We start from the raw sequence: 55128 nt of genomic DNA, 5'->3' as shown, positions 1-55128 counted from the left end.
ATCACCGGAGAAGACATCCTTCATACCGCCACCGGTGTGCGCTGGCGCAATGAACAGGATCAGCCCGGCGATGATGGCGGCGACGCCGATGGTTTGCTGGCGCGAGGCCTTGTCCGTCGTGGCGAGGTGCGACAGCACGAACGAGAAGAACACAATCGAGGCTGGGCAAAGTGCCGCGCCATGCGCGGCGGGTGCGTAGGTGAGGCCCCAGTTGATGATGATAGGGTAGGGCAGTCCGGCCAGTGCCGCCAGCGTCAAGGCACGCCGCCAGCCCAACGCTTTGCTGGCTGACAGGCCGCCGCGCCAGACAACCGGCAGCATGACCAGTCCGGCACCGACAAAGCGCAAGGTCGCGACATCCGTCGCCGTAAGATGCTCCCGCAGGCTAAAGCGGGCTGCGACGAACTGCACGGCGTAAATGCCGATCATGGCGAGGCCCGCAAGAATTGCCGGCTTTGTGTTTCGGTCCTCTGTCACGCGCATTCTTGTCCCGCTCGATTCTGCCAGCGGAGGATTCTTCCTCCAGACGGCTCTCGTTGAAAGCGCAGCCTATTGTTGAGAATGGTGCGACAAAATAGGCTGCTTTCGCGAGCTGGGCGTGAATCTCACACAATAGAGGAGCCATGAACGTGAATCATGAATCCGACCAACTTGATGCCATCGACCGCAGCCTGCTGCGGTTGTTGCAGGAGGATGGGCGTCGCACCACACTCGATCTCGCCGCCCGTGTCGGCCTGTCGCCGTCCGGCACCAGCCAGCGCGTGAAGCGCCTTTTCCGTGAGGGTTTCATCACCGCGGTCCGGGCCGTGCTCAATCCGCAAAAGATCGGCCGCGGCACGCTCGTCTTCATCGAAGTCAGGCTCGACCAGGCGGCGCCGCATGTGTTCGACCGTTTCGCCGAAGCGGTAGCAAAGGCCTCCGAAGTGCTGGAGTGCCATATGGTCGTGGGCGGCTTCGACTATCTGGTGAAAGCGCGCATTTCGGAAATGGCCGCCTATCAGGATTTTTTGAAGCGCGTGATCCTGCCGCTGCCGGGTGTCAGGGAAACGCACACCTATGCGTCGATATCGGACGTGAAGCCGGACGCGCTGCTGCCGGTGTGAGGGCCGGACCAACGCAAGCGGTTGCCACGCCTCCGCTTCAAGCGGCCTGGGAAACCTCCGGCGCCAGCGTCACATACGCATCGCCCCAGACCTTCAGCACGGTGATCACGGGCTCCAGGCTTCGGCCACGAGGCGTCGGGCTGTACTCGACCTTCGGCGGCATCTGCGCATAGACCTTGCGGGCGATGAGCCCAGTCTGGCTCGCTCGGCTATGCGCAGGCGGCAGCACTGCCGACGACGGCGATCACCGCCTTTGAGGCGCTGTTCGACCGCCTCGATGTGAAGAAGCTAGTCATCGGCGCCGCGAACACCATCCTGATCGTCGGCGGCGCCGGCGGCGTCGGGTCGATCGCGGTCCAGCTCGCGCGCCAGCTGACCGATCTGACGATGATCGCCACCGCATCGCGGCCCGAAACCCGCGACTGGGTCGCAAGAGCGTTTCGGTCCACTGGGAGCCGATGTTCACCCGCTCGCTGTATGAAACGCCCGATATGGCCGCGCAGGGCGAACATCTCAACGAACTGGCGCGCCTTGTCGACGCCGGCACCATCCGCACCACGCTGGGCGAGACGTTCGGCCCAATCAATGCCGCCAATCTGAAGCGCGCCCATGCGCTGATCGAGACCGGCAAGGCCAAGGGCAAGATCGTGCTCGAGGGATTTTGAGAGGCAGCGTCTAGTTCCGCAGGAACGACGCGATCTCGCTGAATACCTTGACGAACATCGCTTCGGTCAGCACCCCAGTGTTGGTGTTGTAGCGCGAGCAGTGATAGCTGGAAAACAGCGTGACGCCGCCGGCCGGCAACTGACCGCCGTGCTTGAACGGATAGGCGGCGACGCGCTGGCCCAGCGCCCTGACGGTCGACTGGTGGGCGATGGAGCCCAGCGCCAGCACGGCGCGCAGTTTGGGAAAGCGTGCAATCGTCGGCACCAGAAAGCTGCGGCAAGTGGCGATCTCGGCGCCGACCGGCTTGTTTTCAGGCGGCACGCAGCGCACCGCATTGGTGATCGCGGTGCCGACCAGCTGCAACCCATCATCCGGCCGCGCCTTGAACTCGCCGCGGGCAAAACCGTGAGCGATCATCGTTGAGTAGAGCAGGTCGCCGGCATAGTCGCCGGTAAACGGCCGCCCGGTGCGGTTGGCGCCGCGCAGGCCGGGCGCCAGCCCGACGATCAGCAGCTCGACGGCGTCCTCGCCATCAGGCGGCAGGAAGGTCGGCACCGGCGCGTTGAACCACGACGGCTCGCGCTGCCGCCAGTCTGCGATGAAATCATGCAGGCGTGGGCAGAGGGGGCAGTCGCGGTCGGGTTCGGGAGCGGCGTCCAAGGCCGCCGCCGTCAATAGTCTTCCTCTTCGACTTCGGCCGGCTCGGGCCTGCGCACCGGCCGTTCGGAGGGATCGCGGCCGACCTCGTTCTTCAGCGAGGTCAAATCGATGAAATGGTCGGCCTGGCGGCGCAGATCGTCCGAGATCATCGGTGGTTGCGAGGCCATGGTGGAGACGATCGAGACCTTGCGGCCGCGCCGCTGCAGCGCTTCGACCAGTGTGCGGAAATCGCCGTCGCCGGAGAAGATGACATAGTGGTCGACGACATCGGCAAGTTCGAGCGCATCGACGGTCAGTTCGATGTCCATATTGCCCTTGATCTTGCGGCGGCCGGTCGAGTCGGTGAACTCCTTGGCCGGCTTGGTCACCACCTTGAAGCCATTATAGTCGAGCCAGTCGATCAGGGGACGGATCGAAGAGTATTCCTGATCCTCGACCAGAGCGGTGTAGTAATAGGCCCGCAGCAAATAGCCGCGCTTCTGGAAGCTGGACAGCAGTTTGCGGTAGTCTATGTCGAAGCCGAGTGCGCGCGAGGTGGCGTAGAGATTGGCGCCGTCTATGAAAAGAGCGATTTTTTCACGGGGGTCGAACATGGCAATATTCCTTTTTCGAAATAGGTGGCGGACTAATCGAAATGGGTCGTTTATATCGCTCGGCTCGTAAATAAACCGGCTGACCTTTCGTCAACCGAGATAGCGCCAGTTTTACGGCAATCCAAGGGTGCCGGGGCGCACTGCAAGCAATTGTGATCGGAGCCGTGTCGTCGCCCGGTAGGCGGGCTTCGCCGGCAAGGCATTCACCGGCGCCAGAAGCTGGCATTCGCCAGCCCATGGGGCCACAGAGCCATAATGCTTGTATTTTGGCGGCGTTCGGGTTATGGACCGCGCCTGTTTTCCATCAAATCCAGGCATGAAAGGGGCAATCAATGGCCCGCGTAACCGTTGAAGACTGCATCGACAAGGTCGACAACCGCTTCGAGCTCGTGCTGCTTGCCGGCCATCGCGCCCGCCAGATCAGCCAGGGCGCGCCGATCACCGTGCCGCGCGACAACGACAAGAACCCGGTCGTGGCGCTGCGCGAGATCGCCGACGAGACGCTGTCGCCCGACGACCTCAAGGAAGATCTGATCCACTCGCTGCAGAAGCATGTCGAGGTTGACGAGCCCGAGGCCGACGGCGAGGCGATCGCCGACCAGACCGGCAACGCAGTTGCAGCTACCGACGCCGACGACGCGGAAGAAAACGTCACCTTCGATCGCATGACCGAGGAAGACCTTTTGGCCGGCATCGAGGGCCTGGTTCCCCCGGAAAAGAGCGACGACTACTAATCGCTGCCCTGGACCTGCCGGGAATATGGTTCCGGCACTTCCGTCCCGTGAGTTTCGTGGCTATCTATGAGATGCGCCGTACATCAGTGCGGCGCATCAATCATTTCAGCACCGTGAGAACCCGCCCATGATGCGTCAGTATGAGCTTGTCGAGCGCGTCGCGCGCTACAAGCCTGACGTCAACGAGGCGCTGCTCAACAAGGCCTATGTCTACGCCATGCAGAAGCATGGCCACCAGAAGCGCGCTTCCGGCGATCCCTATTTCTCGCATCCGCTCGAAGTCGCCGCCATCCTCACCGAAATGCACATGGACGAGGCGACGATCGCCGTCGCCTTGCTGCATGACACGATCGAGGACACCACCGCGACGCGGGCCGAGATCGACGATCTGTTCGGCCCCGAAATGGGCAAGCTGGTCGAAGGCCTGACCAAGCTGAAGAAGCTCGATCTCGTCTCCAAGAAGGCCGAGCAGGCGGAAAACCTGCGCAAGCTGTTGCTGGCCATCTCGGAGGATGTCCGCGTTCTGCTGGTCAAGCTCGCCGACCGTTTGCACAACATGCGCACCCTCGACCACATGCCCGAGGCCAAGCGCCTGCGCATCGCCGAGGAGACGATGGACATCTACGCGCCGCTGGCCGGGCGCATGGGCATGCAAGGCATGCGCGAGGAACTGGAAGAGATCGCCTTCCGCTTCATCAATCCGGAAGCCTACCGCGCCGTCACCGCGCGGCTTGCCGAGATATTCGAGCGCAACAAGGGTGTGCTGACCGACATCGAAAAGGCGCTGTCGGCGCTGTTCGAGAAGCATGCCATCAATGCCGGGGTGAAGAGCCGGCAGAAGAAGCCGTGGTCGGTGTTCCGCAAGATGGAGGCCAAGGCGCTGTCCTTCGAGCAGCTCTCGGACATTTTCGGCTTCCGCGTCGTCGTCGACAGCGTCGAAGACTGTTACCGCGCGCTCGGCGCCATCCACACCACATGGTCGATGGTGCCTGGCCGCTTCAAGGATTACATTTCTACGCCCAAGCAGAACGACTACCGTTCGATCCACACCACCATTGTCGGCCCGTCGCGCCAGCGCGTCGAACTGCAGATCCGCACCCGCGAGATGAACAAGATCGCCGAATATGGCGTCGCCGCCCATTCGATCTACAAGGACACCGGCGGCAAGACGAACGGCGCCGCCCATGCGATCTCGAAGGAGACCAACGCCTATGCCTGGCTGCGGCGCACCATCGAGCAACTGGCAGAAGGCGACAACCCGGAAGACTTCCTCGAAAATACCAAGCTGGAGCTGTTCCAGGACCAGGTATTCTGCTTCACGCCGAAAGGCATGCTGATTGCGCTGCCGCGCGGCGCCACGCCCATCGACTTCGCCTATGCCGTGCACACCGATGTCGGCGACACCTGCGTCGGTGCCAAGGTCAACGGCCGCATCATGCCGCTAATGACGGAACTGAAGAACGGCGACGAGGTCGAGATCATCCGCTCCAAGGCGCAAGTGCCGCCGGCGGCGTGGGAGTCGGTGGTGGTCACCGGCAAGGCGCGTTCAGCCATCCGCCGCGCCACCAAGAACGCCATTCGCAAGCAATATTCAGGTCTTGGTGCCCGCATTCTCGAGCGCGCCTTCGAACGCGCCGGCAAGACCTTCACCAAGGAAAGCCTGAAGCCGGTGCTGCACCGGCTGGCGCGCAAGGACATCGAGGATGTGCTGGCCTCGGTCGGGCGCGGCGAACTTGCCTCGACCGACGTCATGAAGGCCGTCTTCCCAGACTACAAGGACGAGCGCGTCACCGTCAGCGCCCCCAAGCAGCGCGAGGAGGGCTGGTCGAAGATCCGCAACGCCGCCGGCATGCTGTTCCAGATGCCCGGCACACGAGCCGCGCGCAAGGACAAGGACCAGCCGCGCGATGGCGCGGTGCCGATCCGCGGCGTGCGCGGCGACCTGCCGGTGCGTTTCGCGCCGGAAGGGGCCGTGCCTGGCGACCGCATCGTCGGCATTGTCCAGCCGGGCACCGGCATCACCATCTATCCCATCCAGTCGCCGGCGCTGCAGGCCTTCGACGACCAGCCGGAGCGCTGGATCGACGTGCGCTGGGACATTGACGAGCAGACCAAGGAGCGCTTTCCGGCGCGCGTCTCGGTCACCGCCATCAACGCGCCGGGCTCGCTCGCCGACATCGCCCAGGTCGTTGCCTCCAACGACGCCAACATTCATACGCTGTCGATGGTGCGCACCGCGCCCGACTTCACCGAAATGCTGATCGATCTCGAAGTCTGGGATCTGAAGCACCTCAACCGGCTGCTGTCGCAGCTCAAGGATAATTCGAGCGTCAGCGATGCGCGGCGTGTGAATGGGTGAATAGTGAATAGTGAATAGTGAATAGTGAATAGTGAAAGAAGGCGTTCTCACTACCATTCACCATTCACCATTCACCATTCACCATTCACCATGGACATGGGGCGAGTTATGAATACCGACGAAGTTCTGGGCATTTTCCGCGAGGCAGGCGCTGTTCTGGAGGGACATTTCATCCTGACGTCGGGTCTGCGCAGCCCGGTCTTCCTGCAGAAGGCGCGCGTCTTCATGCATGCCGACAAGACCGAGCGGCTTTGCAAGGCGCTGGCCGAAAAGATCCGCAAGGCGGTGCCGGGCAAGGTCGACTACGTCGTCGGCCCGGCGATCGGCGGCCTGATCCCGGCCTATGAGACGTCGCGCCATCTCGGTGTGCCAGCAATCTGGGTGGAGCGCGAAGGCGGCGAGTTCAGGCTGCGCCGCTTTGAGATCGCGCCGGGATCGCGCGTCGTCATCGTCGAGGACATCGTCACCACTGGTCTTTCGATCCGCGAAACCATCGACTGCCTGCGCGCGATTGGCGCCGAGGTCGTGGCGGCGGCCTGCATCATCGACCGCTCGGCCGGCAAGACCAATGTCGGCGTGCCGCTGATCGCGCTTGCCGAATATGAGGTGCCGGCCTATCCCGCCGACCGCCTGCCGCCGGAACTTGCCGCCATCCCGGCGATCAAGCCGGGTAGCCGCAACATTTAGGGGACATCACCATGATCGCCGGCATCGATCATTTCGTGCTGACGGTCCGCTCGGTGGAGGACAGCTGCGCCTTCTACCAGCGGGTGCTTGGCCTCAAGCGCCTCGACGAGCCGAACCGGCCGACGGGGTTGCTGTTCGGATCGCAGAAGATCAATCTGCATCAGGCAACGCACACTTTCGAACCGAAAGCCAAGACGCCGATGCCTGGGTCCGGCGATTTCTGCCTGATCGCCGCAAGGCCGCTTGCCGAGATTTGCGCCAGTCTGGAAGCCAACGGCGTTGCCATCGAAGTCGGCCCGGTCGAGCGCACCGGCGCCCGCGGTAAGATGATGTCGGTCTATTTCCGCGATCCGGACAGCAATTTGGTCGAAGTCAGCGAATATCGGGAATAGTCTATCCGCCTCGGCGTCGTCTTCGCGCGGACATTGCCGTCGTCAGGGAGCTTTCATCGATATTGTCCTCAGTTTCGCCCCAATGGCGCTCTTGTTACCCGCCTGCGGCAGACCATCGTTACCCGCCTGCGGCAGACCATCGCGGCGGCGTTTCATTGTTCCGCCGCAAGGCAGTCGCTATATCAAAGTCGTTGTTGCCTTTCTGCGCCCTCGAAGCGCAAGATGGAGCGACCGCGCCCGGCCAGGGATGGTTGCAATTTGGGCGTGACGAACCGGGAACTGGAACAGAGTGCTTTTTCGACGCCGAAAGCCTGATGGCATTCTGGAGCGGGTGCGTACCTATCTGTGGCCGCGCCGCTCGTTTTCGCGCTCGTTGCAATATTTCTCCAAGCGCATCCTGCGGCTGAAGGCGACACCGCATGCGGTCGCGGCCGGCGTTGCGGCCGGCGTTTTCGCCTCCTTCTTTCCGCTCGGCTTCCATTTCGCCGTCGCCGCCGTGCTCTGCTGGGTGGTCGCCGGCAATCTGGTGGCCGCCGCCCTCGGCGCGGTATTCTTCGGCAATCCGCTGACTTTCCCGCTGCTGTGGGGAGCGTCCTGGGAAGTCGGCAAGCTGATCCTGCATGAACGCCTGCCCAAGAACGGACCGCCTGCGCATCTTGGTGAGATGATGCACACGCTGTCGTTTGCAAAACTGTGGCATCCGGTGCTCGAGCCGATGCTGATCGGCGCTGTGCCGCTCGGCCTGATCTTCGGGCTGATCTTCTACGGTATCACCCGCTGGGGGATGACAGCCTTTCGCGAGCAGCGCAGGAAGCGCATGGCAGAGCGGGCGCATAAGGCCGAGCACCGCGGACGGGAAGTTCCGGCGGAATGATCATCGGCATCGGCAGCGACCTGATCGACATCAGACGCATCGAAAAGTCGCTGGAACGGCATGGTCAGCGCTTCATCCAGCGCATCTACACCGAGCTCGAACAGGTCCGCTCGGAAGGCCGCAAGGGCCGCGCAGCCTCCTATGCCAAGCGCTTCGCCGCCAAGGAGGCCTGCGCCAAGGCGCTTGGCACCGGCCTGGCGCAGGGCGTGTTCTGGCGCGACATGGGGGTCGCCAACCTGCCCAGCGGCGCGCCGACGATGGCGCTGACCGGGGGAGCGGCGGCACGGCTGGCCAAAATCCTGCCACAGGGGCACAGAGCGGCGATCCACCTCACAATCACCGATGATTTCCCGCTTGCTCAAGCCTTTGTGATCATCGAGGCGTTGCCCGCCGAACAAGCGCCACATTGATTGCATCAGACGACCGCTATCTAACGCCGACTTGACGTTGCCCAGCGCGCGCCGAGACTCTATACCATCCAACGCACAATCGAGGACGACATGAGCGTGGCTGAAAAATCCGAGAAGAAATCCGGCGGGCTTGGCGAAATCGTCAGCGTCATCATCCAGGCTTTGCTGCTGGCCATGGTCATCCGCACGTTGCTGTTCCAGCCCTTCTCGATCCCGTCCGGCTCTATGCGGCCGACCTTGCTCGAAGGCGACTATCTGTTCGTCACCAAATGGTCCTACGGCTTCTCGCGTTATTCGCTGCCATTCGGCCCCGACATCTTTTCCGGCCGCATCTGGGGTTCCGATCCGAAGCGCGGCGACGTGGTGGTCTTCAAGTTCCCGCCGGATCCGTCGCTCGACTACATCAAGCGCGTCGTCGGCCTGCCGGGGGACAAGATCCAGATGAAGGACGGCCAATTGTTCATCAACGGCCAGGGCGTGCCTCGTGTGAAAACCGGCCAGATCCAAAATCCTGATATCACGGAAGTGCCTGAGCCGGTCGACGTCTATCGCGAGACCCTGCCCAACGGCGTCAGCTACGACACGCTCGACCTGACACCGAATTCGATCACCGACAACACCCGCGAGTTCGTCGTGCCCCCCGGCAACTATTTCATGATGGGCGACAACCGCGACAATTCCTCCGACAGCCGCCTCAGCGTCGGCTACGTGCCGGCGGAGAACCTTGTCGGCCGCGCTAACATCGTCTTCTTCTCGATCGCCGGGAAGGCGAGCCCGCTCGAGATCTGGAAATGGCCGTCGCTGGTGCGCCTGTCGCGCCTGTTCCATTTCGTGAATTGATGGCTTTGAAGCGCCCGACGGGTGAAACTCTGGCCGATTTGGTGACAGCCAAAACCGGCCATTCCTTCCGGGATGTCCGTTTGCTCGAGACCGCGCTGACCCATTCCAGTGCGGTCAAGGCAAGCAGCAACAACCAGCGCCTCGAATTCCTTGGCGACCGCGTGCTCGGCCTGATCGTTGCCGACCTGCTTTTCGAAAAGTTTCCTGAAGCGCCGGAAGGTGAAATCGCCCCGCGCTTCAATGCCCTGGTCGATGCGCGGACATGCTCCGAGATCGGCATTGAAATGCAGCTCGAAGATCTGGTTCGGGCCGACGCTGCCTTGAAGGCGCGCTCGCGCGGCTCGGGCGGAAACTATCTGGCGGATGCGGTCGAGGCGCTGATCGCGGCGGTCTATATCGACGGCGGCCTCGATGCCGCAAGGCAATTCGTCCTGCGTTACTGGGAGCCGCGCTCGCAAAAGGTGGTGGCCAAGCCGCCCAATCCGAAATCCGACCTGCAGGAATGGATCGCCAAGACCAGCGATGTCAGGCCCGAATACGCGATCGAGAAACGCGAGGGACCTGAACATCAACCGGTTTTCACGGTGTCCGTGAAGGTCGGCGGTTTTGCGCCGGCAAGCGGCACGGGCGGCTCTCGCCGCGCAGCCGAAGAAGCGGCGGCATCGGCGTTTCTTATGCGCGAGGGCATCTGGGCCAACCAAGGGAGTGCGGCGTGACCGGCAGCGAAGATCTCCCTCCGGCAGCGGAGGCCACGCATTCCGGCTTCGTTGCCCTGATTGGGGCGCCCAATGCCGGCAAGTCGACGCTGGTCAACCAACTGGTCGGCGCCAAGGTGTCGATCGTCACCCACAAGGTGCAGACCACCCGCGCCATCGTGCGCGGCATCGCCACGCATGACAACGCGCAGATCGTCTTTGTCGATACGCCCGGCATCTTCAAGCCGAAGCGCCGGCTCGACACCGCGATGGTGACCACCGCCTGGGGTGGCGCCAAGGACGCCGATATCGTGCTGCTGCTGATCGATGCCGAGCGCGGCATCAGGGGTGACGCCGACGCCATCCTCGAGCGGCTGAAGGACGTCCGCCAGCCGATGGTGCTGATCCTCAACAAGGTCGACCGGGTCAAGCACGAGGCGCTGCTGGCCCTGGCTGCGGCAGCAAACGAAAAGGTGCCGTTCAAGCGCACCTTCATGGTCTCGGCGCTGACCGGCTCCGGCTGCAAGGATTTGCTCGACTATCTCGCGCAAGCGCTGCCGGTCGGCCCCTGGTACTATCCGGAAGACCAGATCTCGGACCTGCCGATGCGCCAACTGGCCGCCGAGATCACCCGCGAGAAGCTGTATCTGCGGCTGCATCAGGAGTTGCCCTATTCCTCGCATATCGAGACCGAGAAATGGGAAGAGAAACCGGACGGCTCGGTGCGCATCGACCAGACCATCTATGTCGAGCGCGACAGCCAGAAGAAGATCGTGCTCGGCCACAAGGGCGAGACGATCCGTGCCATCGGCCAGTCGGCGCGCATGGAAATAGCCGGCATTCTCGAGCAGAAAGTGCACCTGTTCTTGTTTGTCAAAGTGCGTGAAAACTGGGGCGACGACCCCGAGCGCTACCGCGAGATGGGGCTTGAGTTTCCCCATTGAGCTTCATCGTCTAGAAATGCCGCCCGGCAGTTTGAGACGATGACATGCCTGATCCAAAACCGACCATCGATACCGATCTCGTGCGCCGGTTGATCGCCGCGCAATTTCCGCAATGGCGGCATCTGCCGGTGAGGCCGGTGGCGTTTGGCGGCTGGGACAACCGAACCTTCCACCTCGGCAATGATATGACTGTGCGGCTGCCGAGTGCCGCACCATATGCCTTGCAGGTCGAAAAAGAGCACCGCTGGCTGCCCAGGCTGGCGCCGCTTCTGCCGCTGCCGATCCCGGTTCCACTGGCGATGGGCGAGCCTGGGGAGGACTACCCCTGGCAATGGTCCGTCTACCGCTGGATCGACGGCGAAACAGCCAAGACCGCCGAAATCGCCGATCGCCGACAGTTCGCGGTCGATCTGGCCAAGTTCCTCATTGCGCTCCGGCGGATCGATCCGGCGGGCGGGCCGCCCGCGGGCCAGCACAATTTCTTCCGCGGCGGATCGCCGAGCGTGTATGACAACCAGACAAGGGAAGCACTCCAGGCGCTGGAGGGGCAGATCGACACCCAGGCGGCCACCGCTGTCTGGGATGCGGCCCTTGCCGCCACCTGGCAAGGGTCGCCCGTCTGGTTTCACGGCGACGTCGCCTGGGGCAACCTTCTGGTCCAAAACGGCCGTTTGAGCGCCGTCATCGACTTCGGCACCTCCGGGATCGGCGATCCCTCTTGCGACCTGGCGATCGCCTGGACGTTCTTCCAGGGCGAGAGCCGGGAGGCGTTCCGTGCCGCCATCGACGTCGATGAAGCGACCTGGGCGCGCGGCCGCGGCTGGACGCTGTGGAAGGCGCTGATCACCGTTGCCGGACACGACGCCAACCAGGCCGAAGCCGAGCGATCGCGCCGCGTCATCGACGACGTCCTGGCCGATCACCGGAAATTCGCGTGATCGGAGCCTTTCGACGATGTGCGGAGATCCAATGTCAGCACAGATCGCACGCGGTGCGCCAAAATCTTGATTTCGCCATGCAACCGGTGACAAGCTCCTGCCATGGAATGGCGCGACGAGGGAATCATACTCGGCACCCGCAAGCATGGCGAAACCAGCGCCATTCTCGAGGTAATGACGCGTGCGCATGGCCGCCATCTCGGCCTGGTGCGCGGCGGGCGCTCGCGCAAGCAGCAGCCGGTGCTGCAGCCCGGCAACCGCGTCGACCTTTTGTGGCGGGCACGCCTCGACGAGCATCTCGGCACCTTCCAGGCCGAGGCGATCGAGATGAATGCCGCCCGGTTGATGGACAGCGCAGTCGCCGTCTACGGCCTGCAGACCATGGCCGCGCATCTCAGGCTCCTGCCGGAGCGCGACGCCCATGGCGGCCTGTATGAGACGCTTGCCGTGATGATCGCCCATCTGGACGATTCGGATGCCGCCGGGGAACTGGTGGCGCGCTTCGAACTGCTCATCCTCGACGAACTCGGCTTCGGCCTCGATCTCAGCCAGTGCGCGGCGACCGGCGCCAGGCAGGATCTGGCCTATGTCTCGCCGAAATCCGGCCGTGCGGTGTCGCGAGCCGCCGGTGCGCCGTGGCGCGACAAGATGCTGGCGCTGCCGGCCTTCCTGCAGCGCGGCTCCGGCTTGCGGGCGGACCACGCGGCACTCGAGGACGCCTTCCATCTGACCGGTTTCTTTTTCACCCGCCATGTCTACGAGCCGCGCGGCATTGAACAGCCCGATGCCCGTGCCGGCTTCCTCGCCGCCTTGCGCAAGCATCATTCGGGCGGCAATGCCGCCACTACGGCAGACGCTGCGCCAGAAAGGGGAGGGAGACTCGGTGGGTGCTGACCTCCGCAACCGTCCAGGTTCACAGCAAAAGCTGCATGCGGCAGCATTCCCTCCCCCTTGTGGGGAGGGTTAGGGTGGGGGTACTCGTAGGGCAAGAGCCTCAGCCGGCCTTGCGATGCTCCATGAAATCATCGAGGATGGCGCGCTGACCGCCGAGGATCTTGAGGCTGGCCTCCGCGAAGGAAAACCAGCCGGCCCTGTCGATTTCGGGAAATTCCCTCGTCACGCCTGACCTGGGCGGCCATTCCATCGTGAACATGTTGCTTTTAACGGCATCGGGATCGAAATCGGCTTCGACACTCCAGGCGATGACGATCTTGCCGCCGGCTTGCCGATAGCTGCCGACAGGCTCGAAATCACCCTCGATGCTGACTCCGAGTTCTTCCCCAGCCTCGCGCCGGGCGGCGGCCAACTCATCTTCATTGTCCTCGACGAGGCCCTTGGGGATCGACCAAGCGCCTTCATCCTTCCTTGCCCAGAATGGGCCGCCGGGATGGACGAGCAGAAATTCGAGAATGCCGGCCCTTGTCCGGTGGATCAGCAGCCCTGCACTTCGTTTCGGCATTCGATTTCCCCACAGTTCATCCGAGGATAGCATGGCTCCTGGGCAAGTGGCGGCGGCATGCCATTCCTGGCTATCTCAGATGATGGGTGAGGATAAAGACCGTAGGCCGCTGGAATTTGCCGACGAAACATGCTCGATAACTTCTTTTCGGCCACCATTGCGGTGGCGTGACTTGAATAGCCGTCTGGGGTGGCCGTGTGGCCGCCGCAATTGTCAGTGAAAACTGGCCTGGTTTGGGGGAACCGCCATGTTTGAAAGCCTGATTGGCGCCGTCGTCGTTATCGTGCTTTTTGTCCTCGTCTTGCGCCAGCAGGGCCGCGTCAGTCTGATCGAGCGCGAGCTCGGAGCGCTGCGCAGCCTGGTTCTGTCCGGCGTGCATGCGACACCGCCCGTTGCCAAACCGGTCGAGCAGGTTGCAAGCGCACCGGCGGATGCCGCTCAGGCCACCGCACCAGTTGCCGACATAGCTTCGCCAACAACAGCCGACGCGGCACATGCCCAGGCACCGGCCGCCGAAGCCGATGCGGCCACCAGCGAGGCCGTGCCAGAACTGTCAGCCGCGGCCAAGGCGGCATTCACCGGATCCGCGCCTGCCGCCACGGCGAAGGCAGCCCGCCAGTCCGAGGTCGAAACCGCGCTCGGCACACGATGGGCGGTCTGGGTCGGCGGCGTCGCGCTGGCCCTGGGCGGCCTGTTCCTGATCCGCTACACCATCGAGGCCGGCATTTTCGGCCCCGAAGTGCGGCTGTCCCTGGCGGCGCTGCTCGGCCTGGTGCTGATCGGCGGCGGCGAGTTCATCCGCCGCACCGGCTTCAAGGTGCCGGTGCAAGGGGCTGCAGGCGCCTATATTCCGGCGATCCTGACGGCTGCCGGCGCCTTCATTCTGTTCGGTACGGTCTATGCCGCGCACGCCATTTACGGTTTCGTCGGCCCGGCCTTCGCTTTCGCCGTGCTCGGCGCCATCGGCGTAGCGACCATTGTCGCCGCTCTCGTCCACGGTCAGGCCCTGGCCGGCATCGGCCTTGTCGGCTCGATGGCGACGCCGGCGCTTGTGTCCTCGCAGGCGCCCAACCCATGGGCGCTGTTCGTCTACCTGGCGATCGTGCTTGCCGCCACAGCCGTGATCGCCCGCATTCGCGACTGGAAATTCCTGATTGCGGCCGCCTTCTTCGGCACCGGCGCCTGGACCATCGCCTACATGATGAGTACGCTCGTCGCCGACCTTGCCGTCATCCGGTTCGCCGACCTTGCCGTCGTCCTGTTCATCGACGCGGTGACGCTGGCGGTGCTTGCCTTTGTTTGCCTGGGCAGTCGTGGCGGCGAAGCGGAACCTGCAAAGGCGGGCTTCGACTGGCCCTCGATCATGCCTGGCGTTTTCGTTGCGTTTTCAGCGCTAGGCCTGTCCGTCGACACGACGCTGGTCGCCGCCGGTGGCGCCTTGCCGGGCGCCTTCGTCCTCGTCGCCCTTGTCGCCACCGCACTCTACCGGCCGCGCGCGCTGCCGCTGCTGCATGCCGCCGGCGTGGTGAGCGTGATGATCCATCTCGGCATCATTCCGCCCACCACCATCGGCTCCGACATAACCCAGGGGAATATCGGCTTTGACGGCATGCCGGTGGCGGCCGGAAATCCGTTGACGCTGCGCATCGGCATTGGCCTCGGCCTGGTCTTCATCGGCGCCGGCTTCTGGGCCGCACGCCGCTTCGCCGCCTCAGCACGGGTCCGCGCGGCATGCTGGGCGGCATGGGGCGTCGCTGCGCCGCTGCTTATTCTGCTGACGCTGTGGCTTGCCTACGGCAATCTCGACCGCGACCTTGTCTACGCGGCGATAGCTGCCCTTCTGGTCGTCGTCTTCGCCGCCGGCGGCGAATGGATTGCGCGCGCCGAACAGCCGCCGCTCAAGGGCGACGTCGCCGTCTCCTTCGCGCTTTGCGGCTCGGCTCTGGCCGGGCTCCTGATGCTGCACATGGCCTTCGGTTCCGGCTGGACCACGTTGCTTGCCGGCGTTGCCGCCATCGTGCCGGCGCTGGCGACGCGTTGGCGTTCTTATCCCGTGCTCGGCTGGATTTCGGTCGGCGCGGTCGTCGCCGTGCTCGGCCGCGTCGCCTTCGATCCGACCATCGTCGGCGCCGAGTTCCTGACGACGACGCCGGTGTTCAACTGGCTGCTGCCGGGATACGGCGTACCGGCGCTGGCCTTCGGCTTTGCCGCCTGGCAACTCGCGCGTACCACCCCCGCACTACCAACAACTGGCAATGGCCGGCCGCGCCTTGCGATGGAGGCGGGTGCAGCCCTGTTTGCGCTGCTCACCGTCGCCATGCTGGTGCGCCACGCCATGCATGGCGGCGTCATCGACACCGGCCCGGTGACGCTCGCCGAACAGGCGATCTATACGCTGATCGCCATCGGCGCCGGCGCGATACTGGTGGCCATCGACATGCGCTCGCCAAGCTCTGTGCTGCGCTATGGCTCGATGGCTGCCGGCGTGCTCTCGGTCGCCTTCATCGTCCTCCAGCATTTCCTGGTGCTCAATCCGCTGTTCACCGACGAATCGACCGGCCAGATCCCGGTGTTCAACCTCTTGTTCCTGGCTTATCTCCTGCCGGCCATCGCTGCCGGCGGGCTGGCGCTCTATGCCAGGGACAAGCGGCCGCCATGGTATGCGCAGATGCTGGCGGTGGTGGCGGCATTGCTTGTCTTCGCCTACGCCACACTGTCGGTCAGGCGCGTGTTCAAGGGCGAGTTCATCGGCCTGTGGAGCGGCCTCGGCCAGCTCGAGACCTACACCTATTCGGCGCTCTGGCTGATCATCGGCGTCGTGCTGCTGACCGCCGGCGTCTGGCTGAAGTCGCAGGTGCTGCGCATTGCCTCGGCGGCGCTGATCGCGATTGCCGTGGTAAAAGTCTTCCTGTTCGACATGTCGGAACTGGAAGGCGTGCTCAGGGCGCTGTCGTTCATCGGTCTTGGCGCCGTGCTGATCGGCATCGGCCTGTTCTACCAGCGGCTGCTGACGCGGGCGGCGAGGGAGGCCAACGCTGCAACTTGAAGTGATATACGAGGTGGAATAAATGAATATCCAACGGAGGATATTCAATGCCGCTCTATATCCGCGACGACGAAGTGGATGCGCTGGCCAGCAGATTGCAACGCGAGACGAACGCTCCGAGCAAAACGGAGGCGGTGAGGGTCGCGCTCGTGCACGAACTTGAGCGCAATCGAGCGAAGGTGCCGCTGCGCGATCGGATCGCCAGTCTTCAGGACAGGGCCAGGAAGCTTGGCCTGCCCAATCCCGACTTCGATATGAAGAAGTTCACCGACGAGCTGTGGGAAGACTGATGTTTGTCGACGCGTCGGTGATCGTCGCCATTCTCAACCAGGAACCTGGGTGGGAGGAATTGCTGAAGCAGCTATCCGGTTTTTCCGGGCAGGTCTGGGTTTCTCCGTTGGTTCACTTCGAAGCAACACAGGCATTGGCAAGGGCCGGCGCCGGCCCGCGCAGACCCAGCGCTGAAGCCCTTCTCCATGCCCGCGATCTGATCGATGAGTTCATTGTTGAGATCATGGGAGAGAGTCTGGCCATTGACGACAACATCGGCTCTCGGGCCATTGACGCGAGCGCCCGTTACGGCAAAGCCGTTGGCCACAAGGCGGATCTGAATCTCGGGGACTGTTTTGCTTACGCCTGCGCGAAAAGCCGCGATCTTCCACTGCTGTACAAAGGCCATGATTTCGCACTGACCGATTTAGGATAATTCGGCCCTTTTGTTGATTGCGGGGAATAATTTAGCCGATCAACTCGTTATCTCACTGCTTGGGTGACCGGGGCGGCAGACCGCTTCGCGCTGGCCGCTTGCGCCGCGCCGGGAAGGCGCGTTCAATCGGGTTAAACAAGGGCGACCTCAGAACCAGCGGTCATGGACGAAAAGAAGGCAGCAATCCTTGGCGAAATACCGCGCCTGCGCCGCTACGCACGCTCGCTTCTGCGCGACCGCGAATCCGCTGACGATCTCGTCCAGGATTGCCTCGAACGAGCGCTCTTGCGGCTTGAAAGCTGGCAGACGGGAGAAAGCCCCCGGAGGTGGCTGTTTACGATCATGCATCATTTGTTCATCGATCAGATGCGCAAGGTGAACCGGCGCGGTGAGGCGACGATCCTACCGCTTGACGCAAACGAGGCGCAGGCAGTCCCCGCCGAGCAGGCGGAGAACGCCGCGTCGCGCGAGATCATCGACGCATTGCAGGCGATCAGCCCCGACCGCCGCGCCGCCCTCGTCATGGTCGCCATCGAAGGGTTTTCCTATGCCGAAGCCGCCAACATTCTCGGCGTGCCCGCCGGCACGCTGATGTCGCGCATAGCGCGCGGACGCGAGGAGCTGCGCAGCCTGCTCGATGACACGGCGCGCCGCCGCTCGATAAGGATCGTCGAGAAATGACCCGCCGCGATTTTTCCGAACGTGATATCCACATGGCTCTCGACGGCGAGCTGCCGGGCGACGAGCGCGCCGCCTACGACGCCTGGATCGACGCCAATCCCGAAATGAAGGCCAAAAGCGCCCGCTACACCGCCGACCGCACCGCGTTGCGCGCCGCCTTTGCCGGTGTGCTCGACGAGCCCGTGCCGGTGCTGTTCAAGCAGATCGTTAGCGGTGAAGGCGCGACCAAGGCGGCGGCGCGGCAGTCGCGCTGGTGGCTTGCGGCCGCGGCGGCCGCAGTGCTCGTCATCGGCGGTCTTGGCGGCTATTTTGCCGGCATCGACGGCATCGGCAGGGAAGATGGCGCCGATGACCAACTGGCCGAAGAGGCTATCGCCGCCCATGTCATCTATGCCGCCGAACAGCGCCATGCGGTGGAAGTGCCGGCAAGCGACAAGGATCACCTGCAGACCTGGCTGTCCAACCGCGTCGGCCTGAAACTGGTGGCGCCGGATCTGGTTGCGGATGGCTTCCAGCTGGTTGGCGGCCGGCTGCTGCCCGCCGGCCAGGGCAAGGCAGCGATGCTGCTTTACGAGGACGCCAAGGGTCAGCGCATCTCCTTGTTCGTTACCGCTGATTCCTCAGCCAAGTCCAAGGGCACCTACATGGCCGAGGCCGACGGCCCCGAGGCGGTCTACTGGCTGGACAAGGGCTATGCCTGCGCCGTCGTCGGCTCCCTGCCGCGAGAGCAACTGGCCGCGGTCGCCAAGCGCGCCTACGGTCAGCTTCTGGCCGGTATCGCCAGTTGAGCACATTCCGTTTTGGCGTCATGCGCCGAGGCGGCGCCGCACCTGGCGGTGCCGCCGTCACCGCCCGCCACTCGCGGTGGAACTGTCACAATTCGGCCCTATTCAAGGTGCGATAGCGCTTGGCTGATATCGGCGTTTCGGCTGATGTTTGCGACGTTTTTGACTGCGGTCTTTTCCTCCACCCAATCGAGGTTTTCCAAACCCGCATGCCTGCCGAGATTCGCAAGGCCCGCGCGTCCGACGTCGATGACCTCGCCGCCATCGAGAAGGCGGTCTTTTCCAGTGACCGCATTTCCCGGCGCTCCTTCCGCTTGTTGATCGAACGCGAGACAGCCGAGATGCTGGTCGCCGAAAGCGATGGTCGTGTCGCCGGCTACGCCATCGTGCTGTTTCGCAAGGGCAGCGGCGTCGCCCGGCTCTATTCGCTTGCCACCAGCCCGTTTTTCAGCGGCCGCGGCATTGGCCGCATGCTGCTTGCAGCGGCCGAAGAAGCTGCCTTCGAGCACGACCGCATGATGTTGCGTCTCGAAGTGCGCGAGGACAATCTTCGCGCCATTGGCATCTATGAGCAGAGCGGCTACCGCAAGATCGGTCGCGAGCCTCACTATTACGAGGATGGCGCCACCGCGCTGCGCTACGAAAAGACCTTGCGCGGCGATATTCCGGTCGCCACCAAAGTCCCGTTCTACCAGCAGACCTGCGAGTTCACCTGCGGTCCATGCTGCCTGATGATGGCGATGGCCAATTTCGATTCCGGCTTCGTGCCCGATCCGGTCATGGAAATCCGCCTATGGCGCGAGGCAACGACCGTGTTCATGATGTCCGGCCCGGGCGGCTGCGAGCCCTTCGGCCTTGCGGTTTCCGGCTACGAAAGCGGGCTTGCGGCGGAAATCTTCGTGTCCTTCTATGGCGCGCTGTTCTTGCAATCGGTGCGCAGCGACGACAAGCGCCGGGTGATGGAACTTGCCCAGGTGGACTTTCGCCGCCGCGCGGAACTTTACGGCATCCCGGTGAATTACCGTCCGTTCACCATCGATGATATCCGCGGCGCCCTGGCTCAGGGAAAACTGGTGCTGGTGCTGATCAGCGGCTTCCTGATGTTCGGCAAGAAGGTGCCGCATTGGGTGCTGGCTATCGGCGACGATGGCGACCACATCCTGATCCACGATCCCTGGGTCGAGGACGAAAGACAGGAGACCATCCTCGATGCCGCCAACATTCCCGTGCCGCACGGCATCTTCATGAACATGGCGCAATTCGGCCGCGACGGACTGCGTGCTGCCATCACTCTTGGGAAACGCTGATAACAATGACCTGGGTCATCCTCACCGGCCGTCAGAACGATCTCGACCCGGCGGCGACGCCGCACAAGATCATCACCAACCGTGACTATCTTGCGCATCCGGCGCTGTTTCGCGGCCAGCAGCCGAAGGTCATCAACTTGTCGAACAATTACGCCTACCAGAGCCGCGGCTATTATGCCTCTCTGCTCGCCGGTTCGCGCGGCCACAAGGTCATCCCGACGGTCGAGACGATGATCGACCTGTCCGAGCGCAAGCTCTACGAGCACGCGCTGCCGGAACTGGAGCTGGCGCTCAACAAATGTCGCAAGGATCTCGGTGGCGTATTCCCGCAAAAAATCTGCATCTTCTTCGGCATCGGACCGTCGAAGGTCTGGGACCGCTTCGCCAAGCTGTTGTTCGACTGGTTCCGCGCTCCGGCGCTTGAGGTTCACATCAAGGACAGCGCCGAATGGGCTTCGATCCGCAAGATCGGCTTCCTGCCGCTGGCCAGGATGGCCGAGGAGGAAGAAGCCCTCTTCGTGCAGGCGCTCGAGACGTACACCAACCGCGAGTGGCGCGACACCAAGGGCCGCACGCCGGCACGCTACACCTTCGCCACGCTGGTCGATCCGCATGAGGAACTGCCGCCGTCGGAGATTTCCTCGCTGCGTTACTGGGCCAAGATCGCCGAAAAGATGGGCGTCGAAATCGAGCCGATCACCAGGAAGGACCTGGCCAAGCTCGCCAATTACGACGCGCTGTTCATCCGCGAGACCACCTCGATCTCAAACCACACCTACCGCTTCGCGCGCCGCGCCCAGCAGGAAGGCATGCCGGTGATAGACGACCCGCTGTCGATGATCCGCTGCACCAACAAGGTCTATCTCAACGAACTGATGGCCTACAACAAGGTGCCGGTGCCGCCGACGGTGATGATAGCCGGCACCTCGGACCTCGAACTGGCGGCGCAGACGCTGGGCTTTCCGCTGGTGCTGAAGATCCCGGATTCATCGTTCTCGCGCGGCGTCAAGAAATGCGGCAACTTCGAAGAACTGAAGACGCTCGCCACCGAGTGGCTGGAGGATTCCGATCTCCTGATCGCGCAGAAATTCATCCCGACCGAATATGACTGGCGCGTCGGCGTGCTCGGCGGGCAGCCGCTGTTTGCCGTGCATTATCTGATGGCGAAAAAACACTGGCAGATCGTCAACCACAAGGCCAGCGGCAAGCCCGACCAGGGCGGCATCAAGACCTTCACGCTGAAAGAGACGCCGCCGCATGTCGTCGACACCGCGGTGAAGGCGGCGCGCTGCATCGGCGACGGGCTTTACGGCGTCGATCTCAAGGAAACCAAGGATGGCGTCTTCGTCATCGAGGTCAACGACAACCCGAACCTCGACCATGGCTGGGAGGATTCCGGCGAAAAGGACGAAGTCTGGGTGCGGCTGACGCAATGGTTCCTGGAGCGGCTGGACCGTCCCGGGCGTTAGTTTGCCGTCCCGGGCGGCAATTCAACCGAGGGGGAAAAATGCAGTTCATCGTCATCGAGGATTTCACCGGCTGCGACCGCAAGGAGATCTACCGTCGTTTCGGCGAGCGCGGCAGATTGAAGCCGGACGCGCTTGTCGTGCATCACTCCTGGATCGCGGCTGATATGAGCCGCTGCTTCCTGCTGGTCGAGGCCGATGACGCCACGCTGCTGCAGCGCTGGGTCATCGAATGGTCTGACCTGGTGGAGTTCGAGATCATTCCCGTGGCGACGAACAAGGACATGACAGTGGCGCTGGCTGCGCATCTCTGACGCTGCTGACCATCATAGGAGCACCGGCGACCCCACCGACTGCCGGCATTTCTCGATCAACCAGGCGCGAAACGCCGCCACCATGTCGCGCTGTGCGCTGCGGTCCGGGATCGTCAGGCAGTAGGATTGGCGCAGCGCGATCGACAGGGCGTTCGGCCTAACCAGCCGGCCGTCTTCCAGCGCCCCGGCGCAATAGATTCCTTGCGCCAGCGCAACGCCCAGCCCTGAAATGGCTAGGTCGAGCGCTGCCCGCGACGAGTTCGCCGACAGTCCGCGCTGCACTGCGCGGCCGGGCTCTATGCCCGCCGCCTCGAACCAGGTGCGCCAAGACGGAAACGACGCGCCGGTCGGTCCCCAGTCGGTGTGAATCAGTGGCAGGCCGGCGAGGCTGTCGGTTTTGGCGGTGAGTTCTGGCGCGCAGACGGGGTAGACGGCGTCCCTGACGATCTCCTCGCTCGGGTGTTCACGATAGTGCGGGCCGAAGGACAGCCGGATGTCGATCAGTTCGCGGTCGAACGGCACCGGATCGTCATCGCCGCGCAGGGATATGTCGACGGTGCCGTGGCTGGCGACAAAGCCGGCGAGGCGTTCGGAAAGCCAGCCCATCGCCATGGACGGCGGCACCGATACGACAAGCCGCGGGCGGAAGGCATCGCTGCCACGCGCGATGCTGCCGATCTCCCGAAAAGCCAGGGTCAGCCGGGGCAGCATCTCGACGCCGGCTTCCGTCAGCACCACGCGGCGGTTGACGCGATGGAACAGTTTTCGACCCATCTGCTCCTCGACGGTGCGAATGAGCTGGCTGACCGCAGCCGCCGAGATCGAGAGCTCATCCGCCGCTGCGGCGAAACTCCCCGAGCGCGCCGCCGCCTCGAAGGCTTGAAGTCCTCTCAGGGAAGGAAGCGCGGTCATTGGGTGATCCGATAGGTAAGGTCAGCTTATCTGTGTCGCAGAAATCCTCGTCTTTCGAAAGCTTTCTTATTCGAGTAGCTTGGCGCCATGACCGTATCGGCCCAGTTTGAACCCAGAGACCATCGCGACGTCATCGCGTTCCTGACCAATGAGCAGCGCAGCCGCCTGACCGGCAAGTCGGACGGGCCGGGTCTGGTCCAACTCGCCTTCCATCTCGGCGCGATTGTGGCTATCGGCGGGCTGATTGCGGCCAAGGTGTCGTACTGGCCGCTGTTGATGTTGCCGCAAGGCATTCTTATCGTCTTCCTGTTCACGCTGCTGCATGAGACGGTGCACAGGACGGCGTTCGAGACGCAGTGGCTCAACGATGCCGCCGCAAGGGTCTGCAGCCTGGCGATCGCGCTGCCCGCCGACTGGTTTCGCTATTTCCACTTCGCCCATCACCGTTTCACCCAGGATCCCGAGACCGATCCGGAACTCGCCTTCCCGAAACCGGAGACGATGCGGCAATACATCGTCCACGTCTCGGGCCTGCCGGTGTGGTGGGGGCATTTGCAGACACTCTACACCAACGCGATTGGCGGCTGCCACGACAGCTACGTGCCGCCGAAAGGCCTGCCCAAGGTGCGCACTGAAGCCCGCGCCATGATCGCTTTCTATGTCGTGGTCGCCGCGCTAGCCCTGTGGTTCGAGGCAAGTGTACTGCTCTATGTCTGGATCGTGCCGGCGCTGCTCGGCCAGCCCTTCCTCAGGCTCTATCTGCTGGCCGAGCATGGCCGCTGCCCGCTTGTCGCCAACATGCTGGAAAACACCCGCACCACGCTGACCAACTGGCTGGTGCGCAAAGTCGCCTGGAACATGCCGTATCACGCCGAGCACCACGCCTATCCCGGCGTGCCCTTCCATCAGCTGCCGGCCTTCCACCAGCTGATCGAGCGCCATCTCAAAGTCGTCGAACCCGGCTATGTCAGCTTCCACGAGAAATACGTCGAGACCTTGCGCTGAGGCGCTCGGCCGTCAGCGTAGCGTCTGCTCAACGAGCGTGACGAAATAGCGGAGCACGGTGGGGACGATGGCGTCGTTGAAGACATAGCGATCGCCGTGCAGCCCTTCGCCCGGTCTGACCGCTCCTGCTCCGACCCAGGCATAGCAGCCGCCGGCTTCGCGGACCATGTAGGCAAAATCCTCGCAGCCGAGGCTCGGGTTGAATGCGGTCTCGACCTGCTCGCGGCCGACAACCGCGGTTGCCGCCTGGACGGCCCGGTCAGTGGCAGCCGACGTGTTGACCAGCGGCGGATAGCCTTTCTTGTAGGCGAGCTTGGCGGTGAGGGCATGCGCCGAGGCAATGCCTTGCGCGATGTCGCCGATCAGCCTTTCGCAATGGTCCGACAAAGCGGGCTCGAAGAAGCGGCAGGTTCCCTGGAGCCAGACCTTGCCCGGCACGATGTTGCCGACATTGCCGCCATGGATCTGGGTGATCGAAACGACCAGCGCCATTTGCGGGTCGACCGAACGGCTGACGATGCGCTGCACGGCTTGAACGAAGGCGCCGGCCGCGAGCACGGGATCGTCGCCTAGCTGCGGCATGGCGGCATGCGCGCCGGTCCCCTCAAAGTTCAGTTCGAAAGTGTCGACGGCCGCCATCATCGACCCGGCACGGGCCGCGATCTTTCCGAGCGGCAGCCCCGGCCAGTTGTGGACGGCGTAGACCGCTTCCACGGGGAAGCGCTCGAACAGTCCGTCCTTGATCATCCGCATGGCGCCGCCTTCATTTTCTTCCGCCGGCTGGAAGATGAAACAGACGGTGCCGTCGAAGGCTCTGTTGTCGGCGAGCAGCTTGGCGGCGCCGAGCAGCATCGCGATGTGCCCGTCGTGGCCGCAGGCATGCATCACGCCGTCTTTCTTCGACGCATATGGCAATCCTGTCTTCTCCAGCACGGGCAAGGCATCGAGTTCGGCCCGAAGCCCGATGGCGCGCACGCCTGGCCGTCCTCTGAGGACGCCAACCACGCCGGTGCCGCCTATGCCTTCATGAACCTCGTCGAGCCCGAAGGTGCGCAGCTTGTCGGCGACGAAGCGCACGGTCTCATACTCTTGGAAACCGAGTTCGGGGTTGGCGTGGATGTGATGCCGCCATTCCACCACCTGCGGGGTGAGGGCGGCGATGGGGTCGTTGTGCAGCATTGCGCTCTCCTTGCCGGCTATCCTAAATTCGGCCTTGTCGATGCCAGCACGTAAAGGTTTTGGGCCGGCAGCGTCTTGAACAGGATTGACCGTGTCTGGAATTCAACAGCCTCAGGAGACGACGCAGTTCTGGCGTCATCCGCGCTTTCGCGATCTTGGCATGCTCAAGGCGCGCTTCACGCGGCATCGCTACCAACTGCACACGCACCCGACCTATGTCGTCGCCCTGATCACGCAAGGGTGCGAGCGGGTCCGCATCGGCAACGAGACTGTCCTCGCGCGGTCGGGCACGGTTCTGCTCGTCAATCCGGAGATATGGCATGACGGCGAGGCGGGTGCCGACCAGGGTTGGGCTTACCGCACCTTCTATCCGTCGGCCTCGCTCATGGGTGCGATCGCGGACGAACTCGGGCAGGATCGCCCGCCGTTGTTTTCGCAAGCGATCGTCGATGATGCCGATCTCGTCCAGGCAGTAGGCGTCGCGCACTTGGCTTCGACATCGGGTGATGCCACGAGCGCCGAAACATCCATGCTGATCGCCTTGCGCAAGCTCATCCTGCGCCATGGCGATTGGGGCGGCCGGCGGCGCGAGGCGGTCGAAAGCTTCGGATCGAAAAGCCGGCTCCGGGTCTATGAACAGGTCATCGAAGACCATCTGAACTCGGACCTCGATTTGCAGCGGCTCGCTGAAGCCGCAGGCGTGACGCGCTTTCAAGTTATCCGCGATTTCAGGAAAGTGCTGGGTCTCACCCCTGCTGCCTTCATCCGTGACCGCAGGCTGCGCCGTGCCGATCTGCTGATCCGGCAAGGTTCAGATCTCGCCGGTGCCGCCTTTGCGGCCGGCTTCTCCGACCAAAGCCATCTCTCGCGCACCTTCCGCGCCGCGCATGGAATGACGCCGGGGATGTTCAGGCGCGCCGGGACGCTGCCCTCGTCTTGAGAAGTCGAGCCATGTCGGCGGCCTTTGACGGCATGCCGATCAGAAAGCCCTGCACCTCGACGCAGCCAGCCTTGCGCAATACGTCGAGCTGCGCTTCGGTCTCGACGCCTTCGGCGGTGACGGTGATGCCAAGTTCGGCACCAAGCCCGATGATCGTGCGCACGATCGCCGCCGTGTCCTTGTTGTCGATATCGTGGATGAAGGAGCGGTCGATCTTGATCTTGTCGACGGGAAAACGCCTGAGATAGCCGAGCGACGAATAGCCGGTGCCGAAATCGTCGAGCGCGATGCGGATACCGAGTTCGCGCAGCTGCCTCAGCGTCTTCAGCACCGTCTCGCTCTCATCCATCAGCACGGTCTCGGTGATTTCCAGTTCGAGCCGGCTGGCCGGCACGCCGGAAACGGCCAGCGCCGAAATCACGCTGCGGGCAAAGTCGGCGCTTCTGATCTGCACTGCCGAGACATTGACGGCGATGCGCATTCCAGGCGGCCAGCCGGCGGCCACGCTGCAGGCCTGTTTCAGCGCCCATTCGCCCAGCGGAACGATCAGCCCGCTGTCTTCGGCGGCTGCGATGAAATCGTCGGGCGCCACCAGGCCGCGCGTCGGTGAATTCCACCGCATCAACGCTTCGGCGCCGACGATCTTGCCCGACGCGACGTTGGTGATCGGCTGGAACTCCAGCACGAACTCCCGCCGCTTCAGTGCCGTCTCGAGATCGGTTTCGAGCGCCAGGCGCGCCCGCACCAAGGCATCCATGCCGGGCTCGAAAAAGCGGTAAACGTTGCGGCCTTCGCTCTTGCCGCTGTAAAGCGCCATGTCGGCGTTCTTCAAAAGCGTGTCGGCGTCCTTGCCGTCACCGGGATACAGCGCGATGCCAAGGCTGATGCCGACATGCATCTCGCGGCCCTTGTCGCGAAACGGCTGGCTGACGACAGCGACGATGCGTTTTGCCAGTTGTTCCGCATCGGTGGAGCCTTTGGGATTGAACTGCAGGATGGCGAACTCGTCGCCACCGAGGCGGGCGACCATATCGGTGTCGCTGCGCAGGCTGTGCCGCAACCGCTCAGCCACGCATTTCAGCAGCCAGTCGCCGGCAGGGTGTCCCCAGGTGTCGTTGACGGCCTTGAAACGATCGAGGTCGAGCGAGAAGATCGCCAGCGGTGTATCGCCGGCCATCGCCTGGTCGAGCCGTTCGCGAAACATCGAGCGGTTGGGCAGGTCGGTCAGCGTGTCGTAATGTGCAAGGTGGCTCATGCGCTCTTCGGCGCGCCGGCGCTCGGTGATGTCTTCGAAGGTCGCCACCCAGCCGCCACCGGCAAGCGGCCGGCGCGCAACCAGCAGCGTTCGGCCATCGGCAAGGCTGCGGTCTGTCGAACGCTCCTCACCGGCCTGCAGGCTGGCTCTGGTGTTGGCGATCTCGCCGTCAATGTCCATCGACGGATAGATGCGCAGTCGCACCATCTGTTCGAGCAGGGCGCGCTGGCTCATGCCGAGCGGGAAGTCGTCAGGCGTGACCTTGTAGAGGTCGAGGAAGCGCTGGTTGCGCACGATCAGCGTGCCTTCGGCGTCGTACATCAACAGGCCTTGCGACATGTTGGCGAGCGCCGCATCGAAGCGGCGGTGCTGCTCCTTCAGTTCCTGCTCGGCCCGCCTTTGCTCCGTAATGTCCTCATAGATCGACACCCAGCCGCCTGAGGCCAGCGGCCGGTGCGTGATGGAAACGATACGTCCGTCCGACAGTATTTCCTCGTAGGTCGAGGCTTGCGCGCGCTCGATATAGGGCTTGCGGATGGCATACAGGTCTTCGGCGCTCTGTGAGGCGACACCGATGTCGACGCTGTGCTTTAGAATGTCCAGGAACGCGATGCCGGGCCGCACGATCTTCGCGTCGAGGGAGAAGATGCTGATATAGTTGCCGTTGCAGATGATCATCCGCTCGTCGGCGTCGAACATGCACAGCCCGTGCGACATATTCTCGACGGCCGCCGAAAAGCGCTCGTTCTGGTGGCGCAGTTCGTCGGCGATCTGCCGTGGCGCGGCGACGCCTCCGGCTCCCCGTCTGCGGACGGGCGAACCACCCTTGACGTGCGCAACGGACATGAGGCGTGCCTGCTGACCGTGATCGAAACCCGGTACTGTGGTTACCGCTGGTTAATTTAGCGTATGTTCACTGCGCCGAATGCACGGCAACCGTTGCCTGGCGTTGCTTTTCAAGCGTTGCGTAGCGTTTGAGGAAGGCAGCTTGCGCCGAGGTCACCGAGTGCGGCTTAAAGTCGAAGCGGTCGGCATTGAACCCGCGCGGCCGGCCGAAGAACTCGGTTGCTTCCGCGGTCGAGAAACCGGCAAGCAGCGTCGCCTCGTAATAGGCGGCGATCTGGTCGGCGCGCTTGATCTCCTTGCGCAAGCCGACGCCGAGTTCGGGCGGCAGCGAAAAGCGCTGATGGATGGCGCGCTGGAGACGCAGCTCACACTCCTTGTAGGAGCCGCCCATTACCGATTTGAACGGCGAGATCATGTCGCCGATGACATATTCCGGCGCGTCATGCAGCAGTGCTGCCAACTGAGCATTGGCCGAGGCGTCCGGCTGCAACTCGCTGAACAGCGCCTCGACCAGCAGCGAATGCTGGGCGACCGAAAAGGCGTGATCGCCGCGGGTCTGCCCGTTCCAGCGGGCGACGCGGGCAAGCCCGTGGGCGATGTCGGAGATTTCGATGTCGAGCGGCGAGGGATCTAGCAGGTCGAGCCGCCGCCCCGACAGCATGCGCTGCCACGCGCGCGGTGGCGCTCCGACGCGATCGGCAGCCATCAGGCGTCCTCCGCGCCGATGGCTTCCCTGGGAAAGCTGAACTTCGCCCAGGACGGGATGGCGAGCGAGACGGTGACATCACCGGCCAGTACCGGCTGGCCAGCGTCGAGCGCCGCCTTGACCCGGTCGATGCGGGCAATGGCGAGTCCGGCCGTGCCCGCGCTGGAACCGAGCGTGCCGACCGGCCGCCCCGCAACCGTCAGCTCCGAGCCCGGCGCGGGCAAGGCATGGTCGGCCGAAACGATCAGCACGCGCCGCCTGGCGGTGCCGCGATGCTGCATGCGCGAGACCACTTCCTGGCCGACATAGCAGCCTTTCTTGAAGCCGACGCCGCCGGTCTCGTCGAGCAGCACGTCGTGAGGGAAGGCATCGCCGAGCTGATAATCGGGACCGCTTTCGGCAATGCCATTGGCGATGCGGAGCGTCTGCCATGCAGCCGGATCGCCACCTACGGATGCGCCGCCATAGGAACGGCTCACAACCACATCGCGGAAGCGGGCATCGGCAAGTGTCGTTGAATCAGAAGGTGAGGCGCTTGAATCATCGCCCCACGCAACCGTCACAAGCACTTGATCCTGCTTCGCGATCTCGGCCTTGGCGCGCAGCTTGTAAAGCATCAGCCGGCGCAGGAAGTCGTCTGCGACGTCGGCACGGCAATCCAGCCGGAATCCGTCCTCGCCGCTACGCGAGATCAGGAAATCAAACAGGATCTTGCCTTGCGGCGAAAGCAGCGCACCGGGTTTTGCCGCACCGGCGCCCAGCGTGTCGAGGTCGGTGGTGAGGATGTTCTGCAAAAAATGCTCGGCATCCGGGCCTGACACAGAAATGAGAGCGCGGTCTTTGAGCAGGGCAAAAGGCATGGGCGGCAAAGAACCTGATCTTGCAAAACGGTCGGCCTTTACGTAAGCCGACGATACTCCCCCCGCAAGAGACCGAACGCCTATGGCCACCATCTACGACCTCATCCTGACAGGCGGCACGGTGGTCAACCATGATGGCGAGGGCGCGCGCGATGTCGGCGTCAAGGGTGGTCGCATCGTCGCAATGGGCGATCTTCGCCAAGCTTCGGCCGGCGAAGCGATCGACTGTCGCGGGCTGCACGTCCTGCCCGGCGTCGTTGACAGCCAGGTGCATTTTCGCGAGCCGGGGCTGGAGCACAAGGAAGATCTCGAGAGTGGATCGCGCGCCGCTGTTCTGGGCGGGGTCACCGCCGTCTTCGAAATGCCCAACACCAATCCGCTGACCACCAGCGAGGCGGCGCTTGCCGACAAGGTGCGCCGCGCCACCAGCCGGATGCATTGCGACTTCGCCTTCTGGGTTGGCGGCACACGCGAGAATGCCAATGATGTCGGTGAGCTCGAGCGGCTGCCGGGTGCTGCCGGGATAAAGGTGTTCATGGGCTCGTCCACCGGCGACCTGCTAGTCGAGGACGACGAGGGTGTCGCATCGATCCTGCGCAACACCCGCCGCCGCGCCGCCTTTCACTCGGAGGACGAGTTCCGGCTGCGCGAGCGCCTCGGCTTGCGCGTCGAGGGCGACCCGTCCTCACACCCCGTCTGGCGCGACGAGATCGCGGCCTTGCGCTGCACCGAGCGGCTGGTGCGCATCGCGCGCAGCACCCGCGCCCGCATCCATGTCCTGCACATCTCCACTGCCGAAGAGATCGTGTTCCTCGAACAGCACAAGGATGTCGCCACCTGCGAGGCGACGCCGCACCATTTGACGCTCACCGCCGACGACTATGCGCGGCTGGGCACGCTGATCCAGATGAATCCGCCAGTTCGCGCGGCCCGCCATCGCGACGGCGTCTGGCACGGCATTGCGCAAGGCATTGTCGATGTGCTCGGCTCCGACCACGCCCCCCACACGCTGGCCGAAAAGGCAAAGCCCTATCCGGCCTCACCGTCTGGCATGACCGGGGTGCAGACGCTGGTGCCGATCATGCTCGACCACGTCAATTCAGGCCTGCTGACCCTGCAGCGCTTCGTCGACCTCTCCAGCCACGGCCCGCAGCGCATCTTCGGCATGGCCCGGAAAGGCCGTATCGCCGCAGGCTATGACGCCGATTTCACCGTTGTCGACATGAAGTGCCGCGAGACCATCACCAATGCGCAGGCCGGCTCCAAGGCCGGCTGGACGCCCTATGACGGCAAGGAAGTCACCGGCTGGCCGGTCGGCACCATCGTGCGCGGTCGTCGCGTGATGTGGGAAGGCGAGATCGTCACGCCAGGACAGGGCAGGCCGGTGGAGTTTTCCGAGGCGCTGCCGGCTTAGGCGGCCGGATAACGAACCACCATACGTGTCCTCGGCTACGGATCCCCGTTCGACCGCCAGGCGGGACAGGCCAATACCGCGGCGTATTTACTAACCAAAGCGGTGCATTGTTCTGCCAAATCCGTCACTCTCTTTGTTTGGACGCAATTCGGACGGAAAGCCGTTTCACACTTTTCCTGGAATTACTCTGGAAAGCATCCGGCAAGACAGACTCTAATTCTCGTTTATTGGGGGGAATTATGATGGGCCGCTGGCGGAGATGTCGTTCCGAGATCGGCATCTGCAAGTTTTTGGAATGGTGGCGAGATTGATCAAGGGTAGTTGCCAAAATGGCGTCAGCGCCCTGGGGAGTATAGCCGTAAGCAGGGATCCTGAACAAGACGAGGATCCCGACGCTGAGCATCCTCAAATTTTCACTTGGGAATACAGTTGTAAATAAGCGCCTCAACCGCGCAGGAGAGACAGCTATTCGCCGGCCGTTCAATCCCCGGCGACGAAAAACGTCCACTGCCCGGTGGGCGTAATGCCGACGCGGTAGAAGATGTAGGCTCCGAACTGCTTCATGTCGTCATAGTCGCCGGCGGTGACGATCTTGAACAGTTCGACCCGCTGCCTGGCGTTGAGCTTGTCCAGCGGCAGGGCGAAGAAATACGGCCAGACATAGAGTTCCTGCGGTGTGCCGACGTCTACATGGACATAGCCGGCATTGAGCACCTCTTCCAGGATGGCGAGGATTTCCTGACCTTCCTTGTCGCCCGATAGCCCTTTCAGGAAGGCGATCGGGTCGCCCTCGATTTCGCCCAGCGACAATTGGGTCATGGTGTCGCCCTTGCCGATCAGCGGCCGCAGCTTCTCGATGTCGCCGCTGACGCAGGCCTCGACCATCAGATCGCGCATGCGCCTGACGGGCTCGGGCAATTTGGAAAGGTCATAGACGACTTCGGGCACCGGCGCTTCTGGATCGGCACGCGGGTTGGCCACGCCGCCATCGTTGGCGGGGGCTTCCGGTTGGCTTTGTCCGGGCTCCGTGGGCGATTTCGGCTGGCTGGCGGCCGGTGGCGCCGTGCCGGGCAGATCGGGCATTGGCACTGAATTTTCAGACGGCGCCGTCTCACCATTGGCTGGTGGCCCGGCAGGAGCTGGAAGCTCCTCGCGCTTGATCTCGCTCAGCGCATAGGCAGGGTTGCTGGTCAGGACAAGCGCCAGCGGAACCGCGGCGCAAGAGGCAGCAAGCCAGATGCTGAGGACCACGCCGCGAGGCCGGCCTGACATCGAAAAATTCACCGCTTGCCTCTCCTTGGGCCTAGGCTGTTCAGGCATGATGCCCAAACGGCGCGCCGTCGTCAAAGAACCGGTAAGCTGGCGATGCACCCTCTGAGACGCGCGACGCCTAGTGCCGAAACCGCTCCGGCTCGAAGGCGCCGGCGATCACCTTTTCACGCATGCGATCGAGCAGGGCAAGGGCCGAGGTTTCGCCATTGGCTCGCAGCATCTCGCCGAACGCGGTTTCAAGCGCTGCCTCGGCGATGATTTCAGGTTCTATGCCGGCCGACAGACCTTCCGCCCAGGCCTCGCTATGGCTTTCCACCGCGGTCAGGCGCTTTTCTTCCCTGACCAGCGCGTCGATGTCGTTGACGCCATGTTCCATTTGCGATGTCCACCTTTTCAAGCGGCGGTCCGACGGGTCGGATCCGGCTTGGGCTGCCCCTATCTCACGCAGGCTAAGTAAGTATCTGTAAATACGACATTTTTTTGATCGTCTTTACAAACTTCGTCGCCTGCGTTCGGTCCGATTCAAACTTAGCCGATTAGACCGGTGAGCGGGATGAAAACCTTCAGTTTGAGTTAATTCCGCATTCGCGCGCTAACGTTTCGTTAATACTGTTGCGCAAGTGCAACACCAAGATTGCATCAACGTGCCGTGGATACAAGGCGGGTGCTCGAAAAGGCGTTCGCTAAACGCCGTCTGGCGCTCGTCAGTTGCCGTAACGCGAGGCGATGTCGCGCGACAGCGTCTCGCCTTCCTTCATGTAGCGGCTGATGGCTTCGGTCGCTGACGGCGTGCATTGGGTATAGGTGCCGCCGAAGGAACGGTAACCGCGGTTGAAGCTGGCGATGAAGCGGGCACGCCGCTCCGGATCGGGATTTTCCGAATCGATCAGCTTTTCCATCTCGGTGCGCCACTGGTCGCCCTTTTCGCCGCACAGATTGCGCAGGAAATGCAGCGACCCCAGCACCTCGGCCAGTCGCATCAGCCCGGGCTCGAACGGCGACTCGGCGGCCAGCGCCGGCTGCACGGCAAAAGCCGTGGCGGTGGCGATGCATGCGGCAAGGAACAGCGAGGTGCGGGTCATAAGTCTATCTGACGAAACATTTTGTCGCCTGCAAGGCGATTCTCGGAGCGGCAGATATGGGCCTGCTTCAGGCCAAAAGCTCTTCAGCCACCTCCATGACGTCACCCGCGAGCGGCAGCGTCGCCATTTCATCAAGACTATAGAAGGCGGCGGTCTCGGCATCGTCGCTGGCCGTCGCTTCGCCGCCGGCATAAACGGCGCCGAACACGGTCAGCAGATAGTCGACCGGGTGATTCTCGCCGCTGCCGTCGATGTGGATGTCGCGAAGCGGACGATAGTCCTGCGCCCGCAGCCCGGTTTCCTCCAGCAATTCGCGCACTGCTGCTTCTTGCAGCGTCTCGCCGGGCTCGACCTTGCCGCCGGGAAAGGCATAAAGCCCCTGCGACGGCGGCCGCGCCCGTTTGACCAGCAGCACCGTCCTGCCGCGCACGACGGCGACCGAGACTGCGGGAAGTGTCTTGCGCTGCTCGTTCATCGATCTCGTTTTCGCCTATGTGAGGCCAAACCCTTGTGGACCGGCTGGCAGCGAGCAGCTTTAGCGGTTGCGCAGCGCCGGTTCCATCGCCACGTTCGCGATCGGATCAATTCATCGAGCTTGCCAATGTGCGGACGCTTTGCCCTGACGGCCACGCCGGACCAGACCGCCGCCTTGCTCGGCCTGGCGGAGCTGGAGGATTTTCCGGCCCGCTACAACATCGCGCCGACGCAGCCGGTGCTGATGGCGCTGTCGGGGCCGCCGCGCATGCCGGGCTCGAATTTCCCGGATCGCCAGGCGATGCTGGTGCGCTGGGGACTGATCCCCACCTGGGTCAAGGACACCAGGGAATTTCCGCTGCTCATCAACGCGCGTTCGGAAGGCGCTATTGAAAAAGCCTCGTTCAAAGCCGCCATGCGCCATCGCCGTGCCTTGGTGCCGGCCTCCGGCTTCTATGAGTGGCAGCAATCCGGGAGCGGCAAGAAGGGCCAGCCCTACTGGATACGGCCGAGGCATGGCGGGTTGATCGCCTTTGCCGGGCTGATCGAAACCTATGCCGAACCGGGCGGTTCGGAAATGGACACCGGCGCTATTCTTACCGTCAACGCCAATGCCGGCATCGCCCATATCCATGACCGGATGCCGGTGGTGATCGCGCCTGAAGATTTTGCCCGCTGGCTGGACTGCCGCACGCTCGAACCGCGCGATGTGGCCGACCTGCTCAAGCCCGCGCTGCCCGATTTCTTCGAGGCAATTCCGGTCTCCGACCTCGTCAACAAGGTCGCCAACATCGGGCCGGAGATACAGGACATGGGCATCGTCGAGCCCGGCAAGGTCAGGCGCCAGAAGCCCGGCGCGGACGACAGTCAGATGACGCTGTTTTAGAGCGCGCTCCCAAGAAGCCATGTCCGGTCTTCGGGAAGAACCTGCTCAATAGGAAGAGCTGTTGTTTTCAGGCGCGCTATGGGGCCTCAGCCTTCCGTTCCGGCGCACGCCTTGGCGGCGGCGGCACGATGCCTGTTCAGGCAGCGCGGGGCGAAGTGATTTTCGGCGCCGGCTTTTTATTCTTCGCGGTATGGAGAAGGGCGGCGACGATCGCGGCCGGGCCGATCGCACGGTAGTGGTTGGCGAGCGCCGGTTGCTTGGCGCGGCTCGATTCCTGCTTGGTTCGTGACATCGATCTCTTCCCTGGTAACATTTCCGTGTCTGCGTTTGCCGGCCGAATCTGACCGAATCGTGACCTATGGTGGACTAGCCGGCGAATGTTTCATGACTGTGCCGACATGTTTAATAAAATGTTTCAGCGGCTCCTGACCTATGATCCAGCGACGCTTTTGCCGGAAGTTGCGACTTGACGGCAACACCGGCCAAGGCGATAAAGCCGCCGATGAAAACGTTTTCCGCCATTTGTGGCATTTGCATTATTGGCTAGCTTCGCGCTGGTCCGGACGTTTTCGCCTCATCTTTCCCCAGAGTGGACAAACGCCCCGGCCAGCAGGCTGGAGCCGATTTGTGCCTTGGCACAGGTTAGACTCCATCCAGAACTTAACGGGCCGGAAGGGCACGCATGTCTGACGCATCGAAGGGTCTCAGCCTCTACAACACGCTAACGCGGACGAAGGACGTGTTCCTCCCGATCGACCCGTCGAATGTGCGCATGTATGTCTGCGGCCCAACCGTCTACGACTTTGCCCACATCGGCAATGCGCGTCCGGCGATCGTCTTCGACGTGCTGTTCCGTTTGCTGCGTCACCTCTATGGCGAGGCTGGTGTCACGTATGTGCGCAACATCACAGATGTCGACGACAAGATAAACGCCCGCGCGCTGCGCGATTTCGGCGCCGAGATCGCGTCGGGAAGCCTGACGCTCAACGAGGCGATCCGCCGCGTCACCGAAAAAACCGCCGATCAGTACCACAAGGATGTCGCCGCACTCGGCTGCTTGTCGCCGACGGTCGAGCCACGCGCCACCGAGTTCGTCGCGCGCCGCGCCGACGGCAAGGTTGACATGATCACCCTCATCGAACGTTTGATCGAACGCGGCCACGCCTATGTCGCCGCCGGCGAAGTGCTGTTCGACACCGCCTCGATGCCGGATTATGGCGAGCTGTCGAAGCGCAATCTCGACGAACAGCAGGCCGGTGCGCGAATTGCCGTCGACGCTCACAAGAGGAGCCCGGGGGATTTCGTGCTGTGGAAATTGTCGTCACCGGAGGAGCCCGGCTGGGACAGCCCATGGGGCAGGGGCCGGCCCGGTTGGCATATCGAGTGCTCGGCCATGTCGGCCGCCTATCTCGGCGACGTCTTCGACATCCATGGCGGCGGCCTCGACCTGATCTTCCCGCACCATGAGAACGAGATCGCCCAGTCGCGTTGCGCCCACGGCACCGACGTCATGGCCAATGTCTGGATGCACAACGGCTTCCTGCAGGTCGAGGGTCAGAAAATGTCGAAGAGCGTCGGCAATTTCTACGCGATCGCCGAACTGCTGGAGACCGAGACCTTCGGCGGCCGCAAATGGCCGGGCGAGGTGCTGCGTCTGGCGATGCTGATGACGCATTACCGCGAGCCGATCGATTTCTCCGTGCGCAAGCTGGAGGAAGCCGAGAACACGCTGCGCAAATGGAAACGCGCGGCTGACCTGGCGCCGTCGGCAGGGCAAGTCCCGGCGGAGATTGTGGCGGCACTGTCGGACGACCTCGCCACCTACGCCGCCTTCCAGCAACTCACGCAGCTTGCCGGTGAGGCCGCGGAGGGCAACGAAGCGGCCGCATCGCTGAAGGCATCGCTGTTGTTCCTCGGCTTCGATATCGGCGCGGCCAAGGTCGACGAGGCAGCGATCGCCAAGGCGATCGCCAAGCGCTTGGAACTGATCGCAGCGAAAAACTGGGCCGAGGCCGACCGCATCCGCGACGAGTTGCTGACGCAAGGCGTGCAGCTGAAAGACGGCAAGGATCCTGTCACGGGCGAACGCGTGACGACGTGGGAGGTAAAACGGTGAGGGTGGCGCGAGACACCGTTGTAAGATTGGCGAAGGCGGCAGCGACAGCCAATCTCCCCCTTGCGGGGGAGATGTCCGGCAGGACAGAGGGGGTGCGAAGGAACGCCAGCGTTCCTTCTTGCCCACTTTCATTTCGGCCACTTTCTGAGAACGCAATGGCTGCCGGTTGAGACGCTGGCGGGACAGCACCCCCCTCTGTCCTGCCGGACATCTCCCCCGCAAGGGGGGAGATCAGCCCTCGCCTCGGTTTTCGCTAATCGCCAGCGCGGAGTGGCCTGAGCATGGGTCACGACCTCGTTCCATCGCGTCAGCGCAAGAATGCAAAGTCCATGCGTCGCGTCATGACCGATGCCGAGCTGAAACTGTGGAATGAGTTGCGGGCTCACCGGCTGATGGGGATAAGCTTTCGCCGACAGGTACCGATTGGACCCTACATTGTCGACTTCGCCTGTTCGGCCCACCACCTCGTAGTCGAGATTGATGGCAGTCAGCATGCCGACGTAGAAGATGCAGAACGCGACAAGGCACGCAGCGCTCAATTGAGTGCCAGTGGCTGGACCATCCTGCGCTTCTGGAACGACGACGTCATCCGCGATATCGACAATGCCTGCCAGCACATCGTCATCGGGGCCGGCTTGGCCGGCGCCGACGTGCCGGCGCCAGCAAGGGAGGAGCTTGTTTCATGATCGACCATCTCGGCATCAATGTCGCCGACTTCGACGCGTCGAAAGCCTTTTATGACCAGGCGATAGCGCCGCTTGGCGCCTCGCTGATCTACATGGTGCCACTGGAATATACCGGCGGCGCCAAGGTCGGTGGCTATGGCCGCGACCGGCCGGTGTTCTGGCTGCAGGCCAGCGATGACAAGCCGAGGACCCATCAGCACGTCGCCTTCACCGCGCGCAGCCGCGCCGAGGTCGACGCCTTCCATGCCGCGGCGCTCGCCGCCGGCGGCAAGGACAATGGCGGGCCGGGGCTGCGCCCGCATTATCACCCGGACTACTACGGCGCCTTCGTCTTCGATCCCGACGGCAACAATGTCGAGGCGGTCTGCCATGTGCCCGAATGACTATGAAACGGAGTGAGACGCCATGAGCCTCGACAACCGGCCGATCCACACCGGTGGGTGCCAGTGCGGCGCGGTGCGCTTTCGCGTCGAGGGTGCGCTGGGTGACGCCTCGATCTGCCATTGCCGCATGTGCCAGAAGGCGTTCGGCTCATTTTACGCACCCCTGGTCTCGGTGCGTGGCGCCAAACTCGACTGGACGCGCGGCGAACCGAAATATTTCGCCTCGTCCAGCCATGTCGATCGTGGCTTTTGCGCCAATTGCGGCACGCCGCTGACCTTTACCGCGCCCGACGGCATCGGCCTCGCCATCGGCGCCTTCGACAATCCGGCTGATATCGTGCCGCTGATCCAGTGGGGCACGGAGGCAAAACTTCCCTATGTCGATACCATCCCGCAATTGCCGGGCGAGGACACTATGGCCGACATGTCGTCGGCGCCTTATCTCGCCGAGCTCGTCTCCTACCAGCATCCCGACCATGACACCGAACAATGGCCGCCAGAGGAAAAGTTATGACCGATGAAGTTCGAACCGGCGGCTGCCAGTGCGGTGCCGTGCGTTTCCGCATCAAGGGCAAGCTCGGCCGGGCGTCCATCTGCCATTGCCGCATGTGCCAGAAACAGTTCGGTTCGTTTTTCGGCGCGCTGGTGACAGTGCCCAAGGATGGCGTCGAATGGATGCGCGAAGAGCCCACCTATTTCCAGTCGTCGGTCAACATCGATCGCGGCTTCTGTGCCCGCTGCGGTACACCGCTGACCTATCGCCAACCTGGCGCACTGGAGATCGCCATCGGCGCCTTCGACGACCGCTCCGATCTGGCGCCGCAGATCCAGGTCAACTACGCGGTCCGATTGCCTTGGGTGGAAACGATCTTTGACCAGCCCATGCATCAGGATCCGGATTTCTACTCCCGCCAGGAGCAGATCATCTCCTTCCAGCATCCCGACCACGAAACCACGGACTGGCCCGCGCACGGCCTGAAGATATGAGCAATGAAATGAACAGTGAACTTCGTACTCTTTATCCAGAGATCGAGGCGTTCGAGTCCGGCATGCTCGATGTCGGCGACGGCCATCATATCTACTGGGAGCGCTCCGGAACCAGGGGCGCCAAGCCGGCCGTTTTCCTGCATGGCGGTCCCGGCGGCGGCTTCTCGCCAAAACATCGGCAATTGTTCGACCCGAAGCTTTACGACGTCATCCTGTTCGACCAGCGCGGCTGCGGGAAATCGACACCCAACGCCTCGCTCGAGGCCAACACCACCTGGCACCTGGTTGCCGACATCGAGCGGCTGCGTGAGATGTGCGGCTTCGAAAAATGGCTGGTGTTCGGCGGCTCGTGGGGCTCGACGCTGGCGCTGGCCTATGCCGAGACGCATCCTAATCGCGTCAGCGAGCTTGTCGTGCGCGGCATCTACACGCTGACCCGCGCCGAACTCGAATGGTACTATCAGTTCGGCGTCTCCGAGATGTTCCCCGACAAATGGGAGCGTTTCCTGGCGCCAATTCCTGAAGCCGAGCGCGGCGACATGATGGCCGCTTACCGCAGGCGGTTGGTCGGCGCCGATGGCAAGGCGCAGCTGGAAGCCGCCCTTGCCTGGAGCCTGTGGGAAGGTGAGACGATCACGCTGCTACCGGAGCCGGAGACCAGCGACAAGTTCGGCGAGGACGACTTCGCCATCGCCTTTGCCCGCATCGAGAACCACTATTTCGTCCACGCCGGCTGGCTGGAGGAGGGGCAGCTTCTGCGCGATGCCTATAAGCTCGCGGATATTCCCGGCACAATCGTCCACGGCCGCTACGACATGCCGTGCCCGGCGCGCTATGCCTGGGCCCTGCACAAGGCCTGGCCGAAGGCGGATTTCCACCTCATCGAAGGCGCCGGCCATTCCTATTCGGAGCCGGGGATTCTGGATCGGCTGATACGCGCGACGGATGGGTTTGCGGGGAAATGACAGCGCGCGGCACCCCCCTCTGTCCTGCCGGACATCTCCCCCTCAAGGGGGGAGATTGGCTGTCATCGGCGCTTTCGCAAATCTTCATCGCTGCGGGAAAAGATCCGACGCTAAAGCTGCCGATCTCCCCCCTTGAGGGGGAGATGGCCGGCAGGCCAGAGGGGGGTGCTCGCGCGCCAACAGAACAATGACCAAGCAACGCCTCTATCTCTTCGACACAACCCTCCGCGATGGCCAGCAGACGCCGGGCATCGACTTTTCCGTCGAGGACAAGATCGCGATTGCCAAGCTGCTCGACGAGTTCGGCATGGACTATGTCGAAGGCGGCTATCCCGGCGCCAATCCGACCGACACTGCCTTCTTCCAGCAGAAGCGCACGGCGAAGGCAAAGTTCGTCGCCTTCGGCATGACCAAGCGGGCAGGCGTGTCGGCGTCCAACGACCCGGGCCTGGCAGCGCTCGTGCAGTCCAAGTCCGACGCCATCTGCTTCGTCGCCAAGAGCTGGGACTATCATGTCCGCGTCGCGCTCGGCTGCACCAATGAGGAAAACCTCGACTCCATCAAGGCTTCGGTCGAAGCAGCAATCGCCGCGGGCAAGGAAGCGATGGTCGATTGCGAGCATTTCTTCGACGGCTTCAAGGCCAATCCGGACTACGCACTGGCCTGCGCCAGGACTGCCTATGAAGCCGGCGCGCGCTGGGTGGTGTTGTGCGACACCAATGGCGGCACGCAGCCCTCGGAAGTGCGCGCCATCGTCGACAAGGTCATTGTTTCAGGCATTCCGGGCGACCATCTCGGCATCCATGCCCATGACGACACCGGCCAGGCGGTGGCCAATTCGCTCGCCGCCGTCGAGGCCGGCGTGCGCCAGATCCAAGGCACGCTGAACGGCATCGGCGAGCGCTGCGGCAACGCCAATCTGGTCTCGATCGCACCGACGCTGGCGCTGAAGCCGGCCTTCGCCGATCGGTTTGAAACCGGCATCTCGGCCGAGGCGCTGACCGGGATATCCCGGCTTTCCCGCGCCTTCGACGAATTGCTGAACCGTGCTCCGGAAGCGCAGGCGCCCTATGTTGGCGCCTCGGCCTTCGCCACCAAGGCCGGCATCCATGCCTCCGCACTGGCCAAGGAGCCGGCGACCTATGAACATGTGCCGCCCGAGGCGGTAGGCAACCGCCGCCGCGTTATGGTTTCGGACCAGGGCGGCAAGGCCAATTTCCTCGCCGAGCTGAAGCGGCGCGGCATCGATGTGCCCAGAGACGACCATCGTCTCGATGCGCTGATCTCGGTGGTCAAGGAGCGCGAGGCCGAGGGCTACGCCTATGAGGGCGCCGATGCCTCCTTCGAGCTGTTGGCGCGCAAAATGCTGCACGGCCTGCCGGAGTTCTTCAACGTCACTTCGTTCCGCTGCATGGTCGAGCGCCGCTTCGATGTCAACGGCCAGTTGAAGACGGTCTCCGAAGCCATCGTCAAGGTGATGGTCGAGGGCGAGGAGAAGATGTCGGTGGCCGAAGGCCACGGCCCGGTCAACGCGCTCGACATCGCGTTGCGCAAGGACCTCGGCAAGTTCCAGAGCGAGATCGCCGACATGGAGCTCGCCGATTTCAAGGTGCGTATCCTCAATGGCGGCACCGAGGCGATCACTCGCGTCCTGATCGAATCGCATGACGGCACCGGCGCACGCTGGTGGACGGTCGGCGTGTCGGAAAACATCATCGACGCCTCCTTCCAGGCGCTGATGGATTCGATCGTCTACAAGCTGATGAAGAACCGCGACATGGCGGGATTGGTGGCGGCGGAGTAGGGTTGCAAGACGTGGGTTTCCTCGCCACCCGAAGTGGGGCGAGGAACTGGCGCCGCCCCTTGAGCCATCAGCGGAAGTCCATTGATCCATCATAATTTTGCGATGGTTTTGGATGGCCCACTGGGCCATAGCGTTTGCCATGGCCAGCGACACGATCCAGCCCGACGCCGACTCCAAAGCCCGCAGCGGCTTTCTCCTCGCGCTCGGCGCTTATCTGCTATGGGGTCTGTTGCCCTTCTACATGAAGGCGGTTGCGCATCTGCCGCTGATCGAGGTGATCGCCCACCGCATCGTCTGGTCGGTGCCGATTGCTGCTGCAGTGCTGGTCTGGGCCGGCCGCACAGCCGATTTCAAGGCGGCGATCCGCTCGCCGCGCAGCATCGCCATGGCGGCGCTGACGGCGACCCTGATCTCCGTCAACTGGGCCATCTATGTCTGGGCGATCTCGGTCGACCGCACCGTCGAGACCGCGCTCGGATACTACATCAACCCATTAGTTAGCATCGTCGTCGGCGCGTTGTTGCTCGGCGAGAAGCTCGACCGGCTGCAGATCGCGGCCGTGTTGCTGGCGGCGGTCGCAGTTGCCGTTCTGACCGTCGATGCCGGCAAATTGCCTTGGGTGTCGTTGGCGCTGGCGTTTTCCTTCGCTGCCTATGGGTTCTTCCGCAAGACGCTGCCGATCGGCCCGAGCCAGGGCTTTCTGCTCGAAGTGCTTTTGCTGTCGGTGCCGGCGCTTGCCTACATCGTCTTCCTGGTCGTCAACGGCCAGGACCATTTCATCTCCAGCAACGGCACCGATATGGCTTTGCTCATCGGCTGCGGCCCAGTCACCTCGGTGCCGCTGCTTCTGTTCGCCTTCGGCGCCAAGCTTCTGCGCCTCTCCACCATCGGCATCATGCAGTACATCGCACCGACCATGGTGTTCCTGATCGCCGTGCTGATTTTCGACGAGCCGTTCGGCACCACGCAAGCAATTGCCTTCGCGCTGATCTGGGCGGCATTGGCGATGTATTCCTGGTCGATGTTTCGTGGCCGTGAAATCCGCCCGGTGGCGTTGGCCCCGAAGTAGGGAGCCTTTCGATGTACGTGCTGCATATCGCCAACAAGAACTATTCGTCATGGTCGCTGCGGCCATGGGTGCTGATGCGCACCCTCGACATTCCGTTCGAGGAGCAATTGACGCCGTTTCCGACCGGGCCCAGTTTCGATCTCTACCGGGCGTTCTCGCCCAGCGGGCGCGTGCCTTGCCTGGTGGATGACGGCTGGGCTGTCTGGGATTCGCTGGCTATTGCCGAGTATCTCGCCGAGCGCCACCATGGTGTGTGGCCTGCTGAGGCCAAGGCGCGAGCCTGGGCGCGCTCGGCCGCCGCCGAAATGCATTCTGGTTTCACGGCCTTGCGCGGCGCATGCCCGATGAATTGCGGCTTGCGGGTGAAACCGTTGCCGATGTCGGACGCGCTGAAGCAGGATCTGTTCCGTTTGGGCGATCTCTGGAACGATGGCCTTGCCCTGTTCGGCGGGCCGTTCCTTGCCGGCGGCCATTTTACCGCCGTCGACGCCTTCTTTGCTCCGGTGGCGTTCCGTGTGCTATCCTATGGGCTGTCTTTCGAAGGGGCAGCTGCAGCCTATCCCCCGCAATTGCTTGGCCTGCCGGCCATGCAGGAATGGTATGCCGCGGGTCTCGCCGAGACCTGGCGGGAGCCGGACCATGAGGCGGAGGTCGCTGCCGCCGGCACCATCGTCGAGGATCTTCGCGCTACGGCGTGATGGGCATTCCAGGAAAAGCGCGTCGCGTTCCCTTGGGAATTGAGTGAAAACAAAGGGATCGAGGCGTTACGTCCGCCCGAGCCGCCTTACGAACATGTAGGTCGCCGCGGCGATCACGATCGAAACCGCCGAGACCACCCAGAAGCCCATCGGCGTATTGACCATGGGCAGGCCACCGACATTCATGCCGAACAGGCCTGATATGATGGTCATCGGCAACAGCACCGCCGTCATCACCGACAGCACATAGAGCAGCTGGTTGGACTGCATTGTCAGCTTGGCCATCAACTCGTCCTGCAGCAACCTTGCGCGTGCCTGCAACTGCTCGCCGTCGTGATAGAGCGTGTGTGCCCGGTGCGAGAGCCTTGTCGCCATGTCATTGATCCGATCGGGCAGCTCATTGCGATGCGAATGGTCGAGATGGCGAAAAAGGTTTGTGAGCGTCGCCATCTGCCGGTGGATGACCACCAGTTGACGGCGCGCCTCGACCAGCGACTGCCGCTCGCCGTGCCAGGCATCGCGCACGATACGGTCCTCGATGCCGTCCAGCGTATCGCCAAGACCGTGGAGCTCGGCCGCCATGCCGTCGAGCGACTGGCCCATGACCGCTTCGACCAGGTCGGCGGGGGAGCGGAATTTGCGCGAGCCGCTCTCCACCGCCTTGCGGATGAGATCGACCGATTCCAGTGGCTGCTTGCGCGCGCCGATCAGCGTCTTGTCGTTGAGCGCAAAACGGAAATGGCCGAGCCCGCGCGCTTCCGCCGAATAGTCGTGGCGCAGATCCGGCAGGTCGCCATAAAGCCAGGCATCCTCGAGATCGATGTGGCAACCCTGGCTGGCGCCGAGGAAAGCTTCGCGCACCGGCCCGGGCAGAGCCTGCTCGGCGGCGATCTCATGACGGGCGCGCAGGTCGGACAGCTGGTAGCTGCGCCATGTCCATGCAACCTCGGCCGCGTCCTTGGTGCGCAGGCCCTCGGCGGTGAAATGGTAGATGAAGAACAGCCCGTGCTCGTCGGGCAGGTAAGGCGACAGGCCTTCCGCGTTGAGAGCAATGTTCACGGCTCGCCTCGCCAAGAAATTTCGACCAGGTTCAGATTTCGACTATGCCGACGCGCGGATGCCGACCCGTCCTTCGTAACACGAGGGAGGCGGGTTCCGTGTGACGGTTTCTTGACAGGCGATCACAGTTTGTCGAGCAGCGTTTAGAGTGTTTGCTGCTATCGCCGACGAATGGAGCTCACCCATCGCAACGGTCCCGTCAATCGCCATCTGCGTGACGCAAGCGCCGCATCGCGCTCCGCCACCAGGTCGTCTCGGATCCTGGCCAGCGCGCTACGCTCGGCTACGAGGCCGTCTTGGCCCAGGGCGAGCGCGTCACGCTCCGCCATGAAGCTGTCTCGGGCTTGTATGAGGTCCTGCTGGGCGTGAGCAAGCGCATCACGCTCCGCCATGAAGCTGTCTCGGGCTTGGATGAGGTCCTGCTGGGCGTGAGCGAGCGCGTCACGCTCCGCCATGAAGCTGTCTCGGTCTCGGATGAGGGCCTGTTGGGCGTCAGCGATGGCGTCACGCTCGACGATGCCCTTTCCCAGTTCGCCGTGTAGCCGTTTAGCGGCCAGGTTCCCTGCGGCAACGGCCTTGCCAACCACATCGCAGCTCTCATCGAACGTCGCCCGCACCGTGTCGAGCTGGTCGCGCAAGTCTTGGCTGTCGCCTTCAGACGCCATACTGCGCAAAATGGCATAGGCGCTGCGGACTAACGGCGTGGCATCCGGATGGTTTTGCAGATCAGCGACCGAGGCCCGCTGATGATGCAGATCCTTGTCCAGGAACTCGGCGATTGCGGCGTCGGCGTGATCGGACGTGACAGGCCAGACGATTCCGGTCTCCCTGGCCGCGCGGTCCATCTGATGTCGCCAGTCGCTCAACAGGTCTTCGTGGCGCAGGATACAGCGCGGCATGTGTCGCGAATGATGCTCCGCTTCGAGCACGTGCCTGAGCCACAGCATGAACGCTGTCGGCGGTGCCATTTGATCCCGTTCCTGCAGCGAACAGGCGACTTCGAGCGGGTTGCGAACAGGCAGAAATGCGATCGGGTCAATCCTGAGATCGGCCAGGATCGAGGCTATGAAGGGAAGGAACCGGCAGATCCGCGGATCCTTGACGAAAAACAGGGGGGCATCGCCGAACTCGCTGGCAATGATCGCCGTCATCATGGGCCGAAATCGCTCGGCTGCCGGCGACTGCAGCCACTGCCGATCTAGCGGCAGCCAATCTTGCCAGGAGGAGGCGGCCGCCGTGAGCAGGTGGTCGTCGGCGATGGTGAGTGGGGTACTTTCCCAATGTCCCTTGGGATTGTGGAGGCTCCCGGGCAGCAGATGTTTCGGCGGCGTGGCTCCATGCGCGGCGACGAGGGCGCCGAGCGCCGAGGTGCCGCTGCGGTGCATTCCGAGGACCAGGATCGCCGTCCTTGGTTCCGACGCGATCTCGCCCTTCGCGGCCGTCAATCGCTCGCGCGGATTCATCTCCCCTTTGTCTCGCTCTCCAAATTTCCGTTCCCGCCCAATGTTCTCCGATAACCAACTGCGAAGCGGGCTGCAAATGGAAATCGTCGCCAACGTGCTTACATTGCGCACAAGACGGAGCTCAAGAAAAGCTGGACAGATCGAAGTCAGCTGCCCCAACGCTACAGATCCTTGCCAAGCAGATGCAGTCGATCAGTGGCTTCGCATTGGACTTCTGCTTCTGGGCCAGGCTGGCCTTGTTGCTGTCGCCGATCCAGGTGTTGCCCAGTGTTTCGTAGCCGGCAGCCTTGAGCGCCAGCACGACGCGGCGCAGTTGGTGCGCCAGGCCGACGACACCAACCGGGCTCAATTCCTGGCCGCCTGCGCCAAGTCCGGCTTCGTCCTCACATCTTATCAATCACCGACTGCACGCCTTCCGTCGGCGCATCGACCGACGACCCCGCCACCATGATGGCGGCGACGATGGCCTCGGGGTCTTCGACCACCAGCGGCTTGACCCGTTGCGCGGTGTGGATGAAGCCTTCGCTGGCCATATGGTCGAGCAGCGCCAGCATCGGATCCCAGAATCCTTGAACGTTGGCGAAGACGATCGGCTTGCGGTGATGGCCGAGCTGGCCCCAGGTCATGATCTCGACGATTTCCTCGACCGTGCCGATGCCGCCGGGCAGCGCCACAAAGGCGTCGGATTTCTCGAACATCTTGTGCTTGCGCTCGTGCATGTTGTCGGTGATCAGCAACTCGTCGAGCCGGTCAAGCGCGGTTTCGGTCGCCTCCTTGTTGATGAGGAAGCGCGGAATGATGCCCGTTACCTTGCCGCCGGCCTTGAGCGCGCCTTCGGCGACTGCGCCCATAATGCCTTTGGTGCCGCCGCCATAGACCAGCCGCAGGCCGGCTTTGGCGAGCGAGCGGCCAAGCAGGTGCCCGGCCTTGGCATAGATTTCATCGCGGCCCGGAGACGAGCCGCAATAGACGCAGACGGATCGAATCGTGTTCATTCGTGATTGGTGATTGGGTCTGAATGCGGGGTCAAGCCCCAAGGGCTGACAAGCCCGGGCTTTTTCTTGTCGGTGCCGGCAAAACACGCTAGACCGGCTTCAGGTGGCTAAGGGGTAGGGGAAATATGGCTGTTAATCCATTGAAGGCGTTTCTGTTCGCGGCGGGTGGGACCGTCGCGGTCGTCGGAACCGCCTATGTATCGGGCGCACTCGACCCGTATCTGAATCCCACGCCGCCGGCCGCGATTGCATCGCTGACGCCGCCGGCTGAAAAGCCGGCCGATCCGGGGACCGAGGGAAGGCTGCCGCCGGCGCCCGCCGCGCCCACCGATGCCAAGGCTCCCGCAGCACCCGCGCCTGCCGACGCAACGGCTCCCGCGACCGAAGCTGCGGCTCCGGCGGCACCTGCCGCGCCCGTTGCTGCCCCAGCAACCCCAGCACCGGCCGCGGCCGGCCCGGTTGCGCCGAGCTTCGACGTCGTGCGCGTCGAAAGCAACGGCTCGATCGTCGTTGCCGGCAATGCTGCGCCCAATTCGAAGATCGAGATCCTCAACGGCTCCTCGGTGCTTGGCTCGACTGTCGCCGGTCCGGACGGCGCCTTCGTCATCGTTCTCGACGATCCGCTGAAGCCCGGCGACTATACGATTGCGTTGCGCGCGACGGCCGGCGATGTGGTTACCCCTTCCGTGCAGACCGCCGTCGTTTCGGTTCCCAAGGACGCCGCCGGCCAGGTGCTGGCGATGGTCGAGGAACCCGGCAAGCCGGCCGAGCTGCTTAGCGTCCCGGCGCCTGAGACCAAGCCCGCGGCACCGGCCGCCGGCGATCAGGCCGCTGCCCCAGCCGCTGAGGCGCCTGCTACGGCTGCGCCTGCCGTGGTCGCGGCAGCGCCTGCCGCTCCCGCTGAAACGGCACCTGCTGCTCCGGCTGTGGAAACCGCAACTGCCCCTGCAGCGCCAGCAGTACCTGCAGCGCCGCCGGCGGCAGCCGTGGCTGCACCCAAGATCGTCGTCGAGGCGGTCGAGATCGACGGCAACAAGATCTTCGTCGCCGGTCTGGCTGACGCCGGCCGCAAGGTGCGCGCCTATGCCAACGATATCCTGCTTGGTGATGCGGTGACCTCGCCCGACGGTCATTTCCTGGTCGAGGCGACGCGAGACATCCCGGTCGGCAGCTACACCATCCATGTCGACGGTCTCGACGCCGACGGCGTGAAGGTCGTGGCCCGCGCCGCCGTGCCGTTCGAGCGCGAACCCGGCGAAGCGATCGCCGCCGTGGCGCCCGCGGAGGCCAAGCCCACCGAGACCAAGCCCACCGAGACCAAGCCCGCCGAAGCAAAGCCTGCTGAGCCGGCCGCACCGGCTGCTGCCGAAGCACCGGCCGCTCTGAAGCCTGCGGCGCCAGCCACTATCGCGGCTGCCCCTGCGAAGCCCGCACCAGCTGCTGCCGCATCCGCACCAGCCGCACCGGCGGCTGAAGCGCCGGCTCCGGCTGCCCCGGCGGTTGCCGGGGCACCTGCGGCACCGGCAGCGCCCGCCGCTGAGGCTTCAGCCGTCGTCGCGGCGGCAACGCCCGACGTGCCCGAGACGGTGGCGCCAAAGCTCGAACATGCCGACGGCGCGGTCATCATCCGCAGGCACGACACGCTGTGGCGGATCTCGCGGCGCGTCTACGGTCACGGCGTGCGCTTCTCGACCATCTATCTCGCCAACCAGGACCAGATCAGCGATCCCGACCGCATCTGGCCGGGGCAGGTGTTCAAGGTTCCGGAAAAGTCCAAGGAAGGCGAAGCCGCCGACCTCAAGGCGATGGGCGAGCAAGTGACGACGGCGCAGACGAAGACGCAGTAGTTTGGCGATTGGCTAATCTCCCCCCAAGTGGGGGAGATTGCCGGCAGGCCAGAGGGGGTCGCCGCGCATAGAACGCCGACCTTCTCTTTGCTGCAAACGACGTTGCGTCAGGACGTACCGACCCCCTCTGTCGCCTTCGGCGACATCTCCCTCTCGAGGGGGGAGATTAGGTCGCTCTACCCATCGGGTTAGCTTGCCACGCACCCGTTCATCGTCTATCGCCGATGAACGATGGCAGACTCGCTCGCTGAACCAGACCACGCAAACTGCGCACCGCCCCAAAGCCGCGCCGTTGCCGCGAGCTTCGCCGCACTCTCGCACCCGGCGCGCATCGAGATCCTTAGACATCTCTCGGCCAGCAATTCCTGCTGCTGCCGCGAGGTGGTCGATCATCTCGATCTGGCGCAGTCCACCGTGTCCCAGCATCTGAAGATCCTGGTCGAAGCCGGGCTGGTCCGCTTCGAGCCCGACCGCCAGCGCTCGCGCTATCAACTCGACCGCGCCGCGCTCGCCGACGTTTCCGCATCGCTGACCGCACTCGTCAATTCCTGCTGCTCCGGCCGCTGATCTCTCACCAAAAGGCAAGAAAAGTGGCAGAAAAAACCGTTTCCGATAGCTCGACCTTCGGCACCTTGCGCAATCTGTGGCCCTATATGTGGCCGGCCGACCGCCCCGATCTCAGGGCACGCGTCACCTGGGCGACGCTGCTTCTGGTCGTTGCCAAGCTGACGCTGGTTGCCGGGCCCTATTTCTTCAAATGGGCGACGGATGCCCTGGCCGGCGACGCCAAATCGCCGCCGCCGCTGCCATCTTTCCTGCTGGCGCCGGTGATGCTGGTCGTCGCCTACAATGTCGTGCGGCTGGTGCAGCTTGGCTTCAACCAGCTGCGCGACGCGCTGTTTGCCCGCGTTGGCCAATATGCGGTGCGCCAGCTCGCGTTCCGCACCTTCGTTCACATGCACCAGCTGTCGCTGCGCTTTCACCTCGAGCGCCGCACCGGCGGCCTGTCGCGCATCATAGAGCGCGGCACCAAGGGCATCGAGACGATCGTGCGCTTCATCATGCTGAACACGGCGCCGACCATCCTCGAATTCGCGCTGACCACCGGCATCTTCGCCTACACCTATGGCTGGAAATATGTGGTCGTGGTGGCGGCCACGGTGTGGCTCTACGTCTGGTTCACGGTTCGCGCCAGCGACTGGCGCATTTCGATCCGCCGCGACATGAACGACAGCGACACCGACGCCAACACCAAGGCGATCGACTCGCTGCTCAACTACGAGACCGTCAAATACTTCAACAACGAGGGTATGGAGGCTGAGCGCTTCGACCGTTCGATGGCGCGCTATGAAATGGCGGCGACCAGAATATGGACCTCGCTCGGTTGGCTGAATTTCGGCCAGGGCATCATCTTCGGTCTCGGCACCGTCATCGTCATGTGCATGTCGGCGCTGGAGGTGCAGGCCGGCACGCAGACGGTCGGCGATTTCGTCTTCATCAACGCCATGCTGATGCAGCTTGCGGTGCCGCTCAATTTCATCGGCTTCATCTACCGCGAAATCCGCCAGGGGCTGACCGACATCGAGCAAATGTTCGACCTGCTCGATGTGCCGCAGGAAATCACCGACAAGCCGGATGCCAAGCCACTGGCCGTTACAGCCGGCAAGGTCGAGTTCCGCGACGTGCATTTTGCCTACGATCCCAACCGCAAGATCCTGAAAGGTGTCTCCTTCGAGGTGCCGGCCGGCAAGACGGTGGCCATTGTCGGACCGTCCGGCGCCGGCAAGTCGACGATTTCGCGGCTGCTATTCCGCTTCTACGACGTCCAGGGTGGTCAGGTGCTGATCGACGGCCAGGACGTCAGGGATGTGACCCAGCAGAGCCTGCGCGGCGCGATCGGCATGGTGCCGCAGGACACCGTGCTGTTCAACGACACCATCGCCTACAACATCCGTTACGGTCGCATCGGTGCCAGCGAAGAGGATATGCAGAAAGCCGCCGAGCTTGCCCAGATCGGCCCGTTTATCGAACGGCTGCCGGAAGGTTATCGCTCGATGGTCGGTGAGCGCGGGCTAAAGCTGTCGGGCGGCGAAAAGCAGCGCGTGGCGATTGCCCGCACGATTTTGAAGGCGCCGCCGATCCTGATGCTCGACGAGGCGACCTCGGCGCTGGACAGCCACACCGAACAGGAAATCCAGGCCGCCCTCGACCTGGTCAGCAAGGGCCGCACCACCATCGTCATTGCGCATAGGTTGTCGACGGTGATCACCGCCGACGAGATCATCGTGCTCAAGGACGGCGAGATCGCCGAGCGCGGCACCCATGCCGAGCTGATGCAAAAGCATGGCCTCTACGCGTCGATGTGGGACCGCCAGCGCGAAGCGACAGAAGCCGAAGAGAGGCTTCGAGTTGCACGCGAGAGCGATGAGCTGGGTGTGGTTGTGCGCAGGCGGACTTCGGAGGTGAGCTAGGCGGCGGAGCGCCGATCTCCCCCCTTGAGGGGGAGATGTCGCCGAAGGCGACAGAGGGTCGCCGCGCGTGGAGCGCTAACCTTCATCGGTCGCAAGGGGGGCGCATCCAGTCGAACCGACCCCCTCTGGCCTGCCGGCCATCTCCCCCTCAAGGGGGGAGATATGCAGCGTCGTCGCCATCATCACCACCGAAAATTTCCCCTTGACCTCAACCTAAGTTGAGATCGCAAACCGTTCCTGAGCCACCGAACCCAAGTCGTTCAAGAACGGAGACAGATTGAAATGGATCAACTCAATCAACAGTTTACCAGTGAAGCCGTGTTCAGGGTCGACAAATTCGTCGTTCCTGCCGAGGCCCGTGAAGAAATCCTTCGCAAGGTCAGGGCGACTCATGAATTGCTGCGTCTGCAGCAAGGCTTCGTCCAGGATTTCGTGCTCGAGCAATTTTCGGGTCCGGGTGAGTTCAACCTGGTCACCATTGTCGAATGGGAAAACCAGGCGGCCGTCGACAATGTCGTGCCGATCGTCAAGGCGGCCCACGAGCGGGCGGGCTTCAACCCGCAGGAGACCATTGCCCGGCTGGGTGTGAAGGCCGATATCGCCAACTATCAGCGTCTGCCTGAGATGTAGGAGGGCCAGCCCGTGCCAGGTGCTGGCGCCTCGACGCTCAGCACCTGGCCGGTGCGGGCATCGCTGATCATGTTCTCGAAACCACGCCATTCGGCGGCGACGATGAACAGTGTCGTGCCATCCGGCCCGCCCAGCATGCAGGCAAAGCAGCCGCGATCGGCATCGACTGTCTGCAACACCTCGCCACCTTCGCGCACCCGCACACAGCGTTTGTTGGGAACATCCGCATACCAGGCAGTTCCTTCGGCATCGAGGCAGACGCCGTCGGGAAAGCCATCGAGATCGGCCCAGACCCGGCGGTTGGAAAGCCCGCCATCCTCCGCGATATCGAAGGCGGTCAGCCGGTTGGCATGCGACTCCGCCACGATCAGTGTCCTGTTGTCCGGCGTCACCGCCATGCCGTTGGCGAAAGCGATGTTCTCGGCCACTTGTCGAACCGAGCCGTCCGGCGTGATCAGCACGATGGTGCCGGGCCCGAAATGCTCGCCCGGTGCAGGCGCCGACCCGCCGCCATTGACATAGATGTTGCCGCGCCCGTCGACGACGATCTCGTTCCACGGGCTGTTTGACAGCGACCGAAGATCGGAATGGGTGGCCAGCGTTCCATCCGCCTCCTGCCGCAGCAACAAGCCATCCCGACCCGAGACGATCAGCAATCGGCCATCCGGCAACCAGTCGATCGAATAGGGCAGGATGGCCGGCACGGTGAGCATCACCTGGTTCCCGCCGTCCTCATCCACCGCGACGATCTCTCCGGTTCCCCAGTTGCAGAGCCACAGGCGTCCGTCGTGCCAGCGGGGAGACTCTCCGAAAGCGAGGCCTTCTGTAATGACCTTGGCGTTCAGGGCGACTGATTTCGAGGATGGCATCTCTGACCCTGGTTTGTCGACTCGCCGCAATTCGGCATTGTCGCGAAGCGCTTTCCTGCCAAGGACGTATGAATCTGTGGCGCCCCGACACCGTCGACAATTTCGGCAAACCATCGTGCGGATGCCTCTGGATCAGAGTGCCTTTAATCCTTGAGGGCAGCTGATATTGTCGCGTCGGAAATAACCCGTTCGCGCAAGTTTTGCGACCAAGAGAGTATTTTCGATGTTCGGTTTCTTTTCCCGCAAATCCAAGAAAACGTCCGAGAAGTCGGCATCAGATTCTGGAAAGCAGTTGGAATTCGGCCTGCCGTTGCCAGTCGTCGTACTGCGTTCGAACGTCGAGGATCCTGATGAAGAGCCGTTTTTTCTCGTCTTCGCTGTCATGCAATTCGTCACAGCGATGGTTTCCAAAGGACTCTATCGTTATCCCGAAATCGACACCAAGGCGATGCAGGTCCTTCATGCCGACTCGTACTCTTCGGAGGTAAAGAACGGCGGCCATAGTCAATTCATCCACAATGCCGGGCAGGAAATCGGCGCCATGATTGCCAACGCACGAGCTGGACTCACTGCTTGTGGCGCAAAGGGCCAGCTTGCGACTTTGGAAAAGATGTCCAGCTGGATTGCAGACCATCCCAACGAAGCCGCCCAGCAGACGGGCTTCGAGGGCGGGCGGGATGATTTTCTCGATACACTTGATCATGCGTTCTACGTTGCGGATGAGGCCGCGCCCATGGAAAACCTTTTGGCGCGCTGGATCGCGTCATGGCCTGATCTGCAGTTGTCGATAGTGACGATTACGACGACGTCATACACCGGCTGGTGATGGCCAATCCGAAGCGCGAAGGCAGGCTTCTTCATAAGTCCGTTGGCAACTTGGCAGGCCAGATGATCTTGAGCTGGCGCGATGTCGGGGCCGGCCTTGCCTGCGCCAAGATCGCGCCGCCCGAGATCAAAATCGCGTTCGGCATGGCAAGGATGCTGAACATAGAAGGAGAGAAACAGCTGGTTTTTCAACTTCAGACCAGCGCGAAGAAGACCCGACTATGCAGTGCGACGGAGACACACGTCACGGTCTACGAGTACATCGCTCCAGAAGAGTTGCTTGTCATACCGCCAGGCGAGAGCCCGCTAGCGGCTAACGCCCCGAAAGTTGGCGCCAAGCTTGGCATTGCTGAAGAGCCCGAGATCACAGCGGTCATTGAGCTGGCGGAACAATACCATGCTCCCGCCGCCGTCGACCTCCTGCTCCGCAAGGCAGGCTTCGACCCGACGGATGCCATCGTTTCTGCGAATTCGGTGGTGCAGAAGGAGGAAGGAGCAATCGTGAATTGGGTGGTGCTGGCATCAGGCCAAGTCTTCCTTTTCCAATCGTTGCGGAACGGCGGTGTCCTCTTGCGCGGCAAGGATGATGAAAGCCTCGCTGAGGCCGCTATGGCCGAGCTCAATGCCCACTTTTATCGCTCCGCTGCGGCGGGTTAGCGACAGCAAGCCTACTTTTTCTCCGTCAGGAAGAACGTGCCATCGGCATGGCCGTTGGCACCGCATGACAGGGGCTCCGATCTGCCATCCTTGCCGGCGCCCTGCTCGACGACAAGCGCATCGCCGTCGCGTCGGAAGGTAAAGACAAAACCGGTTGGGTTGTCGTTGTCGACGGCACGGTCGACCAGCCGCAGAGTGTTGCGCTCCTCGACCGTGCCGTCGATCTCGCATGACCCACTTCCCGAGACTGGATTGGAAACGACATCTTCCGAGATTTCGACCTTGCCTCCGCCAACAGCCTTGATGTCGACGCTGCCGCGCACGCTGCTCCATGTGCCGATCAAACCTGCATCGGGGGGCTTGCGTATGCCGGACAGGAAGGTTGCGCGGTCGCGCAGGAATTCGCCGAGATCGAAAGTCTGTTGGTTCTTGGGCGAACTTTCGTTGAAGCCGGCGATCTGGTCGCGATACGCGATGAAATCGCTTTGGTCGTCCCGCAGCGCCTTGCCGGCATGAGCATCGAGCCTCTTCAGCAGCGCGGTATAATTCTTCGCGACGTCGGCATCGGCTTGCGCCAGGACCGGATCGGCGCAAATGGCCTTTTCCGCCACGCTGGCGGCCTTGGCGCAGTCGAAGGATGGCTTGCCTTGCGCAACTGCGTGGTCGCTCGCTGCCACAAGTACGGTCAAAACGGCACCCACGGCTGACGATCGTATGGCAACAAGATACGTTTTGCCTGAATTTGGCGCCATGGAAGTCGGCCTTTTCGCCGCGCGTTCAGCCGGCGTTGGCCCGAATTCTGGCGGCAAAGCAGCCGACAGGCAAGCACGTCACCGTTTCTGCCGGCTGCGGACGATGCGGCCTTGCCCAATGTTGCGTTGCGGCAGCGGAGCCTTTCCGGTATTGAGGCCGGACCTGAAACAGGGACCGCCCCCATCCCATGAGCCCCATCCGATGAGCCTTGTCGATTCGATCAAGAATGCCTTCGTTCCGATCCATCGCGAGGGCTATCCGTTCATTGCCGCCTTTGGTGCGGGCACGCTGTTCCTCGGCTATTTCTCCTCGGTGCTGTTCTGGATCGGCCTGATCCTGACCGCCTGGTGCGTCTATTTCT

Annotated in this window: 60 protein-coding genes and 2 pseudogenes (2 of these 62 running past the window's edge); 41 read left to right on the top strand and 21 right to left on the bottom strand. The window is 63.2% G+C overall.

Annotation, left to right across the window (positions count from 1 at the left end):
* Positions 1-477 carry the 5' portion of a DMT family transporter gene (locus NKL04_RS15345; RefSeq protein WP_245271472.1) on the bottom strand. Its footprint begins 423 nt before the window's first position, so 477 of the gene's 900 nt are visible here — the first part of the coding sequence; it begins with the start codon at positions 475-477; its stop codon lies off the left edge, out of view.
* Positions 478-629: 152 nt separating this feature from the next.
* Here NKL04_RS15345 and NKL04_RS15340 point away from each other — a divergent pair, with 152 nt between their 5' ends.
* Positions 630-1103 carry an Lrp/AsnC ligand binding domain-containing protein gene (locus NKL04_RS15340; RefSeq protein ID WP_352723811.1) on the top strand — a complete coding sequence of 158 codons (474 nt, stop codon included), beginning with the start codon at positions 630-632 and terminating at the stop codon, positions 1101-1103.
* Positions 1104-1140: 37 nt separating this feature from the next.
* On the opposite strand, the pseudogene NKL04_RS15335 reads toward NKL04_RS15340, so the two are convergent.
* Positions 1141-1296 (bottom strand): annotated as a pseudogene (locus NKL04_RS15335) (winged helix-turn-helix transcriptional regulator); the annotation flags it as partial.
* Between the two features lie 8 nt (positions 1297-1304).
* Between NKL04_RS15335 and NKL04_RS15330 the strand changes: the two are divergent.
* Positions 1305-1768, top strand: a pseudogene (locus tag NKL04_RS15330) (zinc-binding dehydrogenase); the annotation flags it as partial.
* Positions 1769-1778: 10 nt separating this feature from the next.
* Here NKL04_RS15330 and NKL04_RS15325 read toward each other — a convergent pair.
* Together NKL04_RS15325 and NKL04_RS15320 are read right to left on the bottom strand one after the other, a co-directional pair.
* The gene (locus tag NKL04_RS15325; RefSeq protein ID WP_027049995.1) at positions 1779-2444 is read right to left on the bottom strand and encodes a uracil-DNA glycosylase; all 666 of its coding nucleotides are present in this window, start codon (positions 2442-2444) and stop codon (positions 1779-1781) included.
* On the bottom strand, positions 2441-3022 hold the full coding sequence (locus tag NKL04_RS15320; RefSeq protein WP_023670234.1) for a LabA-like NYN domain-containing protein: 582 nt from the start codon (positions 3020-3022) through the stop codon (positions 2441-2443). The genes NKL04_RS15325 and NKL04_RS15320 overlap by 4 nt, the downstream gene beginning before the upstream one ends.
* Positions 3023-3354: 332 nt before the next feature.
* Here NKL04_RS15320 and rpoZ point away from each other — a divergent pair, with 332 nt between their 5' ends.
* From rpoZ to recO, 11 genes are all read left to right on the top strand, one after another.
* Positions 3355-3756: a DNA-directed RNA polymerase subunit omega gene (gene rpoZ / locus NKL04_RS15315; RefSeq protein WP_023670235.1), complete on the top strand. Its 402-nt coding sequence runs from the start codon at positions 3355-3357 to the stop codon at positions 3754-3756.
* 127 nt (positions 3757-3883) lie between these two features.
* Positions 3884-6115, top strand: coding sequence for a RelA/SpoT family protein (locus NKL04_RS15310; protein WP_023670236.1), 2232 nt, complete (start codon positions 3884-3886; stop codon positions 6113-6115).
* A 108-nt stretch (positions 6116-6223) separates the two neighbouring features.
* Positions 6224-6802 (top strand): orotate phosphoribosyltransferase, encoded by a 579-nt coding sequence (gene pyrE / locus NKL04_RS15305; RefSeq protein ID WP_023670237.1) that lies wholly within the window; start codon positions 6224-6226, stop codon positions 6800-6802.
* Between the two features lie 11 nt (positions 6803-6813).
* A complete protein-coding gene (locus NKL04_RS15300; RefSeq protein ID WP_023702681.1) occupies positions 6814-7194 on the top strand; it encodes a VOC family protein in 381 nt (126 codons plus the stop codon).
* A gap of 289 nt (positions 7195-7483) precedes the next feature.
* Positions 7484-8068 (top strand): DUF2062 domain-containing protein, encoded by a 585-nt coding sequence (locus NKL04_RS15295; protein ID WP_023709783.1) that lies wholly within the window; start codon positions 7484-7486, stop codon positions 8066-8068.
* Entirely contained in the window at positions 8065-8478 is a 414-nt protein-coding gene (gene acpS / locus NKL04_RS15290; RefSeq protein WP_023702683.1) for a holo-ACP synthase, read from the top strand. The genes NKL04_RS15295 and acpS overlap by 4 nt, the downstream gene beginning before the upstream one ends.
* 90 nt (positions 8479-8568) lie before the next feature.
* Positions 8569-9318: a signal peptidase I gene (lepB, locus tag NKL04_RS15285; RefSeq protein ID WP_023670241.1), complete on the top strand. Its 750-nt coding sequence runs from the start codon at positions 8569-8571 to the stop codon at positions 9316-9318.
* The gene (gene rnc, locus NKL04_RS15280; protein WP_023692856.1) at positions 9318-10034 is read left to right on the top strand and encodes a ribonuclease III; all 717 of its coding nucleotides are present in this window, start codon (positions 9318-9320) and stop codon (positions 10032-10034) included. Before lepB ends, rnc begins: the two co-directional genes overlap by 1 nt.
* Entirely contained in the window at positions 10031-10957 is a 927-nt protein-coding gene (gene era / locus NKL04_RS15275; RefSeq protein WP_023670243.1) for a GTPase Era, read from the top strand. The genes rnc and era overlap by 4 nt, the downstream gene beginning before the upstream one ends.
* 44 nt (positions 10958-11001) lie before the next feature.
* On the top strand, positions 11002-11895 hold the full coding sequence (locus NKL04_RS15270; RefSeq protein WP_023702684.1) for an aminoglycoside phosphotransferase family protein: 894 nt from the start codon (positions 11002-11004) through the stop codon (positions 11893-11895).
* 102 nt (positions 11896-11997) lie between these two features.
* On the top strand, positions 11998-12789 hold the full coding sequence (gene recO / locus NKL04_RS15265) for a DNA repair protein RecO (RefSeq protein ID WP_023692858.1): 792 nt from the start codon (positions 11998-12000) through the stop codon (positions 12787-12789).
* 100 nt (positions 12790-12889) lie between these two features.
* Here the strand turns inward: recO and NKL04_RS15260 are convergent, their stop codons facing one another.
* On the bottom strand, positions 12890-13354 hold the full coding sequence (locus NKL04_RS15260) for an NUDIX hydrolase (RefSeq protein WP_023687287.1): 465 nt from the start codon (positions 13352-13354) through the stop codon (positions 12890-12892).
* Positions 13355-13601: 247 nt separating this feature from the next.
* On the opposite strand from NKL04_RS15260, the gene NKL04_RS15255 reads away from it, so the two are divergent.
* From NKL04_RS15255 to NKL04_RS15220, 8 genes are all read left to right on the top strand, one after another.
* The gene (locus NKL04_RS15255; RefSeq protein WP_023702685.1) at positions 13602-16400 is read left to right on the top strand and encodes a DUF2339 domain-containing protein; all 2799 of its coding nucleotides are present in this window, start codon (positions 13602-13604) and stop codon (positions 16398-16400) included.
* 47 nt (positions 16401-16447) lie between these two features.
* Positions 16448-16690: a type II toxin-antitoxin system VapB family antitoxin gene (locus NKL04_RS15250; protein WP_023687289.1), complete on the top strand. Its 243-nt coding sequence runs from the start codon at positions 16448-16450 to the stop codon at positions 16688-16690.
* Positions 16690-17106 carry a type II toxin-antitoxin system VapC family toxin gene (locus NKL04_RS15245; protein WP_023692861.1) on the top strand — a complete coding sequence of 139 codons (417 nt, stop codon included), beginning with the start codon at positions 16690-16692 and terminating at the stop codon, positions 17104-17106. Before NKL04_RS15250 ends, NKL04_RS15245 begins: the two co-directional genes overlap by 1 nt.
* Positions 17107-17268: 162 nt before the next feature.
* Complete coding sequence (locus NKL04_RS15240; protein ID WP_023702686.1) at positions 17269-17787, top strand: RNA polymerase sigma factor; 519 nt, start codon at positions 17269-17271, stop codon at positions 17785-17787.
* A complete protein-coding gene (locus tag NKL04_RS15235) occupies positions 17784-18575 on the top strand; it encodes an anti-sigma factor family protein (RefSeq protein ID WP_023702687.1) in 792 nt (263 codons plus the stop codon). The genes NKL04_RS15240 and NKL04_RS15235 overlap by 4 nt, the downstream gene beginning before the upstream one ends.
* A 206-nt stretch (positions 18576-18781) precedes the next feature.
* On the top strand, positions 18782-19879 hold the full coding sequence (locus NKL04_RS15230) for a peptidase C39 family protein (protein WP_023692865.1): 1098 nt from the start codon (positions 18782-18784) through the stop codon (positions 19877-19879).
* A gap of 5 nt (positions 19880-19884) precedes the next feature.
* On the top strand, positions 19885-21348 hold the full coding sequence (locus NKL04_RS15225) for a RimK family ATP-grasp domain-containing protein (RefSeq protein WP_023692866.1): 1464 nt from the start codon (positions 19885-19887) through the stop codon (positions 21346-21348).
* A 38-nt stretch (positions 21349-21386) separates the two neighbouring features.
* Positions 21387-21659: a DUF3303 domain-containing protein gene (locus NKL04_RS15220; protein ID WP_023702690.1), complete on the top strand. Its 273-nt coding sequence runs from the start codon at positions 21387-21389 to the stop codon at positions 21657-21659.
* 12 nt (positions 21660-21671) lie between these two features.
* Here NKL04_RS15220 and NKL04_RS15215 read toward each other — a convergent pair whose 3' ends face one another.
* Complete coding sequence (locus tag NKL04_RS15215; RefSeq protein ID WP_023702691.1) at positions 21672-22571, bottom strand: LysR substrate-binding domain-containing protein; 900 nt, start codon at positions 22569-22571, stop codon at positions 21672-21674.
* 87 nt (positions 22572-22658) lie between these two features.
* On the opposite strand from NKL04_RS15215, the gene NKL04_RS15210 reads away from it, so the two are divergent.
* Entirely contained in the window at positions 22659-23576 is a 918-nt protein-coding gene (locus NKL04_RS15210) for a fatty acid desaturase family protein (protein ID WP_352723806.1), read from the top strand.
* Between the two features lie 12 nt (positions 23577-23588).
* Here NKL04_RS15210 and NKL04_RS15205 read toward each other — a convergent pair whose 3' ends face one another.
* Positions 23589-24755 carry an amidohydrolase gene (locus tag NKL04_RS15205; RefSeq protein ID WP_023702693.1) on the bottom strand — a complete coding sequence of 389 codons (1167 nt, stop codon included), beginning with the start codon at positions 24753-24755 and terminating at the stop codon, positions 23589-23591.
* Between the two features lie 91 nt (positions 24756-24846).
* Between NKL04_RS15205 and NKL04_RS15200 the strand changes: the two genes are divergently transcribed.
* The gene (locus NKL04_RS15200; protein ID WP_031194164.1) at positions 24847-25695 is read left to right on the top strand and encodes an AraC family transcriptional regulator; all 849 of its coding nucleotides are present in this window, start codon (positions 24847-24849) and stop codon (positions 25693-25695) included.
* Here the strand turns inward: NKL04_RS15200 and NKL04_RS15195 are convergent.
* The 3 genes from NKL04_RS15195 to ygfZ form a co-directional block, all read right to left on the bottom strand.
* The gene (locus NKL04_RS15195; RefSeq protein ID WP_023702695.1) at positions 25664-27796 is read right to left on the bottom strand and encodes a putative bifunctional diguanylate cyclase/phosphodiesterase; all 2133 of its coding nucleotides are present in this window, start codon (positions 27794-27796) and stop codon (positions 25664-25666) included. The two genes, NKL04_RS15200 and NKL04_RS15195, sit on opposite strands and share 32 nt — an antisense overlap.
* 67 nt (positions 27797-27863) lie before the next feature.
* The gene (locus tag NKL04_RS15190; protein WP_023670260.1) at positions 27864-28502 is read right to left on the bottom strand and encodes an HD domain-containing protein; all 639 of its coding nucleotides are present in this window, start codon (positions 28500-28502) and stop codon (positions 27864-27866) included.
* Positions 28502-29362 (bottom strand): CAF17-like 4Fe-4S cluster assembly/insertion protein YgfZ, encoded by an 861-nt coding sequence (gene ygfZ, locus NKL04_RS15185; RefSeq protein WP_023687299.1) that lies wholly within the window; start codon positions 29360-29362, stop codon positions 28502-28504. The genes NKL04_RS15190 and ygfZ overlap by 1 nt, the downstream gene beginning before the upstream one ends.
* An 82-nt stretch (positions 29363-29444) precedes the next feature.
* On the opposite strand from ygfZ, the gene NKL04_RS15180 reads away from it, so the two are divergent.
* On the top strand, positions 29445-30776 hold the full coding sequence (locus NKL04_RS15180) for a dihydroorotase (protein WP_023702696.1): 1332 nt from the start codon (positions 29445-29447) through the stop codon (positions 30774-30776).
* Positions 30777-31256: 480 nt separating this feature from the next.
* Here the strand turns inward: NKL04_RS15180 and NKL04_RS15175 are convergent, their stop codons facing one another.
* From NKL04_RS15175 to NKL04_RS15160, 4 genes are all read right to left on the bottom strand, one after another.
* Positions 31257-32060 carry a hypothetical protein gene (locus tag NKL04_RS15175; protein WP_023692874.1) on the bottom strand — a complete coding sequence of 268 codons (804 nt, stop codon included), beginning with the start codon at positions 32058-32060 and terminating at the stop codon, positions 31257-31259.
* A 106-nt stretch (positions 32061-32166) separates the two neighbouring features.
* Positions 32167-32424 (bottom strand): hypothetical protein, encoded by a 258-nt coding sequence (locus NKL04_RS15170; protein WP_023673564.1) that lies wholly within the window; start codon positions 32422-32424, stop codon positions 32167-32169.
* Positions 32425-32752: 328 nt separating this feature from the next.
* A complete protein-coding gene (locus NKL04_RS15165) occupies positions 32753-33130 on the bottom strand; it encodes a TIGR02301 family protein (RefSeq protein WP_023692875.1) in 378 nt (125 codons plus the stop codon).
* Positions 33131-33197: 67 nt separating this feature from the next.
* On the bottom strand, positions 33198-33605 hold the full coding sequence (locus NKL04_RS15160; RefSeq protein WP_023698665.1) for an NUDIX hydrolase: 408 nt from the start codon (positions 33603-33605) through the stop codon (positions 33198-33200).
* 126 nt (positions 33606-33731) lie between these two features.
* On the opposite strand from NKL04_RS15160, the gene NKL04_RS15155 reads away from it, so the two are divergent.
* Positions 33732-34490, top strand: a complete 759-nt coding sequence (locus tag NKL04_RS15155; RefSeq protein ID WP_023702699.1) for an SOS response-associated peptidase — start codon at positions 33732-33734, stop codon at positions 34488-34490.
* A 136-nt stretch (positions 34491-34626) separates the two neighbouring features.
* Here the strand turns inward: NKL04_RS15155 and NKL04_RS15150 are convergent, their stop codons facing one another.
* Positions 34627-34782, bottom strand: coding sequence for a hypothetical protein (locus tag NKL04_RS15150; RefSeq protein ID WP_023673568.1), 156 nt, complete (start codon positions 34780-34782; stop codon positions 34627-34629).
* Positions 34783-35172: 390 nt separating this feature from the next.
* Between NKL04_RS15150 and cysS the strand changes: the two genes are divergently transcribed.
* The 9 genes from cysS to NKL04_RS15105 all read left to right on the top strand — a co-directional run bounded on the left by cysS (position 35173) and on the right by NKL04_RS15105 (position 43198).
* Entirely contained in the window at positions 35173-36606 is a 1434-nt protein-coding gene (gene cysS, locus NKL04_RS15145) for a cysteine--tRNA ligase (protein WP_023702700.1), read from the top strand.
* 281 nt (positions 36607-36887) lie between these two features.
* On the top strand, positions 36888-37292 hold the full coding sequence (locus NKL04_RS15140) for an endonuclease domain-containing protein (protein ID WP_023698663.1): 405 nt from the start codon (positions 36888-36890) through the stop codon (positions 37290-37292).
* Positions 37289-37675 (top strand): VOC family protein, encoded by a 387-nt coding sequence (locus tag NKL04_RS15135; protein ID WP_023702701.1) that lies wholly within the window; start codon positions 37289-37291, stop codon positions 37673-37675. The genes NKL04_RS15140 and NKL04_RS15135 overlap by 4 nt, the downstream gene beginning before the upstream one ends.
* A 22-nt stretch (positions 37676-37697) precedes the next feature.
* Positions 37698-38189 (top strand): GFA family protein, encoded by a 492-nt coding sequence (locus NKL04_RS15130; RefSeq protein WP_023702702.1) that lies wholly within the window; start codon positions 37698-37700, stop codon positions 38187-38189.
* A complete protein-coding gene (locus NKL04_RS15125) occupies positions 38186-38662 on the top strand; it encodes a GFA family protein (protein ID WP_023687309.1) in 477 nt (158 codons plus the stop codon). Before NKL04_RS15130 ends, NKL04_RS15125 begins: the two co-directional genes overlap by 4 nt.
* Before the next feature lie 8 nt (positions 38663-38670).
* The gene (gene pip / locus NKL04_RS15120) at positions 38671-39627 is read left to right on the top strand and encodes a prolyl aminopeptidase (RefSeq protein WP_023702703.1); all 957 of its coding nucleotides are present in this window, start codon (positions 38671-38673) and stop codon (positions 39625-39627) included.
* A 187-nt stretch (positions 39628-39814) separates the two neighbouring features.
* Positions 39815-41431, top strand: coding sequence for a citramalate synthase (gene cimA / locus NKL04_RS15115; protein WP_023702704.1), 1617 nt, complete (start codon positions 39815-39817; stop codon positions 41429-41431).
* Positions 41432-41570: 139 nt separating this feature from the next.
* Complete coding sequence (gene rarD, locus NKL04_RS15110) at positions 41571-42500, top strand: EamA family transporter RarD (protein WP_023673577.1); 930 nt, start codon at positions 41571-41573, stop codon at positions 42498-42500.
* Positions 42501-42511: 11 nt separating this feature from the next.
* On the top strand, positions 42512-43198 hold the full coding sequence (locus NKL04_RS15105) for a glutathione S-transferase family protein (protein ID WP_023673578.1): 687 nt from the start codon (positions 42512-42514) through the stop codon (positions 43196-43198).
* A gap of 66 nt (positions 43199-43264) precedes the next feature.
* Here the strand turns inward: NKL04_RS15105 and NKL04_RS15100 are convergent, their stop codons facing one another.
* The 4 genes from NKL04_RS15100 to NKL04_RS15085 all read right to left on the bottom strand — a co-directional run bounded on the left by NKL04_RS15100 (position 43265) and on the right by NKL04_RS15085 (position 46715).
* Positions 43265-44257 carry a transporter gene (locus tag NKL04_RS15100; RefSeq protein WP_023684466.1) on the bottom strand — a complete coding sequence of 331 codons (993 nt, stop codon included), beginning with the start codon at positions 44255-44257 and terminating at the stop codon, positions 43265-43267.
* 158 nt (positions 44258-44415) lie between these two features.
* A complete protein-coding gene (locus NKL04_RS15095) occupies positions 44416-45720 on the bottom strand; it encodes a sulfotransferase family protein (RefSeq protein WP_023702706.1) in 1305 nt (434 codons plus the stop codon).
* Between the two features lie 121 nt (positions 45721-45841).
* Positions 45842-46069: a hypothetical protein gene (locus NKL04_RS15090; RefSeq protein WP_023673581.1), complete on the bottom strand. Its 228-nt coding sequence runs from the start codon at positions 46067-46069 to the stop codon at positions 45842-45844.
* A gap of 34 nt (positions 46070-46103) precedes the next feature.
* Positions 46104-46715, bottom strand: coding sequence for an LOG family protein (locus tag NKL04_RS15085; protein ID WP_023673582.1), 612 nt, complete (start codon positions 46713-46715; stop codon positions 46104-46106).
* A 125-nt stretch (positions 46716-46840) separates the two neighbouring features.
* Between NKL04_RS15085 and NKL04_RS15080 the strand changes: the two genes are divergently transcribed.
* The 4 genes from NKL04_RS15080 (at position 46841) to NKL04_RS15065 (ending at position 51663) form a co-directional block, all read left to right on the top strand.
* Positions 46841-48562: a LysM peptidoglycan-binding domain-containing protein gene (locus NKL04_RS15080; RefSeq protein WP_352723804.1), complete on the top strand. Its 1722-nt coding sequence runs from the start codon at positions 46841-46843 to the stop codon at positions 48560-48562.
* 231 nt (positions 48563-48793) lie between these two features.
* Positions 48794-49129, top strand: a complete 336-nt coding sequence (locus NKL04_RS15075; RefSeq protein WP_023703210.1) for an ArsR/SmtB family transcription factor — start codon at positions 48794-48796, stop codon at positions 49127-49129.
* Between the two features lie 23 nt (positions 49130-49152).
* Positions 49153-51033, top strand: coding sequence for an ABCB family ABC transporter ATP-binding protein/permease (locus NKL04_RS15070; protein ID WP_023703211.1), 1881 nt, complete (start codon positions 49153-49155; stop codon positions 51031-51033).
* A gap of 282 nt (positions 51034-51315) precedes the next feature.
* Complete coding sequence (locus NKL04_RS15065; RefSeq protein ID WP_352443824.1) at positions 51316-51663, top strand: antibiotic biosynthesis monooxygenase; 348 nt, start codon at positions 51316-51318, stop codon at positions 51661-51663.
* On the opposite strand, the gene NKL04_RS15060 is transcribed toward NKL04_RS15065, so the two are convergent.
* The gene (locus NKL04_RS15060) at positions 51642-52532 is read right to left on the bottom strand and encodes an SMP-30/gluconolactonase/LRE family protein (protein ID WP_023703212.1); all 891 of its coding nucleotides are present in this window, start codon (positions 52530-52532) and stop codon (positions 51642-51644) included. The genes NKL04_RS15065 and NKL04_RS15060 overlap by 22 nt on opposite strands.
* 223 nt (positions 52533-52755) lie before the next feature.
* Between NKL04_RS15060 and NKL04_RS15055 the strand changes: the two genes are divergently transcribed.
* Both NKL04_RS15055 and NKL04_RS15050 read left to right on the top strand, forming a co-directional pair.
* Positions 52756-53358, top strand: a complete 603-nt coding sequence (locus tag NKL04_RS15055; protein WP_352723803.1) for a DMP19 family protein — start codon at positions 52756-52758, stop codon at positions 53356-53358.
* The gene (locus NKL04_RS15050) at positions 53358-54014 is read left to right on the top strand and encodes a hypothetical protein (RefSeq protein WP_023703214.1); all 657 of its coding nucleotides are present in this window, start codon (positions 53358-53360) and stop codon (positions 54012-54014) included. Before NKL04_RS15055 ends, NKL04_RS15050 begins: the two co-directional genes overlap by 1 nt.
* An 11-nt stretch (positions 54015-54025) precedes the next feature.
* Here NKL04_RS15050 and NKL04_RS15045 read toward each other — a convergent pair whose 3' ends face one another.
* Complete coding sequence (locus NKL04_RS15045; protein WP_352723802.1) at positions 54026-54703, bottom strand: lysozyme inhibitor LprI family protein; 678 nt, start codon at positions 54701-54703, stop codon at positions 54026-54028.
* On the opposite strand from NKL04_RS15045, the gene NKL04_RS15040 reads away from it, so the two are divergent.
* Positions 54609-55128, top strand: the 5' end (the start) of a protein-coding gene (locus tag NKL04_RS15040) for a phosphatidylserine decarboxylase (protein WP_348528079.1). Its footprint extends 539 nt past the window's final position; the window shows 520 of its 1059 coding nt (coding positions 1-520); the start codon lies at positions 54609-54611; its stop codon lies off the right edge, out of view. The genes NKL04_RS15045 and NKL04_RS15040 overlap by 95 nt on opposite strands.

Source organism: Mesorhizobium sp. C264A (genome assembly GCF_040324515.1).
GTDB lineage: Bacteria > Pseudomonadota > Alphaproteobacteria > Rhizobiales > Rhizobiaceae > Mesorhizobium.
Note: the sequence above shows the minus strand (reverse complement) of the source record. Positions and strands in the feature narration are given on the sequence as shown.

What these genes read in the sequence shown, in the direction of transcription:
- NKL04_RS15320 (WP_023670234.1), bottom strand. Translation starts at nt 3,022, where the DNA reads ATGTTCGACCCCCGTGAAAAAATCGCTCTTTTCATAGACGGCGCCAAT.
- rpoZ (WP_023670235.1), top strand. Translation starts at nt 3,355, where the DNA reads ATGGCCCGCGTAACCGTTGAAGACTGCATCGACAAGGTCGACAACCGC.
- NKL04_RS15310 (WP_023670236.1), top strand. Translation starts at nt 3,884, where the DNA reads ATGATGCGTCAGTATGAGCTTGTCGAGCGCGTCGCGCGCTACAAGCCT.
- pyrE (WP_023670237.1), top strand. Translation starts at nt 6,224, where the DNA reads ATGAATACCGACGAAGTTCTGGGCATTTTCCGCGAGGCAGGCGCTGTT.
- NKL04_RS15300 (WP_023702681.1), top strand. Translation starts at nt 6,814, where the DNA reads ATGATCGCCGGCATCGATCATTTCGTGCTGACGGTCCGCTCGGTGGAG.
- acpS (WP_023702683.1), top strand. Translation starts at nt 8,065, where the DNA reads ATGATCATCGGCATCGGCAGCGACCTGATCGACATCAGACGCATCGAA.
- lepB (WP_023670241.1), top strand. Translation starts at nt 8,569, where the DNA reads ATGAGCGTGGCTGAAAAATCCGAGAAGAAATCCGGCGGGCTTGGCGAA.
- rnc (WP_023692856.1), top strand. Translation starts at nt 9,318, where the DNA reads ATGGCTTTGAAGCGCCCGACGGGTGAAACTCTGGCCGATTTGGTGACA.
- NKL04_RS15270 (WP_023702684.1), top strand. Translation starts at nt 11,002, where the DNA reads ATGCCTGATCCAAAACCGACCATCGATACCGATCTCGTGCGCCGGTTG.
- recO (WP_023692858.1), top strand. Translation starts at nt 11,998, where the DNA reads ATGGAATGGCGCGACGAGGGAATCATACTCGGCACCCGCAAGCATGGC.
- NKL04_RS15260 (WP_023687287.1), bottom strand. Translation starts at nt 13,354, where the DNA reads ATGCCGAAACGAAGTGCAGGGCTGCTGATCCACCGGACAAGGGCCGGC.
- NKL04_RS15255 (WP_023702685.1), top strand. Translation starts at nt 13,602, where the DNA reads ATGTTTGAAAGCCTGATTGGCGCCGTCGTCGTTATCGTGCTTTTTGTC.
- NKL04_RS15250 (WP_023687289.1), top strand. Translation starts at nt 16,448, where the DNA reads ATGCCGCTCTATATCCGCGACGACGAAGTGGATGCGCTGGCCAGCAGA.
- NKL04_RS15245 (WP_023692861.1), top strand. Translation starts at nt 16,690, where the DNA reads ATGTTTGTCGACGCGTCGGTGATCGTCGCCATTCTCAACCAGGAACCT.
- NKL04_RS15240 (WP_023702686.1), top strand. Translation starts at nt 17,269, where the DNA reads ATGGACGAAAAGAAGGCAGCAATCCTTGGCGAAATACCGCGCCTGCGC.
- NKL04_RS15235 (WP_023702687.1), top strand. Translation starts at nt 17,784, where the DNA reads ATGACCCGCCGCGATTTTTCCGAACGTGATATCCACATGGCTCTCGAC.
- NKL04_RS15230 (WP_023692865.1), top strand. Translation starts at nt 18,782, where the DNA reads ATGCCTGCCGAGATTCGCAAGGCCCGCGCGTCCGACGTCGATGACCTC.
- NKL04_RS15225 (WP_023692866.1), top strand. Translation starts at nt 19,885, where the DNA reads ATGACCTGGGTCATCCTCACCGGCCGTCAGAACGATCTCGACCCGGCG.
- NKL04_RS15220 (WP_023702690.1), top strand. Translation starts at nt 21,387, where the DNA reads ATGCAGTTCATCGTCATCGAGGATTTCACCGGCTGCGACCGCAAGGAG.
- NKL04_RS15215 (WP_023702691.1), bottom strand. Translation starts at nt 22,571, where the DNA reads ATGACCGCGCTTCCTTCCCTGAGAGGACTTCAAGCCTTCGAGGCGGCG.
- NKL04_RS15210 (WP_352723806.1), top strand. Translation starts at nt 22,659, where the DNA reads ATGACCGTATCGGCCCAGTTTGAACCCAGAGACCATCGCGACGTCATC.
- NKL04_RS15205 (WP_023702693.1), bottom strand. Translation starts at nt 24,755, where the DNA reads ATGCTGCACAACGACCCCATCGCCGCCCTCACCCCGCAGGTGGTGGAA.
- NKL04_RS15195 (WP_023702695.1), bottom strand. Translation starts at nt 27,796, where the DNA reads ATGTCCGTTGCGCACGTCAAGGGTGGTTCGCCCGTCCGCAGACGGGGA.
- NKL04_RS15190 (WP_023670260.1), bottom strand. Translation starts at nt 28,502, where the DNA reads ATGGCTGCCGATCGCGTCGGAGCGCCACCGCGCGCGTGGCAGCGCATG.
- ygfZ (WP_023687299.1), bottom strand. Translation starts at nt 29,362, where the DNA reads ATGCCTTTTGCCCTGCTCAAAGACCGCGCTCTCATTTCTGTGTCAGGC.
- NKL04_RS15180 (WP_023702696.1), top strand. Translation starts at nt 29,445, where the DNA reads ATGGCCACCATCTACGACCTCATCCTGACAGGCGGCACGGTGGTCAAC.
- NKL04_RS15170 (WP_023673564.1), bottom strand. Translation starts at nt 32,424, where the DNA reads ATGGAACATGGCGTCAACGACATCGACGCGCTGGTCAGGGAAGAAAAG.
- NKL04_RS15165 (WP_023692875.1), bottom strand. Translation starts at nt 33,130, where the DNA reads ATGACCCGCACCTCGCTGTTCCTTGCCGCATGCATCGCCACCGCCACG.
- NKL04_RS15160 (WP_023698665.1), bottom strand. Translation starts at nt 33,605, where the DNA reads ATGAACGAGCAGCGCAAGACACTTCCCGCAGTCTCGGTCGCCGTCGTG.
- NKL04_RS15155 (WP_023702699.1), top strand. Translation starts at nt 33,732, where the DNA reads ATGTGCGGACGCTTTGCCCTGACGGCCACGCCGGACCAGACCGCCGCC.
- NKL04_RS15150 (WP_023673568.1), bottom strand. Translation starts at nt 34,782, where the DNA reads ATGTCACGAACCAAGCAGGAATCGAGCCGCGCCAAGCAACCGGCGCTC.
- cysS (WP_023702700.1), top strand. Translation starts at nt 35,173, where the DNA reads ATGTCTGACGCATCGAAGGGTCTCAGCCTCTACAACACGCTAACGCGG.
- NKL04_RS15140 (WP_023698663.1), top strand. Translation starts at nt 36,888, where the DNA reads ATGGGTCACGACCTCGTTCCATCGCGTCAGCGCAAGAATGCAAAGTCC.
- NKL04_RS15135 (WP_023702701.1), top strand. Translation starts at nt 37,289, where the DNA reads ATGATCGACCATCTCGGCATCAATGTCGCCGACTTCGACGCGTCGAAA.
- NKL04_RS15130 (WP_023702702.1), top strand. Translation starts at nt 37,698, where the DNA reads ATGAGCCTCGACAACCGGCCGATCCACACCGGTGGGTGCCAGTGCGGC.
- NKL04_RS15125 (WP_023687309.1), top strand. Translation starts at nt 38,186, where the DNA reads ATGACCGATGAAGTTCGAACCGGCGGCTGCCAGTGCGGTGCCGTGCGT.
- pip (WP_023702703.1), top strand. Translation starts at nt 38,671, where the DNA reads ATGAACAGTGAACTTCGTACTCTTTATCCAGAGATCGAGGCGTTCGAG.
- cimA (WP_023702704.1), top strand. Translation starts at nt 39,815, where the DNA reads ATGACCAAGCAACGCCTCTATCTCTTCGACACAACCCTCCGCGATGGC.
- rarD (WP_023673577.1), top strand. Translation starts at nt 41,571, where the DNA reads ATGGCCAGCGACACGATCCAGCCCGACGCCGACTCCAAAGCCCGCAGC.
- NKL04_RS15105 (WP_023673578.1), top strand. Translation starts at nt 42,512, where the DNA reads ATGTACGTGCTGCATATCGCCAACAAGAACTATTCGTCATGGTCGCTG.
- NKL04_RS15095 (WP_023702706.1), bottom strand. Translation starts at nt 45,720, where the DNA reads ATGAATCCGCGCGAGCGATTGACGGCCGCGAAGGGCGAGATCGCGTCG.
- NKL04_RS15085 (WP_023673582.1), bottom strand. Translation starts at nt 46,715, where the DNA reads ATGAACACGATTCGATCCGTCTGCGTCTATTGCGGCTCGTCTCCGGGC.
- NKL04_RS15080 (WP_352723804.1), top strand. Translation starts at nt 46,841, where the DNA reads ATGGCTGTTAATCCATTGAAGGCGTTTCTGTTCGCGGCGGGTGGGACC.
- NKL04_RS15075 (WP_023703210.1), top strand. Translation starts at nt 48,794, where the DNA reads ATGGCAGACTCGCTCGCTGAACCAGACCACGCAAACTGCGCACCGCCC.
- NKL04_RS15065 (WP_352443824.1), top strand. Translation starts at nt 51,316, where the DNA reads ATGGATCAACTCAATCAACAGTTTACCAGTGAAGCCGTGTTCAGGGTC.
- NKL04_RS15060 (WP_023703212.1), bottom strand. Translation starts at nt 52,532, where the DNA reads ATGCCATCCTCGAAATCAGTCGCCCTGAACGCCAAGGTCATTACAGAA.
- NKL04_RS15055 (WP_352723803.1), top strand. Translation starts at nt 52,756, where the DNA reads ATGTTCGGTTTCTTTTCCCGCAAATCCAAGAAAACGTCCGAGAAGTCG.
- NKL04_RS15050 (WP_023703214.1), top strand. Translation starts at nt 53,358, where the DNA reads ATGGCCAATCCGAAGCGCGAAGGCAGGCTTCTTCATAAGTCCGTTGGC.